Consider the following 56,768-nt stretch of genomic DNA (forward strand, 5'->3'; position numbering starts at 1 on the left):
ACCGTCAAGGACGCCGGCCTGCGCGGCCGCGGCGGTGCCGGCTTCCCGACCGGGATGAAGTGGTCCTTCATCCCCAAGGACAACCCGAACCCCACCTATCTGGTGGTGAACGCCGACGAGTCCGAGCCGGGCACCTGCAAGGACATCCCGCTGATGCTGGCCTCGCCGCACACCCTGGTCGAGGGGGTGGCGATCTCCTCCTACGCCATCGGCGCCAGCTACGCCTTCATCTACGTCCGCGGTGAGGTGCTGCACGTCGCCCGGCGGCTGCAGCAGGCCGTCCGGGAGGCGTACTCGGCCGGTTATCTGGGCAAGAACATCCTCGGCAAGGGCTACGACCTCGAGGTCGTCGTGCACTCCGGCGCCGGGGCCTACATCTGCGGCGAGGAGACCGCGCTGCTGGACTCGCTGGAGGGCCGGCGCGGACAGCCGCGGCTGCGTCCGCCGTTCCCCGCGGTCGCCGGCCTGTACGCCTCCCCGACGGTGATCAACAACGTCGAGTCGATCGCCTCGGTGCCGTGCATCGTGGCGAACGGCAAGGACTGGTTCGCCGCGATGGGCACCGAGAAGTCCAAGGGCATGACGCTCTATTCGCTGTCCGGGCACGTCGCCAACCCGGGCCAGTTCGAGGCGCCGATGGGGATCACCCTGAACCAGCTGCTGGACCTCGCCGGCGGGATGCGCAACGGCCACCGGTTGAAGTTCTGGACCCCGGGCGGTTCCTCCACCCCGATCCTCACCGGCTCCACCGAGCACCTCGACCTGCCGCTGGACTACGAGGGCATGGCGGGTGCGAAGACCATGCTCGGCACCAAGGCGCTGCAGTGCTTCGACGAGACCACCTCGGTGGTCCGCACCACGCTGCGCTGGATCGAGTTCTACAAGCACGAGTCCTGCGGCAAGTGCACCCCGTGCCGCGAGGGCTCCTGGTGGCTCACCCAGATCCTGATGCGGCTGGAGGCCGGTCAGGGTGTCGAGGGTGACATCGAGAAGATGCTCGACCTGTGTGACAACATCGGCGGCCGCTCCTTCTGCGCGCTCGCCGACGGTGCGGTGGCCTGTGTCACCTCCGCGGTGCAGTACTTCCGCGAGGAATTCGAGCAGGGCATGCACACCCCCGCCTGGGAGCTCTATCCGTATGAGAAGAGCGCGTTGTTCGACGCCTCCTCGCTGCACTCCGACAACCCCGTGGGAGCCCACTGATGACCGTGACCGACAAGCCGTCCGACGTCGCCAAGCGCGAGGACCTGCTCACCGTCACCATCGACGACGTCGAGGTCTCGGTGCCCAAGGGCACCCTGCTGATCCGCGCCGCCGAGATGATCGGCGTCGCGATCCCGCGGTTCTGCGACCATCCGTTGCTGGACCCGGTGGGCGCCTGCCGGCAGTGCCTGGTGGAGATCCCCGATGCCGGCAACGGCCGCGGGATGCCGAAGCCGCAGGCCTCCTGCACCATCGAGGTCGCCGACGGGATGAAGGTGAAGACCCAGCTGACCTCCCGGGTGGCCGAGAAGGCCCAGGAGGGGATGCTGGAGTTCCTGCTGGTGAACCACCCGCTGGACTGCCCGATCTGCGACAAGGGCGGCGAGTGCCCGCTGCAGAACCAGGCGATGTCCAACGGGCACGGCGAATCCCGCTTCGAGGGCGTCAAGCGCACCTTCCCCAAGCCGATCGCGATCTCGGCGGAGATCCTGCTGGACCGTGAACGCTGCGTGCTCTGCGCCCGCTGCACCCGCTTCTCCGAGCAGATCGCCGGCGACCCGTTCATCGCGCTCACCGAGCGCGGTGCGCTGCAGCAGGTCGGCATCTATGAGAAGGAGCCCTTCGAGAGCTACTTCTCCGGCAACACCATCCAGATCTGCCCGGTCGGTGCGCTGACCTCGACCGCGTACCGCTTCCGGTCCCGGCCCTTCGACCTGGTCTCCACCCCCTCCACCTGCGAGAACTGCGCCGCCGGCTGCGGGATCCGGGTGGACCACCGGCGCGGTGAGGTGATGCGCCGGCTCGCCGGCGACGAGCCGGAGGTCAACGAGGAGTGGAACTGCGACAAGGGCCGCTTCGGCTTCGTCTCCGGCCGGCAGGGCGACCGGATCACCACCCCGCTGGTCCGCGACGGTGACGTGCTCCGCCCGGCCTCCTGGGCCCAGGCGATCGACGCCGCGGTGGCCGGCATCCTGGCCGCCGTCGACGCCAACGACGGTACGCCCGGGGCGAACCTGGGTGTGCTCCCCGGCGGTCGGCTGACCCTGGAGGATTCCTACGGGTACGCCAAGTTCGCGCGCGCGGTGCTCGGCACCAACAACATCGACTTCCGCTCCCGGCCGCACACGCTGGAGGAGGGGCAGTTCCTGGCGCATGCGATCGCCGGCACCGGTCTGCAGACCACCTATGCCGACCTGGAGAACGCCAACCGGGTGCTGCTGGTCGACTTCGAGCCCGAGGACGAGTCGCCGATCGTCTTCCTGCGGCTGCGCAAGGCCGTCCGCAAGAAGAAGCTCGACGTGATCACCGTCGGCGCGATGCTGTCCTACGGCTCCAGCAAGCTGAAGGCCTCCCTGGTACCGGCCCTGCCCGGCACCGAGGCGCAGGTGCTGGACAACCTGCCCGCCGACATCGAGCTGGACGAGAACTCGGTGGTGATGGTCGGCGAGCGGGCCTGCCAGTCGCTGGGTACGCTGACCGCCGCCCTGCAGCTGGTGCAGCGCACCGGTGCCAAGCTGGCCTGGGTGCCGCGCCGGGCGGGGGACCGCGGTGCGATCGAGGCCGGCTGCCTGCCGAACCTGCTGCCCGGTGGCCGGCTGGTCACCGATCCGGCCGCCCGGGTGGACGCCCAGACGGTGTGGGGGATCGAGGGGCTGCCCGCCGAGCCCGGTCTGGACGCGGACGCGATCCTGGCCGCCGGCACCCAGGGCAACCTGGACGCGCTGATCGTCGGCGGTGTGGAGCCGGCCGACTTCCGCTTCCCGCACGCCGCGCTGGCGGGCCTGGAGAGCGCCGGATTCGTGGTCAGCCTGGAGACCCGCCGCTCGGAGGTCACCGAGCGGGCCGATGTGGTCTTCCCGGTCTCGCTGATCGAGGAGCGGCACGGCACCTTCCTGGACTGGGAGGGCCGGGAGCGCCCGGTCACCCAGTACCTCGGCTCGCAGCAGGTGATGAGCGACCTGCGGGTGCTGGCCGCGCTGGCCGATGCCCTGGGCGCCGACCTCGGCGTACGCACCCCCACCGAGGCGAAGGCCGAGCTGGCCGAGTTCGCCGGCTGGGAGGGCCAGCGGGCCGCGGCACCGGATGAGGCGCCGGAGGCGCTGCTCGAGCCCGGTACCGGCGAGGCCGTGCTGGCGTCCTGGCGCGAGCTGATCGACGACTCCCGCGCGATCGACGGCGAGGCCGACCTGCAGGCCACCGCCCGGCCGCCGGTGGTCCGGATGAACCCGACGATGGCCGGCGGGATCACCGACGGCACGCTGGTCCGGGTGTCCCGCGAGGGCGGTGAGATCGTGCTGCCGCTGCTGGTCGATCCGGGTGTGATCGACCGGGTGGTGTGGCTGCCGACCAATGCCCCCGGAGTGGGCATCGGCCCCAACCTGGGCGCGGTCCCGGGTGATCTGGTCCGGGTCGAACTGGCCGACGGCGCCCTCGCCGACAACCAGGAGGGAGTGGAGGCATGACGACGTTCTCCGATCCGTGGTGGATCACCTGCATCAAGGCCGTCGGCGTACTGGTCTTCCTGCTGCTGTTCACGCTGTTCAACATCGTCTTCGAGCGCAAGGTCGTGGCGAAGATGCAGCACCGCGTCGGCCCGAACATGAACGGCCCGTTCGGTTCGCTGCAGTCGCTGGCCGACGGCATGAAGCTGATGACCAAGGAGGACTTCCGGCCGGTCAATGCCGAGAAGTTCGTCTTCAACCTGGCGCCCTACCTGGTCGCGATCCCCGCATTCTCCATCCTGGCGATGATTCCGCTGGGTGGCGAGGTCACCATGTTCGGGGTCCGGACCACGCTGCAGTTGACCGACCTGCCGGTCTCGGTGCTGGTGATGCTGGCGCTGGCCTCGGTCGGCATCTACGGCATCGTGCTCGCCGGCTGGTCCTCGGGTTCGACCTATTCGCTGCTCGGCGGCCTGCGCTCCAGCGCCCAGATGATCTCCTACGAGATCGCGATGGGTCTGAGCTTCGTGACCGTGTTCATGTACGCCGGATCGATGCGCACCTCCGACATCGTCGCCGCCCAGGCGCAGCCGCTGAGCCTCTTCGGCGGCGCCCAGATTCCCTTGCAGGGCTGGTACTGGCCGATGCTGCTGCCGTCGTTCGTGATCTATGTGATCTCGATGGTCGGCGAGACCAACCGGGCACCGTTCGACCTGCCGGAGGCGGAGTCGGAGCTGGTCGGCGGTTTCCACACCGAGTACTCCGGTTTCCGGTTCGCGATGTTCTTCCTGGCCGAATACATCAACATGGTCAACGTCTCCGCGATCGCGACCACCCTGTTCCTGGGCGGGTGGCGCGCGCCGTGGCCGCTGCAGGGCACCTTCCTGGACGCCGGATGGTGGGGCCTGCTCTGGTTCACCCTCAAGGTCGTCGTGTTCATCTTCTTCTTCATCTGGCTGCGTGGCACCCTGCCGCGGATGCGTTACGACCAGTTCATGGCGCTCGGCTGGAAGGTGCTGATCCCGATCTCGCTGCTCTGGCTGCTGGCGGTCGCGATCGTGCGCACCATCGTCAACAGCGGCGGCTTCGCCGGGCTCACCCTGACCGGGGCGATGGCGCCGGTCGCCTGGAGCTTCGGGCTGTTCGTGATCACCGTGGTCACCTGGTGGCTGGTGGTCGCCAACCGCGATGACGTGGAGGGCGACGAGGACGACGACGCCTACCTCGATGAGGGCCCGTTCGACCCGTACGCCGGTGGCTATCCGATCCCGCCGCGGGAGGGCCAGACGCTGCCCGAGATGGCCGGCGTACTCGAAGGTGAAGTGGATGTGGACGTGACCGAACGCGGTGGGCCCGCTGGCGCGACCAGCGCAACCGCAGACACGACCCGCGAGCGTGAGAAGGGGACTGATTCCTGATGGGGTTCTTCGATCAGTGGGCCGGGTTCGGGGTGACCTTCCGGACCATGTTCCGCAAGACGTTCACCGAGGACTACCCGGTCAAGCCGAAGGTGACTGCACCGCGGTTCCACGGCCGGCACCAGCTGAACCGCTGGCCGGACGGGCTGGAGAAGTGCGTCGGCTGTGAGCTGTGCGCCTGGGCCTGCCCGGCGGACGCGATCTTCGTCGAGGGCGCCAACAACGTCCAGGGCGAGAACTTCTCACCCGGTGAGCGCTACGGCCGCGTCTACCAGATCAACTACCTGCGCTGCATCCTCTGCGGCCTGTGCATCGAGGCCTGCCCGACCCGGGCGCTGACGATGACCAACGAGTTCGAGCTGGCCGACTTCACCCGCGAGAAGATGATCTACGACAAGGAGCGGCTGCTCGCGCCGCTGCTGCCGGGGATGGAGCAGCCGCCCCATCCGCGCCTGCTCGGGGACAGCGAGAAGGACTACTTCCTGGGGCTGCCGACCACCGGCCAGCCCGACACCCGGACCGGTGCCGCCCGGCCACCGCAGGCCGACCCGGAGACCGGGGCGACCCGCGCCGAGGCAGCCGCCGGACCGACGCAGGCAGGAGAGCACAAGTGATCGCCCTGGAGGTCTCGGCCGCCGCGCAGTCGGTGGCCTTCTGGTTGCTGGCACCGGTGATGGTGCTCGGCGCGCTCGGCATGGTGCTGGCGCGCAAGCCGGTGCACTCGGCGCTCTGCCTGGCGACGGTGATGGTCAGCCTGGCGGTGCAGTACGCCGCCCAGGACGCGCCGTTCCTGTTCGCGGTGCAGATCATCGTCTACACCGGCGCCATCTTGATGCTGTTCCTGTTCGTGCTGATGCTGGTCGGTGTGGACACCAGCGACTCGCTGGTGGAGACGCTGCGCGGCCAGCGGCTGGCGGCGATCCTGGCGGCCCTGGGCGTCGGCATCCTGCTGATCCTGGCCGTGGGCAATGCGGTGATCGGCAACCCGGTCGGGCTGGCCGCCGCCGAGCCGCAGGGCAACGTCCCGGCGCTGGCGGACCTGCTGTTCCGCCGCTACGTGCTGATCTTCGAGGCCACCTCGGCGCTGCTGATCACCGCCGCCCTGGGTGCGATGGTGCTCGCGCACCGCGAGCAGATCGGCAAGAAGTCCACCCAGAAGCAGCGCGCCAGCGACCGGATGCGCCGCTACGCCGAGACCGGTGAGCACCCCGGCCCGCTGCCCACCCCGGGTGTCTACGCCCGGCACAACGCGGTCGACATCCCCGCGCTGCTGCCCGACGGCAGCGCCGACCCGAAGTCGGTGCCGAAGACCATGCTGGCCCGCGGCACCGTCGTCGACGGCCCGCGGCTGGCAGGTGCCACCCGGGCCACCGTCGCCGCCCTCAACGGGCAGCGGCTGGACGAGGGCGGCGTGCCCCCGGCCCTGTCGGCCGGTGAGGCCGAGCAGGAGCAGGCCGGGCATCCCGCGATCGAGCAGTCGGGCCAGCCGGGCCAGCCGGAGCAGTCGGGCCAGCCGGAACAGCCGGGCACCGGACCCGTCCGCCGACCGCTGTCGGCGCGCCCCCGGCGTACCGACAACTCCGCGAACCCGTCGGTCGGCGATGAGGGGAAGGACGCATGAACCCCAACAACTACCTGATCCTGTCGGCGATCCTGTTCACGATCGGCACGGTCGGCTTCATGGTGCGCCGTAACGCGATCGTCGCGTTCATGTCGGTCGAGCTGATGCTGAACGCCTGCAACCTGGCGCTGGTCACCTTCTCCCGGACCCGGGGCAACCTCGACGGCCAGGTCGCCGCCTTCTTCGTGATGGTGGTCGCCGCGGCCGAGGTCGTGGTCGGGCTGGCGATCATCGTCGCCATCTTCCGGACCCGCCGCTCGGCCTCCGTCGACGACGCCAACCTGCTGAAGTTCTGAGGATGGACGCGTGAATCTGCTGGAAACCATCACCCCCACCGCGACCATCGCGGCTTCTGGGATGTTCAGCCTGGCCTGGACGATGATCGCGGTGCCGCTGCTCTCGGCCGCGGTGCTGCTGCTGATCGGCCGGGCCGGCGACAAGTGGGGCCACCTGCTGGGCACCGCCGCATCGCTCTACTCCTTCGTGATCGGCGCGATCCTGTTCACCCAGATGCTCGCCGACCCGGGCACCCGCTCGGTGAACGCGAAGCTCTACGAGTGGATCGGCATCGGCCCCTGGGATGTCCAGATGGGCCTGCTGATCGATCAGCTGTCCATCCTGTTCGTGCTGCTGATCACCGGTGTCGGCACGCTGATCCACGTCTACTCGATCGGTTACATGGCCCACGACGAGCGCCGGCGGCGCTTCTTCGGGTTCCTCAACCTGTTCGTCGCCGCGATGCTGCTGCTGGTGCTCGCCGACAACTACCTGGTGCTGTTCATCGGCTGGGAGGGTGTCGGCCTGGCGTCCTACCTGCTGATCGGCTTCTGGCAGGCCAAGCCGTCCGCGGCCGCCGCCGCCAAGAAGGCGTTCGTGGTGAACCGGGTCGGTGACATCGGCATGGCGCTGGCGATGGCGACCATGTTCGCCACCTTCGGCTCGGTGACCTACGCCCAGGTGAACGAGGGCGCGCAGGGGATGGCCGAGGCCCAGGGCACCCTGTTCGGCTCCGGTGCCGCCACCGCGACCGCGATCGGGCTGTTCCTGCTGCTCGCCGCCTGCGGCAAGTCCGCCCAGGTGCCGCTGCAGTCCTGGCTGCTCGATGCGATGGAGGGCCCGACCCCGGTGTCGGCGCTGATCCACGCGGCGACGATGGTCACCGCCGGTGTCTACCTGGTCACCCGCAGCCACGCCATCTACGCCGAGACCCCGGTGGCCGCGATGGCCGTGGTGATCGTCGGCACGGTGACGCTGCTCGCCGGTGCCTGGATCGGTACCTCCAAGGACGACATCAAGAAGGCGCTGGCCGGCTCCACGATGTCGCAGATCGGCTACATGATGCTGGCCGCCGGAATCGGCCCCGCGGCGTACCCGTTCGCGATCTTCCACCTGATCACCCACGGCTTCTTCAAGGCCAACATGTTCCTCGGCGCCGGCTCGGTGATGCACGGCATGAACGACGACGTGAACATGCGCAACTACGGCCGGCTGTCGAAGTTCATGAAGGTCACCTTCCTGACCTTCGCGATGGGCTACCTGGCCATCATCGGCGTACCGGGCTTCTCCGGTTCGTTCTCCAAGGACCACATCATCACCGCGGCCTTCGAGTTCAACCTGGTGGTCGGCATCTGCGCGCTCGTCGGTGCGCTGATCACCGCCTACTACATGACCCGGATGATGATGATGACCTTCTGGGGCAAGCGTCGCTGGGTCGAGCCCGATGAGGACAACCCCAACGGTTTCGCGGTGCGGCATCCGCACGAATCGCCCGCGGTCATGACGATCCCGCTGATCATCCTGGCGGTGCTGTCGATCATCGGCGGCTTCCTGCTGAACGGCTTCATCGGCGGCTGGCTCGCCCCGGCGGTCGGCGTCGAGGAGGTGCACGTCCAGGCCTGGTACGAGGGCTTCATCTCCCCGATCGGCATCATCACCATCGTCGCGGTGGCGATCGGTGTGTTCCTCGGCTGGTGGGTCTTCCGCGGTGACGTCCCGGTGTACGCCCCCTCGGGCAATGCGCTGGAGCGGGCCGCCCGCGCCGACCTCTACGGCGATGCGCTGAACGACGCCGTCGTGGTCGGCCCGACGATGGGCCTGGCCCGTGGGATCGCGGAGTTCGACGACAAGGGCGTCGACGGTGCGGTGAACGGCACCGCCGCGACCTTCGGTGGGCTGTCCAGCCAGATCCGTCGCCTGCAGACCGGTTACGTCCGCTCGTACGCGCTGATGATGGTCGCCGGCGCGGTCCTCGTCGGTGCGGTACTGATCCTCGGCCAGCTGGCCTGAGAGAGGGAGAGAGATGAGTTTTCCCTGGTTGACCCTCCTCGGCCTGCTGCCGATGCTCGGTGCGGCCGTGCTGATGATGATCAAGGGCGCGCACGCCAAGGCCGTCGGCATGGTGTTCTCCATCGCCACCCTGGTGCTCGGTGTCGCGATCGCGGTGCTGTCCGGGACGGGCATGCGGTTCGCCGAGCAGCTGCCCTGGATCAAGGCCTTCGGCGCCTACTGGTCGCTCGGCCCCGTCGACGGCATCAGCCTGACGATGGTGCTGCTGACGGTGATCCTGACCCCGATCGTGCTGCTCGCCTCCTGGGACACCGTGGACGCCGACGACCGGTGGAACAGCCACGTCTTCTTCGCGCTGGTGCTGTCGCTGGAATCGCTGTCGCTGTTCGTCTTCCTGGCGACCGATGTGCTGCTGTTCTACCTCTTCTTCGAGGCCACCCTGATCCCGATGTACTTCCTGCTCGGCGGCTTCGGCCAGGCCCGGCGCGGGTACGCGGCGATCAAGTTCCTGCTGTTCGGCCTCGCCGGTGGCCTGGTGATGCTGGCCTCGGTGATCGGGCTGTCGGCGATCTCCTCGGAACAGCGCGGTGCCCCGACCTACCTGCTCAGCGAGCTGACCCAGCTCGACCTGGGCGGCAACGTCGGCCGCTGGCTGTTCCTCGGTTTCTTCATCGCCTTCGCGCTGAAGGCACCGATGGTGCCCTTCCACACCTGGCTGCCGGATGCGGCCGAGCAGGGCACCCCGGGTGGTTCCACGCTGATGGTCGGCATCCTGGACAAGATCGGCACCTTCGGCATGATCCGGTTCTGCCTGGAGCTGTTCCCCGAGGCCAGCCGCTGGGCCTCGCCGGTGATCATCGCGCTGGCGCTGATCTCGATCATCTACGGTGCGCTGGCGGCGGTCGGGCAGAAGGATCTGTACCGCCTGATCGCCTTCACCTCGATCAGCCACTTCGGCTTCATTGTGCTCGGCATCTTCTCCTTCACCACGGTGTCGATGAGCGGTGCGACCTTCTACATGTTCAACCACGCCTTCTCCACCGCGGTGCTGTTCCTGGTCGCGGGCTACCTGGTACGCCGCCGCGGCAGCCAGCAGATCGCGGCCTTCGGGGGCGTGCAGAAGGTGGCGCCGGTGCTGGCCGGGCTGTTCCTGATGGGCGGCCTGTCCTCGGCCGCGCTGCCGGGCATGTCCAGCTTCGTCTCGGAGTTCATGGTGATCGCCGGTTCCTTCGCCAGGCATCCGATCGTCGCCGGCATCTCCACCGTCGCGATGGTGCTGTCCGCGCTCTACATCCTGCTGACCTATCAGCGGATGATGACCGGGCCGGTGACCGATCAGGTCGCCCGGAGCTTCGACGCCGATGGCCGCAGCGACCTGGACGGCCGCGAGAAGTTGGCCATCGCGCCGTTGCTGCTGATCATCCTGGCGTTCGGCCTCTTCCCCAAGCCGATGCTGGACACCATCCAGCCCGCGGTGCAGAACACCATGCAGATCGTCGGCGAGGCTGACCCCGCCGCCCCGCTCGCGAAGGGACAGAACTGATGACGGGTTACCCACCCTCGGTCGAGTACCTGCACATCGCACCGCTGATCGCGGTGTTCGTCGGTGCCTGCTTGGGCGTCGGTCTGGAGGCCTTCCTGCCGCGCGGCAAGCGGGCGGTGCCGCAGATCGTGCTGGCGCTGGTGTCGATGCTGGTCGCGCTCGCGTTCACCATCTACATCTGGTCCCGCGGTGACGGCCTGATCGGCGCCCTGGGTTCGGTGGCGCTGGACGGTCCGACGTTCTTCATCTGGGCGGTCCTGCTGGTGCTGACCATCCTCACCCTGGCCGTGTTCGCCGAACGGCGGATCGGTGGCGGGGCGACCGGGTTCACCCCGCAGGCCGCCTCGGTGCCGGGTACGCCGGCCGAGCAGGCCGCGATCGAGGCCCGGCTGGAGCACACCGAGATCTATCCGCTGCTGCTCTTCGCGCTCACCGGAATGATGCTGTTCCCGGCCTCCAACGACCTGCTCACCATGTTCGTGGCGTTGGAGATCATGTCGCTGCCGCTCTACCTGATGTGCGGGATGGCCCGGCGCCGCCGGCTGCTGTCCCAGGAGGCCGCGCTGAAGTACTTCCTGCTCGGCGCGCTCTCCTCGGCGTTCTTCCTCTACGGCACGGCGCTGATCTACGGGTACGCCGGGGGGTTCACCCTCCGCGAGATCTCCGACTCGCTGGCCACCGGTGCGGCCGGTTCGCCGGCTCTGCTGCTCGGCGGGATGGGGCTGCTGACGATCGGGCTGCTGTTCAAGGTGGGCGCGGTGCCGTTCCACTCCTGGACCCCGGACGTCTACCAGGGCGCGCCGACCCCGGTCACCGGGTTCATGGCCGCCTGCACCAAGATCGCCGCCGTCGGCGCCCTGCTGCGGGTGCTCTTCGTCGCCTTCGGCGGCGCCCGCTGGGACTGGCAGCCGCTGCTCGCCGCGGTCGCCGTGCTGACCATGGCCGTCGGCTCGCTGCTGGCCATCACCCAGACCGACATCAAGCGGATGCTGGCGTACTCCTCGATCGCGCACGCGGGCTTCCTGCTCACCGCGATCACCGGTGCCGCCCAGCCCAGCGCGGGCATCAGCGGCGGGATCACCTCGATCTCGGCGGTGCTGTTCTACCTGGCCGCATACGGTGTCGCCACCATCGCCGCCTTCGCCCTGGTCACCACCGTGCGTGGCGAGACCGGTGAGGTGACCGCGCTGGCCGGCTGGTCCGGGCTGGCCAAGAAGTCCCCGGGCACCGCCGCCGCGATGGCGCTGCTGCTGCTCTCCTTCGCCGGGATCCCGCTGACCTCGGGCTTCATCGGCAAGTGGGCGGTGTTCGTGACCGCATGGCGGGGCGGGTTCGCCTGGCTCGTCGTGGTCGCGGTGTTGATGTCGCTGGTCGCCGCGTACTTCTACCTGCGGGTGATCATGGTGATGTTCTTCTCGCCCGCCGCGGAGGACACCCGGGTGGTTCGCTCCAGCTGGCTGACCATGGGTACCGTCGTTGTCGGATGCGTGCTCACGGTGTTGCTGGGTATCCTTCCCGGACCGCTGCTGGAGTTGGCGGCGTCGGCGCGGGAATTCCTGCGCTGAGGCGTACCGGGAAGGGACGGTTCGGTTGCGTGCGGTGTCACGGGAGGGGGAGGTAGCGGTGCTGCCCAGGGATGAGGCCGTGACCGACGCCGGATTCGCCGATGCGGTCAAGGACCGGTTGGCCGTCATCGAGGAGCGCCTGCTGGAGTCGGCGCGCGCCGACACCCCGATGGTGACCGAGGCCGCGCAGCACATCATCGCCGCCGGCGGGAAGCGGTTCCGGCCGCTGCTGGTGGTGCTGGCCAGCCAGTTCGGCGGCCCGGTCGCCGATGAGGACCTGACCCGGGCGGCGCTGGTGGTCGAGCTGACCCACGTCGCCAGCCTCTACCACGACGACGTGATGGACGATGCCGATCTGCGCCGCGGGGCGCCGAGCGCCAACCGGCGTTGGCAGAACTCGGTGGCCATCATGGTCGGCGACTTCCTGTTCGCCCGCGCCTCGGAGACGGTGGCCGAGCTCGGTACCGACTATGTCGCGCTGCAGGCGAAGACCTTCGCCCGGCTGGTGCAGGGCCAGATCGCCGAGACCGTCGGGCCGAGCGAGAACGACGACCCGCTGGCGCACTACCTGCAGGTGGTCGCCGACAAGACCGGTTCGCTGATCGCCACCTCGGCCGTCTTCGGCGGCATGGTCTCCGGCGCCTCCGCCGAGGTGCTGGCCGCGCTGGAGGCCTTCGGTGAGGAGATCGGGGTGGTCTTCCAGCTCTCTGACGACATCATCGACATCACCTCCACCGAGACCGGGAAGACCCCCGGCACCGACCTGCGGGAGGGCGTACCGACGCTGCCGACGCTGCTCGCGCTGCGCTCCGACGACCCGGCCGACGACCGGCTCAAGGAGCTGATCGGCTCCGATCTGGACGACGACGCCGAGCTGGCCGAGGCGATCGCGCTGCTGCGTGCGCACGCCGCGGTCGAGGATGCCCGGGTGGAGGTACGCCGCCGCGCGGAGGTCGCGCGCGGCTTCCTCGCCCCGCTGCCCGCCGGCCCCGCCAAGGACGCGCTGAACGCCCTCTGCGACCAGGTCGTCACCCGCTCGGCCTGACCGGCCCGGCGGGTCTAGGCTCGGGCCCGGGGACGAGGAGGTCACTGCATGAAACAGGAACGCACCCGGGTGGGGATCGTCGGTGGGGGCCCGGCCGGGTTGATGCTGTCGCATCTGCTCAACCGGCAGGGCATCGAGCACATCGTCGTCGAGTCCCGGAGCCGGGACGAGATCGAGCACACCCACCGCGCCGGGATCCTGGAGCAGGGCTCGGCCGATCTGCTGCTCGACGGTGTCAGTGACCGGATCCTGCGCGACGGCATTCGCCACGACGGGATCGATGTCCGCATCCAGGGCGACTCCTATCCGATCGACTTCACCGGCCTGGTCGGCGCCTCCACCTACCTCTATCCGCAGACCGATGTGTTCATCGACCTGGCCGAGGCGGCCCAGCGGGCCGGCACCGATGTCCGGTTCGGGGTCGGTCCGGCCCGGGTGAGTGAGCTGACCGGACGACCGGTGATCGGCTACGGCACCCCCGGCGGGGACGACGAGGTGCAGATCGAGTGCGACCTGCTGATCGGCGCCGACGGGTCGCGCAGCACCTGCCGGCACGCCATCCCCGAGGACCAACGACGCGCCTACTATCGCGAATATCCCTTTGCCTGGTTCGGAATCATGGCCGAGACCGGGCCCAGTCACCACGAACTCATCTATGCCCGCTCGGCGGCCGGTTTCGCGCTGGTCAGCCAGCGCACCACCGCCCTGCAGCGGCTCTATTTCCAGGTCCCCGTCGGCACCGAACCCGCCGACTGGAGCGACGAGGCGATCTGGCAGACCTTCCGGGATCGGTTGAACCACAACGGGTTCGCGATCAACGAGGGGCCGATCACCGAGAAGGTGGTGCTGCCGTTCCGCAGCTTCGTCTCCGAACCGATGCGCTGGGGCAATCTGCTGCTCGCCGGGGACGCCGCACACACGGTGCCGCCGACCGGTGCCAAGGGACTCAACCTGGCCCTGCAGGACGTCCGGGTGCTGGCCGAGGTGCTCGGCGACTGGGCCGCCGGCGATCCCGGGGCGCTGCAGGCGTACAGTACCCGCAGCCTTGACCGGGTCTGGAAGGCGCAGCACTTCTCCTTCTGGATGACCTCGATGCTGCACAACAATCCCGACGCCTCCGACTTCGACCGGCTGCGGACGCTGGGGGAGCTGCGGATGTTGGTCGAGTCCGAACACGGCCGCGCCTGGCTCGCCGAGGCGTACACGGGCTGGCCGAATGGCTAGGCTCCGGGCATGGAACAACTGACCGCGGTCCAGCTGTCGACGGCGATCCGCAGCGGCGAGATCGGTGTGCTCGAGGCGACCGAGGCGGCGCTGCGGCGGGCCGATGCGGACCGTCACGGGGCATTCGTCGAGGTGGCCCACGAGCAGGCACTGGCCCAGGCCCGGGGACTGCAGGATCGCCTGCGGGACAAGGATTTTCGACCGGGTCCGCTGTTCGGGGTGCCGTGTCCGGTCAAGGACCTCAATCAGGTCTCCGGAATGGTTTTCGAGGCGGGTTCGGCGGTGTACGCCGGGCAACGGGCCGAGCGGGACGACGGGGTGGTCACCCGGATCCGGGAGGCCGGGATGGTGATCCTCGGCAAGACCACGACCCCGGAGTTCGGGCTGCCCTGCTATACCGAACCCGAGGGTCGTCCGGCGGCGGTCACGCCCTGGGATCCGACCCGGATGGCCGGTGGCTCCTCGGGTGGGGCAGCCGCGGCGGTGAGTGGTGGGGTGGTGCCGATCGCACACGGCTCCGACGGCGGTGGATCGATCCGGATCCCCGCCAGCTGCTGCGGGCTGGTCGGGCTGAAACCCAGCAGGGGAAGGATTTCCAAGGGCCCCCATGGTGTGGACGGTGCCGCCATCAGCAGCGACGGCGTCCTCACCCGCGATGTCCGCGACACCGCCGCCGCACTCGATGCACTGTCGACCGGTTGGCCCGGTGATTTCTTCGCCGCACCGGCTGGCGTGCCCGGTGGCTTCCTGGCGGCCTGCGACGAAGACCCCGGGCGGTTGCGGATCGGGGTGCTCTCCGAGCCGGTGATCAGTGATGAAGCGGAGGTGCATCCCGCGGTCACCCAGGCGGTCAAGGCAACGGTACGCCAGCTCTCCGCACTCGGTCACGAGGTCGCCGTCGCCCGGAAACCCTTCGGTGGTGAGGAATGGGCCGCCTTCGGTGACCTGTGGGCCGTCGGCGCGCTGTCGGTACCGGTGCCCGAGGGGGCGGAGGATTCGCTGCGGCCGCTGACCCGCTGGCTGCGGGACAAGGGGCGCTCGTGTTCCGCACTCGGTTTCGCTGCGGCGTACGCCGGGATCCAGCAGATCACCCGGCGTACCGAACAGGCCTGGGTCGGGTTCGATGTGATCCTCAGCCCCACGCTGGCCCAGCCGCCACTGCCGGTCGGTGCGCTGCGCAATGACGCCGACCCGGCCGCCGATTTCGCCGCCCAGACCGATTTCACCCCCTGGACGAGCGTGTGGAATCTGACCGGACGCCCCTCGATCAGCCTGCCCCTGCACACCGCGAGGATCGACGGCGTGGAACTGCCGATCGGGATCATGCTCGGCGGCGGGTTGGGTGAGGAGGCACGGCTGCTCGCGCTCGCCGCGCAGTTGGAGGCGACCGGACCGAATCGGACCCAGCGGACCGAAACTGTCCGCATCGGGTGATGGACTGCGGTCATCCCGACCAAGGAGCCATCATGACCGACCCGACCGCCCTCGATGCCGAACGCCGGATGCTGCTGCAGACCCTTGCCGACCGGCGGCGCTTCCTGATCGGCACCGCCGAGGGGCTGACCGACGACCAGGCGCGGCAGGCGGCCACCGTCAGCGATCTCACCATCGGCGGCATCATCAAGCATGTCGCCGCGACCGAGCGGAGCTGGATCGACTTCGTGCTCGACGGTCCGGACCCGAGCGTCGATTTCATGGCGATGGAGAAGATCGACTGGAACGACCCGTCGACCATCCCGGCCTGGGTGCTGGAGCGGCAGGACGAGTTCACCCTGCGCGCGGATCAGACGCTGAGCGAGATCCTGGCCGGTTATGCGGAGGTGGCCGCCCGCACCGAGCAGGTGGTCACCGAGCTGGCCGACCTCGGCGTCAGCCACCAGCTCCCGGCCGCACCCTGGGATCCGGAGCCGGGCCAGCGCTCGGCCCGCGAGGTGCTCGCCCACCTGATCGGTGAGACGGCCCAGCACGCCGGCCACGCCGACATCATCCGGGAAGCCATCGACGGGAAGAAGTCGATGGCCTGAAGGCTCACTGCGGGGTGGAGCGCAGGGCTTCGATCACGCTGGCCAGATGCTCCTCGATCGCCTGTTCGGCGGCCCGTGGGTCACCGGAGTCGATGGCGGCGATCATCTTGAGATGCTGGGGGAGGGAGACCGACGGCCGACCCGGACGCATCGACAACCGGAACTGGTGGCGTACCATCTGGCCGTTCAGCCCGCGCAACAGGCGGGCCGCCACCTCCTGACCACTGATCCGCTGGATGGTGTCGTGCAGTTCGCGGTTCAGCGCGGAGTAGGTGTCCAGGGCGAGGCCGGAGACCGCCGTCTCCATCTCCTTGCCGATCCGGCGCAGATCGGCCCGCTCCGCCTTGGTCGCGAGCTCGGCGGCGCGGGCGGCGCACAGTCGCTCCAGGGCGACCCGGCATTCGGTGATCTGCACGGCCTCCTCGACACTCACCACCCGGACCCGGGCGCCGCGGCCCGGTACGAGCTCGACGAGGCCCTCGATGGCCAGTTCACCGAGCGCCTCGCGGACCGAACTGCGGGTCGCATTGAAGGTCTCGGTCAGTTCGAGCTCGACCAGACGTTGGCCGGGCACCATGTCTCCGCGCTGGATCGCGTCCCGGATCCCGGCGGACACCACGTCCCGGCCGGGTCGGCCCACCAGTCGATTGTCACTCACCGATGCTCTAGCCATGCTGCGCATCCTCCCATGTCGGGGTCCCGAATCGGGCGGTAGAAGTCAAAAAGTCGAGATTTATTGTCAACAATCGTGTCGATAATCTAGGGTGGGGGTGGTGGTCGGCAGAGGTGCCGACCGGGAGGGGCCTCGCATGATCATCGATATCCACGGTCACTACACCACCGCGCCGGCACCGCTGGCCGAGTGGCGCTCGAAGCAGCTCGCGGCGCTCGACGGCGGCCCCGCACCGCGGCCGGAGGAACTGCGGATCAGCGACGACGAGCTGGCCGAGAGCATCGAGGCGAACCAGCTGCGGCTGATGGACGAGCGGGGCATCGATCTGACGGTGTTCTCGCCGCGCGCCTCCTTCATGGCGCACCATCTCGGTGATTTCGAGACCTCCTCGACATGGGCCCGGATCTGCAACGACCTGTGCGCCCGGGTCGCCGCGACCTACCCCGACCGCTTCGTCCCGGCCGCGATGCTGCCGCAGTCACCGGGGGTGGATCCGGCGACCTGCCTGCCGGAACTGGAGCGCGCCGTCACCGAGCTCGGTTGTGTCGGGGTGAACCTGAACCCCGACCCGTCCGGCGGGCGATGGGATTCGCCGCCGCTCACCGATCGCTCCTGGTATCCGATCTATGAGAAGTTGGTCGAGCTGGAGGTGCCCGCGATGGTGCATGTCTCCACCAGCTGCAATCCGGCCTTCCACACCACCGGTGCGCACTATCTGAATGCCGACACGACCGCGTTCATGCAACTGCTCACCGGTGACCTGTTCGCCGACTTCCCGGAGCTGAAGCTGGTCATCCCGCACGGCGGTGGCGCGGTGCCCTACCACTGGGGTCGGTTCCGTGGCCTGGCGATGGCGCTGGGGAAGGACGATCTGGCCGCACACCTGCTGGGCAACGTCTTCTTCGACACCTGTGTCTATCACCAGCCCGGGATCGACCTGCTGCTGAAGGTGATCCCGACCGACAACATCCTCTTCGCCTCGGAGATGATCGGCGCGGTCCGCAGCATCGATCCCGAGACCGGCCACTACTTCGACGACACCCGGCGCTACATCGACGCCGCGGACCTGGCATCGGAGACCCGGGCCCGGATCGTGGAGAGCAACGCCCGGTCGGTCTATCCGCGGTTGGACAAGCTGCTCACCAACCAGGGCAGGTGAACCTGGTGGTACGCCGGGTCGGGTTGATCGGTTGCGGCGAGGTCGGTCGGATCCTGGCCGAGGAGTTACGGGCGCAGGGGATCGAGGTGGTCGCCCACGATCGCAAGACCGGCGGTGACGCCGAACCGCTGCGCCGGCACGCCGATGATCACGGGGTAAGCCTGGTGGCGACCGCGGCGGATGCGGTCGCCGATGCGGAGCTGGTCTTCAGTGCGGTGACCGCCAGACAGGCGGTGCCGGCGGCGGCCGCCGTCGCCGATGCCCTGGCGCCGGGTGCGCTGCTGGTGGATCTGAACTCGGCGTCACCACAGGCGAAGCAGCAGGCGGCCGCACTCGTCGACGCGGCTGCCGGGCGCTATGTCGAGGCCGCGGTGATGACCAGTGTGCCCCCGCACCGACTGCGGGTGCCGATGCTGCTCGGCGGACCGCACGCGGGTCAGGGCGCGGAAATCCTGCAGTCATTGGGATTCACGCAGGTGACGGCCCACGATGAACGCCTGGGAATCGCGTCGGCGACCAAGTTGTGCCGTTCGGTGGTCATCAAGGGGCTGGAGGCCATCATGGTCGAATCGCTCACCACCGCGCGCGCCTGGGGTGTCGAGGACGCGGTGCTCGATTCGCTCGCCGAGACCTTCCCCGGCATCGACTGGGAGCAGCAGGGTGACTACTTCCTGCACCGCGTCGCCCAGCACGGCCGGCGCCGCAGCGAGGAGGTCGCCGAGGCGGGCGCGATGGTCGCGGACGCGGGCCTTCCGGGTGCCACGGCGGCCGGTGCCGCCGAGGTGCAGGCCTGGGTCGCCGATCGCGCCGACGACGGATCGGTGACCCGTGAACCGGGCCACGGCTGGCGCGAGCTGGCCGATCAGCTGCTGGCTGCGACCCGAGCGCGTGCGGCGGGGCAGGGCTGAATCCTCCACAGCCCTTGACAGCAGCAAAATTGTCAACAATATTGGCGATGGGCAATGCTGCCAATGAAGGGGGAGTTGATGGGAACCGTTCTGGAGGCCGTCGACCTGAGCAAGAGATTCGTGCGGGACGGAACGGCGACCGTTGCCCTGCGCGGTTTCGATCTGCAGCTCGCCGAGGGTGAGTTCACCACGGTCCTGGGCCGCAGTGGCTGCGGCAAGTCGACGATGTTGAACCTGCTCTCCGGGCTCACTCGCCCGACGACCGGTGAGGTCCGCTACGAGGGCCGCCCGCACACCGGCCCCACGGTCGACATCGGATACCTCACCCAGGCGGACACGTTGATGCCCTGGCTCGATGTCCAGCGAAACGTCGAGATGCCGATGGAGCTCCAGCGGATCCCGAAGCAGGAACGGGCTCGGCGAGCTGCCGAGTTGATCGACAAGGTCGGTCTGGCAGGCTTCGAGAAGAGCTATCCGCGGGAACTGTCCGGTGGTATGCGACGGCGGGCAAGCCTCGCTCGGATGCTCGCCGGCGGTGCCTCGACGCTGTTGATGGATGAGCCTTTCGGTGCCCTGGACGCGCAGCTCAGACATGAGCTGCAGACCGAGCTTCTCGAACTGTGGCAGGAATCGCGGGCGACCGTGGTGTTCGTGACCCACGACATCGAGGAGGCGCTGGTGCTCGGCGACCGAGTGGTCGTGCTGGGCCCACTGGGTCGGATCCTCCGCGACGTGCGAGTCCCCCTGCCGAGGCCGCGGGACCTCGATGACGTGCGCGTCGATCCCGCCTTCCTCGAACTGCACAAGGACCTGGCGGCAGCGCTCCGCGAAGGAGCCGTGGCATGACAGCAGATCCCTCGGTTGAGACCAGACCCGATGGAACGGCCGGCTCCGGGCCGCTGCGGGAGAGCCACCGCACCAGCTGGTGGCAGCAGAATCGACGCGGTGCCCTGGTCTGGGGTCTCCGGGTTCTTGTGGTGCTGGTGTTCCTGCTGCTGTGGCAGGTGTTGTCCGGTCCGGTGCTGGACGAGTCATTCGTCAGCCGGCCGAGTGAGATCTGGGCCCGCTTCATCGAGTGGGTGGGGGACGGCACACTCGCCGTGCACACCTGGATCACCTTGCGGGAGATCATTCTCGGCTTCCTGTTCGGCTCGCTCGCCGGCGTCCTGCTGGCCTACCTGCTCGGCTCGATGTACCTGGTCTATGACGTGCTGGAGCCGTTGATCATGGCGCTGTACGCCATCCCGAAGGTCGCGCTGGCACCGCTGTTCATCATGTGGGTCGGCATCGGGCTGGAGATGAAGGTGCTGCTGGCCGCGATCAGTGTCTTCTTCCTGGTGTTCATCAACACGATCGCCGGGATCCGCGAGGTGGATCGCGGACTGATCGATGCCGCTCGGCTGATGGGCGCCGATCGGTGGACGGTGATCCGCAAGGTGATCCTGCCCGCATCCATGTCCGGGTTGCTCACCGGGCTCAAAGTGGCCATCCCGTATGCGCTGATCGGTGCGGTGATCGGTGAGCTGGTCGCGTCCAACCAGGGCCTCGGTTACCTGATCAACAACGCCGCCGCCCGCTTCGACACCGCTGGTGTCTTCGCCACGCTGATCGTGCTCACCGTCCTGGCCGCGGTGCTCAACTTCGCGGTGGGTCTGCTGGCGCGCCGAGTCAACCGCTGGAAACCACTGGCCCAGGCCGAGTGAAGGAGACGTCCATGAGCATCAATCGAACCGCCATCACCAGGCGTACGCTGCTCGGCTCCGCGGTCGGTCTCTCGGCCACCGCCCTGCTGGCGGGCTGCGCCAAGAAGGGCGGGGCCGCCTCGGTGAGCGACACCGGGATTCTCAATGTCGGCCAGATCTCCGACTCCGTCGCCTTCTTCCCGCTGCACGTCGCCGAACAACAGGGGTTCTTCGAGGCCAACGGGGTGAAGCTGGGTGAGCGTCCGCGGCTGGGCACCGGTGCCAAATTGGCGGCCGCCCTCAAATCCGGGGCCATCGACCTGGCCGCCGGGGTCACGACGGACGCCTTCAACCTCTATGAGGTGGACAAGACCGCGCGGCTGACCGCCGGGCTGGTCACCGAATACTACGTCGATGTGGTGGTCGGGAATGACTTCGCAGGGCCGGCAGAACAGGCACCGCTCAATGATCGCGTATCGGCCCTGGTGGGCAAGAAGATCGGCATCACCGGCCCCGGTTCGGGTACCGAAGCGTTGCTCGTCCACCTGTTCCAGCAGATCGGCAAGGACGCCAACAAGGATGCCACCCTGGTGAATCTCGGTGCGGCGACCACGGCCGCCGTCGGTGCCCTCAAGTCCAAGCAGGTCGATGCGCTGTCCTTCTTCCAACCGATCGGACAGGTCGCCGCGGGGGAGGGCACCGGCAAGATCTACATCTCACCGCAACGCGGGGATGTTCCCTCGCTGGCGGGCGTGGTGCATGGCTGTGTGTTCTCGACGACCGCGGTCCTGGATGCGAAGAAGACGATGGTCGACGGGTTCAACAAGTCGATGGACCAGGCGCTGCAGTTCATCCGGCAGGACAAGGACACGACCCGGACGCTGCTGAAGTCCTATCTGCAGGGGACCCCCGATGGCGTCATCGACTCCCTGCTCGCTCTGCTGCCGGAGGAGATGTCCGCATCGCACGCGATCAGCCGGGCGGCGTACGACAAGAGCAAGGACTTCCACATGCAGACGGGGCTGGCCAAGAACCCGCCGGACTTCGCCACCTTCGTGCCGCAGGCCTCCCAGGCCTGAGAACGCGTCCAGACGATGGGCACCGCGAACCCATCAGCTCCACCGCGAACCCAATGCATCCGGCGTGGCGTGGGTTCGCGGTCGATGCAATGGGTTCGCGAACGCCGACCAGCTGCGACCACACCCAGATGAGGCGAGGGACGGTCGCGCGGGGTTCATCTCGACACGGCGGCCATTGCTCCGCTGCGCTGCGCATGTCCGCCTACTCGATGAGCGGGCGGTTCATCTCGACACGGCGGCCATTGCTCCGCTGCGCTGCGCATGTCCGCCTACTCGATGAACGTGCCATTGCTCCGCTGCGCTGCGCATGTCCGCCTACTCGATGAACGTGCCATTGCTCCGCTGCGCTGCGCATGGCCGCCTACTCGATGAACGTCAGTCGGTGGCTTCGGCGAGGAGCAGCTCGGCGAGGGCGTCGGGGGCGGTGACCATGGCCTCGTGGCCGGTGTCGATCTCCCGGGTGCGCATGCCGCGTACGGTGGCGCGTTCGGCCTGGTCGCGGAACACCCGCTGCCAGCCGACGCACTCGATGAAGGTGCCCGGCACCTCGGCGCCGGCGCCGGTCAGCGACAGCCGATCGGTGAAACAGCGGTAGGGGTGCGGGGTGAGCCGTGGGGTCAGCCAGTCGAGGTCGGCGGGATCCTCGACACCCATCGCCGACAGCTTCCGGGGCGGGATCAGCCACCCGAAACCGGCCTCGGCCACCGACTCGGCATAGTGGCCGGCGATCCGTTCGGGCTGCAGGTCGGTCGCGGATTCCCCATCCTCACCGAGAAAAGCGTCGAGATAGACCCGTCGAGCGATGCGGTCGGGGATCCGGTCGGCCACCCCGGAGACCAGCATCCCGGCGTAGCTGTGGCCGACCAGCAGCACCTCGCGCAGATCGTGCTTCTCGATCAGCTCGACGACATCGATCAGGTGGGTCTCCAGCCCCATCGCCGGGTTCACCAGGTGCGCCCGATCGCTCACCCCGCTCAGCGTGGGGGCGTACACCTCGTGACCCGCGGCCCGCAGCTGCGGGGCGACCCGATCCCAGGCCCACCCGCCGTGCCAGGCGCCGTGCAGCAGGACGATCACACTCATCGCGCACCCGCCTGACGCTCGGCGGCCTCGACGCAGTTGCGGAACAGCATCGCGATCGTCGTCGGACCGACACCACCGATCCGCGGGGTGATCGCCCCGGCGACCTCGGCCACCGATTCATCCACATCGGGCAGCAGCTTGCGGCCCTCGTAACGTACCCCGCCGCCGACGACGACCGCACCGGGGCGGACGTGCTCGGGCTGCAGGATCCCCGGTACGCCGGCGGCGGCGATCACGATGTCGGCCGCGCGGGTGTAGTCATCCCAGTTCGGTACGCCGGTGTGCACCACGGTGACCGCGGCGTTCGCGGTCGGCCGCTTCTGCGACAGCAGCAGCGCCAACGGCCGGCCCAGGGTGGTGCCGCGGCCCAGGATGCACACCCCGCGCCCGGACACCTCGATGCCGTGGAATGCCAACAGGGCTTCGATTCCGGCCGGTGTGCACGCCACCATGCCCGGCATGCCGAGCGCCAACCGGCCCATGTTCACCGGGTGCAGGCCGTCCACGTCCTTGTCCGGATCGACCGCCAGCATCGCCGCCTCGAAGTCGATCTGCGGCGGCGTCGGGTGCTGCAGCAGCACCCCGGTGACCTGCGGGTCCGCGTTCAGGCTGCGCACCGCCTCGAGCACATCGGACTGGGTCGCCTCGTCACCGAGGTGGATGTGCGGTGCGGTCATGCCGAGTTCCTCGGCCTTGTCGATCTTCATCCTGATGTAGCCTGCGGAGGCGCCGTCGGAGCCGACGAGCAGCGTACCCAGCCCCACCGGGTGGCCGGCCTCGCGCAGCGTGGCGATCCGCGGGCGGAGATCTTCGAACACGGCATCGGCGACCGGGCCGCCGGGAAGAAGTTGTGCGCTCATTTCCCACACACTAGGCAGTTCTGGGCGTTCCGAACGCGGACTACGTCATTTGTCGCAGGCCATTCCATCCCATTGTCCGTCGCGGGGGGTGCGGCGATTGCGATGTGCTGGATCACGGCGAGGCATGAGCCCGCCACCGAAGCATCGAGGCTCGGACGCGATCCGGGCGCACGGAGGTTGACGATGGACACTCTCAAGGACGCGATCCAGAAGGCCGGTTCGCCGGTCGAACTGCTGCGCAACAAGGCCGCCCGGGCCGCGACATTCCCCGTGGCCCCGGAGTTCACCAACTGGCGCTCCGAGCAGGCCGCCTGGCGGACCACCGCCGCCCTGCTCGATCAGTCGCACCACATGACCGATCTCTACATCTCCGGTCCGGACGCGCTGCGGCTGCTGACCGACTTCGGCGTCAACTCCTTCGCCAAGACCGCCCCCGGCAAGGCCAAGCAGTACATCGCCACCAACGGTGACGGTTACCTGATCGGCGACGCGGTGCTGTTCCACCTGGAGGACGAGCTGTTCGACGTGGTCGGCCAGTCGACGGTGATCAACTGGCTCCAGTACCAGGCGGAGAAGGGTGGCTACAAGGTCGACCTGGAGCGCGACGAGAACTCCATGGACCGCCCCTCCGGCCCGCCGAAGACCTACCGCTACGAGATCCAGGGCCCGGTCGCCCTGGAGATCATCGAGAAGGCCAGCGGCACCTCGGTCTCCGACGTGAAGTTCTTCAACATGGCCGATGTGACGATCGCCGGCCACCGGGTCCGCGGGCTGCGGCACGGGATGGCCGGGCAGCCGGGACTGGAGATGTTCGGGCCCTGGGAGGAGCGCGACGCGGTCCTCGAGGCGCTGCTCACCGCCGGCGAGGAATACGGCATGGTGCGCGCCGGCGCCAAGGCGTACGCCACCGCGAACCTCGAGTCGGGTTGGGTGCCTGCGGTGGTGCCCGCGATCTTCGGCGAGGCCGAGGCCGGCTACCGCGAGTGGCTGCCGGTGAACCAGGTCGCCTCGCTGGCCGGCAGCATGGACTCCGCCGAGATCAGCGACTACTACGTCACCCCCTACGAGATCGGCTACGGGCGTTCGGTGAAGTTCGACCACGACTTCCTGGGCCGCGAGGCGCTGGAGAAGATGGCCGACCAGCCGCACCGCGAGAAGGTCACCCTGGTCTGGAACGCCGACGACGTCGCGGCCGCGATGAAGACGCTGCTGGAACCGGGCACCCCGGCCAAGTACATGGAACTGCCCAAGTCGCGCTACGGGCTCTACCAGCACGACAAGGTGCTCCGCGACGGCAAGCAGGTCGGCGTCTCCCTCGATGTGGGCTACATCAACAACGAGCACGCCTTCGTCTCGCTGGCCACCGTCGATCCCGATCTCACCCAGGGCACCGAGGTCACCGTGGTCTGGGGCGAGCAGCCGAACTCGAAGAAGCCGCTGGTCGAGGAGCACCGCCAGATCGAACTCCGTGCGACCGTCGAGCCGTGCCCGATCGCGCAGGGGACCCGGGCCAGCTACCGGGCGTCCTGATCATGGGGATGCGGATGACCGAATCCTCCACCCGGGTGCCGGGGCCTGCTGCCGCCCCCGCACCGGTGACGCTGTCGCAGCTGGCCCGCAACGTCAGCTTCGAGGTGATGCCCTTCGCCAAGACCGAAGGGCTGGTCCTCGAGCACGTGCCCACCGAGGTGCCCCTGTCGATCACGGTCACCGAGGCGAAGGGCCTGGAGCCCACCCTGGCGCTCACCGAACGTCTCACCCAGCAGGGATACCGGGCGACACCACACCTGGCTGCCCGGTTGTTCACCGGTGATCAGCAGGTCGCCGAGGTCGCCGATCGGCTGACCGAGGCGGGCGTCACCTCGATCTTCGTGATCGGTGGCGACGCACCCGAACCGGCCGGTGAGTTCACCGACGCCCGCGGCCTGCTCGACTCGCTCGAGCGGCAGGGCCGGCGGTTCGAGACGGTGAGCATCGGCGGTTATCCCGAGGGGCACGCCAAGATCGACGACGCGACGCTGAGCGAGGCGCTGCGGGCCAAGGCACCCCATGCCAACGGACTGATCACCCAGGCCTGCTTCGATGCCAAGGTGCTCGGCGCCTGGGCCGCCGATGTGGCCCGGGACGGGATCTCGCTGCCGATCAAGGTGGGGCTCCCGGGCCCGGTGAATCGGCAGAAGCTGATCCGGATCTCGGCCGGTCTCGGCCTCGGCCAGTCCGCGCGATTCCTGGCCAAGCAGCAGAACATGGTGTGGCGCTTCCTGCTGCCGGGGGCGTACGACCCGATGAAGCTGGTCAAGAAGCTGGGTGCGGTCACCGCGCGTACGCCGACCCACATCGCCGGGCTGCACCTGTTCACGTTCAACGAGGTCGCCGGTGCCGAACGCTGGCGCCAGCGGCTGCTCACCGCGACCCGGGAGGGGCACTGATGGCAGAGGAGAAAGCACCCAACGACATGGTCGACCACGCCCGGCTGGTCGTCCAGGGAGATGACCGGCCGGGGATCGTCTCGGCGGTCTCGGGACTGGTCACCGAACTCGGCGGCAACATCGTCTCGCTGGCCCAGGCGACCTCGGACCCGTCCGGCGGCCGGTTCTTCCAGCGCACGGTGTTCTATCTGCCCGACCTGGCCACCCGGCTCGCGGAGGTCCAGGCGGCGGTCGACGAGCGGCTCGGGCAGGGGCTCGGGATGGACGCCCGGGTGGTCGAGGCGCGCAAGCGCAAGCGGGTGGCGATCTTCGCCTCCAAGGCCGACCACTGCCTGCTGGACCTGCTCTGGCGGCAGCGGCGCGATGAGATCGAGATGACCGTGCCGATGGTGATCTCGAACCATCCGACCCTGGGTGACGACGTCCGCGGCTTCGGGATCCCGTTCTTCCACATCCCGATGACCAAGGAGAACAAGCCCCAGGTCGAGGCGGAACAGCTCAAGCTGCTCGCCGGCAACGTCGATCTGGTGGTGCTGGCCCGCTACATGCAGGTGCTGTCCGGCGACTTCCTGGAGCAGGTGGGGGTGCCGGTGATCAACATCCACCACTCCTTCCTGCCGGCGTTCATGGGCGCGAATCCCTATCAGCGTGCAAAAGACCGGGGCGTCAAGCTGGTCGGGGCCACCGCGCACTACGTCACCGAGGACCTGGACGAGGGCCCGATCATCGAGCAGGACGTGACCCGCGCCTCGCACGAGGACAGTGTGAAGGACCTGCAGCGCAAGGGTGCCAGCGTGGAGCGGGGCGTGCTGTCCCGCGCCGTCGCCTGGCACTGCCAGGACCGGGTCTTCCGAGACGGCCACACCACCGTCGTCCTCTGAGACCGTCTCGTCCCGCCGTCGAAGGTCAGGGCGGCGGGACGAGACCTTCACGGACCGCGGCCAGGGCGGCCTGGGTCCGTGAATGCAGGCGCAGCTTCTGCAACACATTGCTGACATGGGTACGCGCGGTCCGCTCGCTGATCACCAGTTCCTTGGCGATCTCCTTGTTCGACCGGCCGTTGGCGACCAGGGTCAGCACCGTCCGCTCCCGTGCGGTCAGCGACCGGATCCCGGTGTCACCGCCGGCCGAGCCCCGCGTCAGCCGACGGGTGATCGCCGGATCGAGGAACACCTCATCGCGCATCGCCGCCCGGATGGCGGTGGACACCTCATCGGGGTCGGCGTTCTTGAGCAGGTAACCGGCCGCACCCAGATCGAGCACGGCGCGGACCCGCTCCAGCTCCCCGAAACTGGTCAGCACCACCACGCGTACGCCCGGATGCCGGGTCCGGATCCGCTCGGTCGTCTCCACCCCGTCCATGCCGGGCATGATCAGATCCAGCAGCACCACATCGGGGCCCTCGCCCCGGGCAACGGCCTCGGCCAGGGTGGCGAGCGCGGCCTCCCCGTTCTCGGCCTCGCCGAACACCTCGATGTCCTCCAGCAGTTCCAGATAGCTCCTGATGCCGCGGCGCACCACCGCGTGATCATCGACGATCAGCACCCTGATCGGCCGGTCGGCGTTCATCGGGCGCCCACCCCGGGTTCGGTGTCGATCGGTACGCCGGTGGTCGCCCAGGACTCCCGCGGCGGCATCCGCAGCCAGGCCCGGAGTTCGGTGCCGCGCACGGTTCCGGGGCCGATCGTCAGGTCGCCCTGCCAGCGCTGGGCCCGCTCCCGCATGCTGTGCAGACCGATCCCGCCGCCGGCGGCATCGGAGTGCTCGGTGAGCCCACGGCCGTCATCGACCATCGTGATCCGCAGCAGATTGCCGGTGGTCCCGACCCGGGTGACCGCGGTGCTCGCGGCGGCGTGTTTGGCCACATTGTGCAACCCCTCGGCGATCAGCAGGTAGGCGTCCTTGGTCACCTGCTCGCTGATCGTCTCGCCGAGGCCCGGCTCGAGGTCCAGTTCGATGCGCAACCCGAACCGCCTGGTGATGCCGTCGGCCAGCTGGTGCAGCGCGTCGGCGAACTCGGTGCCGGTGATGTGGCGCTCGTCCACCATCGCGCGCAGATCGTCGAGCACGTGCCGTGCGAGCTCGCCGACCTCACCGGCCAGCCGGGCGACCTGATCCGGCGCCGGGGCCGTCGTGCCCTTCGCCAGCAGCTCCAGGGACCGGGCCTGCAACCCGATCGAAAACACCTGCTGAACAACGGAATCGTGCAGATCGCGGGCCAGCTCGACGCGCTCCTGCTGGCGTACCGTGGCACGTTCGCGATCCAGCAGGGCGGCGAACTCGACCGCCACCGCGGCGTGATCGGCCATTGCCAGCAGGAACTCCCGCTGCCGGCGGCCGATGCCCTGTCCCGGTGCCAGGAAGACGTTGAGCACGCCGGCGATCCGGCCACGGATCAGCAGCGGCATGCTGGCCCAGCTGTCCCAGTTGAGCTCGCGCAGGTAGTCGTGCAGCGGTGCCCAGTCGGGATTGTTGAGGGCGGAGTCACCGCGATGCTGGGTGATCACCGGCTCGCCGCTGCGCAACACCTCGAGCATCCGCAATCGGGCGCCGCGCCGCTGGCAGGCCAGCAGCCGATCGAGGAAGTCGGGCCAGCGGCTGAAACCGGCGGACCCCATCAGCCGCAGATAGTGCCCGGATTCGTCGACGGTGAAGATCTGTACGCCGGGCAGGGCGTCGGTCTCGACGATCTCCGCGGCCAGGGCGTTGAGGGTCTCATCCAGCGGCCCGTGGGCGGCCAGATTCGCCGCGGCACGGGCCACCGCGGCCAGCCGCCGCTGCTGGTGCGCCGGCACGGGCTCGGCCGGGGCGGGCGGATCGCCGGGTGCAGGGGCCATGCTTCATCGTCGGCCGCTCCGAACTGGCTGTCAACACGCCGAGACACAAAGTAATTGAAGAAATTGTTGACAATAATGGTGACGCTCTGAAACCATCGCAACTGGAGCCGGGGACCCCGGGCGACCAGCCAGCAGACGCCATCTGTGACCGGCCGCTTCCCGTTCCTTTTCAGGTGCTCAACGGAGAGGCGCAATGATGGCGGATCAGGTGCAATCGATGGAGTCGGTGCCCACACCGACAGCGCGCGAACGCGCGCGGGTGCTGGGTGCGAGCTTCATCGGTACCACGATCGAGTGGTACGACTTCTTTCTCTACGGGTCCGCGACGGCACTGGTCTTCGCACCCCAGTTCTTCCCGTCGAACGACCCGCTGGCCGGCACGCTCGCCGCCTTCGGCGCGTTCGCGGTCGGCTTCGTGGCCCGCCCGGTGGGTGGCATCGTGATGGGCTACTTCGGCGACCGGGTCGGTCGCAAATCCATGCTGCTGCTCTCGATGATCATGATGGGTGCGGCCACCATGCTGATCGGGCTGCTGCCCAACTATGCGGCGATCGGTGCCCTGGCGCCGGTGCTGCTGGTCACCCTGCGGTTCGTCCAGGGCCTCGGTGTCGGCGGCGAATGGGGTGGGGCCGCGCTGATGGCGGTCGAGTACTCACCGCCCAAGCGGCGCGCCCTCTACGGCGCGATCCCGCAGACCGGCGTACCCGCCGGGATCATCCTGGCCAACCTGATCTTCATCGGGATCAGTGCCGCGCTGGCACCCGAGGCCTTCGCGGCCTGGGGCTGGCGGATCCCCTTCCTGGTCAGCGGTGTGCTGATCCTGGTCGGGCTCTACCTGCGCTTCAAGGTGGCGGAGACGCCATCCTTCCGGGAGGCCGAGGACGAGGGCGAGATCTCGCACAACCCGCTGCTGGACCTGCTCCGCAACCACACCCCGGCGGTGCTGCTGGGCGCGCTGATCTCCCTCGCCGCACCAGTGATCGGCTATCTGAGCGCGGTCTTCATGCTCTCCTACGGCACCCGGACGCTGCAGATCCCCTCGCGGACCATGCTGTGGATCGTGGTCGGTGTCGCGGTGGTGCAGCTGATCGCGACCCCGTTGTGCGCGGTGATCGCGGACCGGATGGGCCACAAGCGGTCCTTCATCCTCGGTGCGGTGCTGGTCATCCTGTGGGCCGTGCCGATGTTCAAGCTGGTCGACACCGGCCGGCCGGGACTGATCCTGCTCGCCCTCGGCGTGGCCATGTTCGTGCAGGCCTTCATGACCGGCCCCCAGGGTGCCGTGCTCGCCGGGGTGTTCCCGACCAAGGTCCGCTACAGCGGCGCCTCACTGTCCTACCAGATCGCCGCGGTCTTCGGCGGTGGCATCGCACCGCTGGTCGCCACGGCGCTGTTGGGTTCCTTCGGATCCACCTTCTACATCTCGCTCTACGTGGCCGGGCTGGCGGTGATCAGCCTGATCGCAGTGCTGGCCCTGCGCTTCGGATCCCACGCGGATTCGTGACCGCCCCAAAACCTCAAGCAGTGAAGGAGTTCAGATGACCGCAATCTCGCCCAACCGCCTCAAGGTGGCGCAGAGTGACGAGCTGCCCGAGGGTGGTCGGATCGTCGTCGACATCGGCGCCACCACCATCGGCGTGTTCCGCACCAAGAACAAGTTGTACGCCTACCGCAACACCTGCCCGCACCAGGGCGGCCCGGTCTGCCAGGGCCTGCTCATCCCGCGGGTGGTGGAGAACCTGGACGACCAGAAACGCGCTATGGGAATGAGTTACGACGAGGACCAGCTGCACATCGTCTGCCCCTGGCACGGTGCCGAATATGTGGTCGCCACCGGCGAGCACGTCTCGGTGCCGCGGATGAAGCTGTCCGCATTCCCCGTGCACGAAGAGAATGGTGAGATCTTTGTCGAAATCTGAGACCGCCGCAGAGGGCTCCCGCTTCGCCGGGATCGCCGATCAGCTGCGCGAATACGTCGACGGGGTGCTCGCCGGCGAACCGGATCTGCTGCGCGGAGAAGAGCTGCAGCAGGTGATCACCGATGTGATCAGGCTCTACGTGATCGCCTCCGACCTGAGTCAGGGTGCCGACGACTGGACCTTCGACGCCAATGAGGTGGCGCCGACCGATGTCGTCCGATTCGTGCACGCGCTGATGAAATCCCAGGACCTCAATCCCTTCGACCTCGCGCTGTGGTTCTCCCGGCTCGAGGCCGCCCAGCACTCGTGAGGAGCAGAGAGACACCCATGCTGAAGGAACCATCGAACACCGCGACCCACCGCGAGACCCAGCAGATCACGGTCTCCACCGACTCGCGTGAGATCTTGGCGAACGCCCGCAACGAGGCCGAGTTCTTCGGTCTGGACGACTACTTCATCGTCGATGTCGACTCCCACCACGTGGAGCTCGACTCCTGGTCGGAGATCATCGACTACATCGAGGATCCGGTGCTGCGCGATGTCGGCCGCCGACACATGCAGGACTGGCCGATGGGGGAGAGCGCGCTCAGCGGCTTCACCCCCGGCCTCACCTTCCAGGACGTCGGCGGGCGCATCCCGCACCAGGCCCAGCTCGGTGAGGAGGTCACCGAGACCGACGTGCACCGCGACGTCACCCTGATCCGCCGGGCCATGGACTCGATGTCCATCGACGTGCAGGTGGTCTTCCCCCAGCCGATGCTCGAGATCGGTCTGCACCCGAGCCCGGAGATCGCCGGGAACCTGATGCGGGCGTACAACAAGTGGTTCACCGAAACCGTGCTGGGCACGGACAACCGGATCAAGACGATGCTCGGTCTGCCCTTCGAGGACGCCGAGGAGTCGCTGCGCACGATCCGGCAGTACCACGACCATCCCGATGTGATCGGCTTCCTGGTCACCAGCCAGCGGCACGTCGGTGTGCACAACAACAAGTACATGCCGGTCTATGCGGAGCTGGAGAAGCTGGGCATGCCGCTCGGCTTCCACGCCGGCCCCTCCTGGAACGACTCGATGACCAAGTCGATGAACCGCTTCCTCTCGGTGCACTCGATGTCCTTCGTCACCTGCAACATGACCCACCTGACCAACTGGATCGTGAACGCGCTGCCCGAGCGCTTCCCCGACCTCAAGGTGATCTGGATCGAGAGCGGGCTGGCCTGGCTGCCGTTCATGATGCAGCGGCTCGATCATGAGTACATCCTGCGGACCTCGGACGCGCCCGGGCTGAAGAAGCTGCCCAGCGAATACATGCGCGAGATGTACTACACCTCGCAGCCGCTGGAGGTCACCGATATGCGGCTGCTGCAGAGCACCTTCGAGGCGATCGATGCCGACAACACGCTGCTCTACTCCTCCGACTGGCCGCACTGGGACTTCGACGTGCCCGGCCGGATCATGACCCTGCCCTTCGTCTCCGACCAGGGCAAGCGCAACATTCTCGGCGAGACCGCTCGCAAGATTTTCAACCTGGACTGAGGAAACGATCATGACCGCTGAAACCAAGCCGCAGACCGGGGCGGACATCACCACCCACGGCCTGCTGATCAACGGCGAGGACGTACCGGCCCGCAGTGGCCGCACCGTCGCCGTCCTCTCGCCCTCGGGCGAGGAGGTCGCCCAGGTCGCCGCCGCCGGCGTCGAGGATGCCCGGGCCGCGGTGGATGCCGCCGCCGAGGCGTTCAAGACCTGGCGGGAGACCCCGCCGGTGGAACGGCAGAAGGTGATGCTGCGGGCGGCCGAGCTGCTGCAGGAGCGACAGGGCGAGTTCACCGAGCTGATGGCCCGCGAGGTCGGCGGGACGCCGGTGTGGACCGCGATCAACATCGCGCTGTCGGTGCAGATCCTGCAGCAGGCCGCGACCCTCGGTTCCGGTCCGATCGGTGAGTCCTACAACACCGGTGGCCCCGGGGTGGCCAGCTTCACCATGCGCGAACCGGCCGGTGTGGTGCTCGCCATCTCGCCGTGGAACGCGCCGATCGTGCTCGGCATCCGGGCGTTCGCGGTCGCCATCGCGCTCGGCAACACCGTGGTGCTGCGCCCGAGCGAGGAGTCACCGGTGACCGCCGGCCTGGCGCTGGCGAAGCTGATGGCCGATGCCGGGTTGCCGGCCGGGGTGCTGAACGTGATCACCAACGATCGCGCCGATGCGCCGGAGCTGATCGACTCGATGATCTCCGACGACCGGGTACGCCGGGTGAACTTCACCGGGTCCACCGCGGTCGGCCGCAAGATCGGTGAGGTGGCCGGGCGCAACCTCACCCCGGTGCTGCTCGAGCTGGGCGGCAAGAACCCGCTGCTGGTGCTCGACGACGCCGATCTGGACTACGCGGTGGATGCGGCGACCTTCAGCGGCTTCTACAACTCCGGTCAGATCTGCATGTGCTCCGACGTGGTGCTGGTGCCGAACTCCCTGGTCGATGAGTTCAGCGCCCGGCTGGCCCGCCGGGTCGGTGGGCTCGGGGTCGGTGATCCGACCCAGCCGACCACCGTCGTCGGTCCGCTGATCACCCGGGCGAGCGCCGAGCGGATCCGCGGTCTGGTCGACTCCGCGCTGGAGTCCGGCGCGGTGCTGGCGGCGGGGGAGCGTACCGATGTTCCCGCCGATGCCAGCGACGACGATGCGGTGGTCGTGGCACCGGTGGTGCTGCGCGATGTGCCGGTCGATTCCGAGCTGCGCACCGAGGAGTTCTTCGGGCCGCTGCTGGAGGTCCGCGGTTACGACACCATCGACGAGGCCGTGGAGATGATGAACGGCACCGGCTACGGCCTGTCCGCCGGCATCATCACCTCGAACATGGGCCGCGGCTGGGAGATCGCGCCGCGGATCCAGGCCGGCTCGGTGCATGTCGGTGACCAGACCGTCGCCGACCATGCCGCGGTGCCGTTCGGCGGCCTGGGCAAGTCCGGGTTCGGCAAGTTCGGCGGCTTCCGCGAGGAGGAGTTCTTCACCGAGACCCGGTGGATCACTCTGCAGGCCGCACACGCCCAGTACCCCCTCTGAGCCCGGCGGAGGAAACGACAACACAGGAAGAAGGCGGAGAATCAACCCATGGAGTCCATCGTCATCACCGACCCACCGCGGACCGACGCCGAACGCGCCGCGCGGTTGGGTGAGTTCGGCGTCGCCACGGTGCACGAGGCGCTCGGCCGGATCGGCAGCCTGGGGGCGGAGCATCGTCCCGTCTGGCCGGGGGCGCGGATCGGGGGCAATGTCGTCACCGCGCTCTGCTGGCCCGGCGACAACCTGATGATCCACGTCGCCGTCGAACAGTGCCGGGAAGGTGACGTGCTCGTGGTCGGGCTCGCCTCGCCGAACCTGGGTGGGTTGTTCGGCGAGCTCTTCGCGACCCAGCTGCAGCAGCGCGGGGTACGCGGGGTGGTGCTGGACTGCGGCGCCCGCGATTCCAGCGAGCTCAAGGAGATGGGTTTCCCGGTGTGGTCACGGGTGATCAACGCACAGGGCAGTGTCAAGGCGACCCCGGGTGCGGTCAACGTCCCGGTGGTGCTCGGCGGTCAGCTGATCAGCCCCGGTGATGTGATCGTCGCCGATGACGACGGTGTGATGGTCGTCCAGCGGGCCGATGTCGATCGGGCCCTGGAACTCTCCCAGGCCCGGATCGACAAGGAGGCCCGGGCCCGGGAGGCCTTCCGCTCCGGGATCATCGGCCTGGACCACTACGGCTGGCGGGACCGGGTCGCCGAACTCGGGATCCGCTACGTCACCTCCGCCGAGGCCGGACGATGACCGCGGGGGCCCGCTGCATGCTGATGCGTGGCGGGACCTCGCGGGGGGCGTACTTCCTCGCCGAGGACGTGCCCACCGACCCCGCGGAGCGGGACGAGTTCCTGCTCCGGGTGATGGGTACGCCCGACCCGCGGCAGATCGACGGGTTGGGTGGCGCCACCACGGTGACCAGCAAGGTGGCGATCGTCTCGCCGTCGGCACGCGACGACGTCGATGTGGACTACCACTTCTTCCAGGTCGGGGTGGCCGAGCCGACGATCAGCGACCGGCAGAACTGCGGCAACATCCTGGCCGGGGTCGGTCCGTTCGCGGTCGAGCGCGGTCTGGTGAGCGCGGGCGCCGAGCGCACCGAGGTGCGGATCCGGATGGTCAACACCGGTGGTCTGGTGACCGCCGAGTTCGCCACCCCCGGTGGCCAGGTCGACTACGACGGTGACACCGTGCTGGCCGGGGTGCCGCAGAGCGCCGCGCCGATCACGCTGCGGTTCGCCGACCTCGAGGGCTCGGTGACCGGGGCGCTGCTGCCCACCGGGCAGCTCCGCGACGAGATCGACGGGTTGACGGTGACGCTGATCGACAACGGCATGCCGGCGGTGATCGTGGCGGCCGGCGAACTGGGGCTGACCGGGCACGAGAGCCACGCCGAACTGGCCGCCGACGAGGCCCTGCTGAACCGGATCGATTCCCTGCGGATCAAGGCCGGGGAACTGATGGGCATGGGGGACGTGACCGCGCTCAGCGTGCCGAAGACCGCCATCGTGGCCCCGCCCGCCGGGGACGGGATGATCAGCGTGCGCTCCTTCATCCCCCGGCAGCCGCACCAGGCGATCGGGGTCTTCGGCGCGATCAGCGTCGTCACCGGGGTGCTGCTGGACGGTGCCGTGGGGCACGAGCTCGCGGCGGCCATGCCGAGCGGTGGTGGGTTGATCGCGGTCGAGCATCCCAGCGGGGTGCTGCAGGTCGACGTGCGCGTCGACGACAGCGCGGACACCCCGCGGGTGCTCAGTGGCGGTGCGGTGTCGACCGCCCGCAAGATCTTCGACGGCACCGTCTTCCCGGGCCCCGGCCAGCGCCTGCCCTGACCGAATCCGAACAGCAGAAGAAAAACCGCCGGCGGCCCTCGGGCCACCGGCGGTTTCTGCGTTCGGATCGCTCAGCTGAGCGGATAGAGGGTACGCGGGTTGTCGACCAGCACCCGCTGCCGATCGGCCTCGCCGGGCAGCAGATCGGCGAGCAGGTCGACCAGGTCACCGTCGTCGGGCATCGAGCGGACGTTCGGGTGCGGCCAGTCGGTGCCCCACAGCACCCGATCCGGCGCCGCCTCGACCAGGGCGCGGGCGAACGGGACGACATCGTCATAGGGCGGCGTACCGTCCACGGTGAGCCGTTCCGCACCGGAGATCTTCACCCAGGAACGCTCATCGGCCATCAGCTCCAGCAGGGCGGCGAATGCCGGCTGGTCGACACCCGCCGCGGTGTCCACCCGACCCATGTGATCGATGATCCACGGGCAGGGCAGACCGCGCAGCAGGTCGAGATTGTCGGCGATGTCCTTGGCATCGAAGTGCAGCACCAGATGCCAGCCGAGCGGCACGACCTTCTCGACCACGGTGCGGAAAGCGTCCAGATCGGGGCGCCCGCCGAGGTGGGCGACGAAGTTGAACCGGGTCGAGCGCACCCCGGCCTCGTGCAGTTCCTCCAGTTCGGCGCGGGTGACCTCGGGAGAGACCATCGCGACCCCGGCGTAGCGGCCCTCGCCGCGCCGCAGCGCGTCCAGCAGGGCGGCATTGTCGGTGCCGTGGCAGCTCGCCTGGACGATCACACCGTTGGTGAGGCCCATCCGGTCGTGCAGCCCGACCAGCCGCTCATAGGGTGCGTCCGGCGGGGTGTAGGCCCGCTCCGGGGCGTAGGGGAAGACATCCCCGGGCCCGAACACATGGCAGTGTGCATCGGTGGCGCCGGCCGGCAGCTGCAGCCGCGTCGGCGGGTGCGGATCGGCGACCGGCGCCGCAATCGTCTTCGTGGTCACGCGTTCTCCAGGATCAGCAGACCGTTGCTGGTGTTCGAGGTCGGCACGTGCAGGTTGCGATAGATCTCGGTGACCTCGGGGTTCATCGCACCGCGCATGATCATCCACATCACCATCTCGATGCCCTCCGAACCGGCCTCGCGGATCAGCTCGGTGTGGCTGATGGTGGCCAGCTCGTCGGGCTCGGCGATCATCCGGTTCATGAACTCGGTGTCGAAGTTGGAGTTGATCAACCCGACCCGCTCACCCTGCAACTGGTGCGACATGCCACCGGTGCCGAAGATCGCGATCCGCTCCGGCCCCTCCCAGGCGTCCAGCGCCCGCCGGATCGCGCGGCCGAGTTCGAGGCAGCGGTGCGCGGTGGGCGGCGGGTACTGGATCACGTTCACACAGAGCGGGATGACCTTGGTCGGCCACGCCTCCGGCTGCCCGAACATCACCGAGAGCGGCACGGTGAGCCCGTGGTCGACCTCCATCTTGTTCGCCAGGGTCATGTCGAACTCGTCCAGGATCAGCTATTCCGCCAGATGCCAGGCCAGATCCGGGGCGCCCTCGACGACCGGGACCCGGCGCGGGCCGTAGCCCTCGTCGGCGGGCTGGAAGCTCTCACCGACACCGAGCGCGAAGGTCGGGATCAGGTTCAGATCCAGTGCGGTGGCGTGGTCGTTGTAGACCACGATGCAGACATCCGGCGCAGTCTGGGCCATCCACTCCCGCGCGGGGGGAAGCTTCTCGAAGAACGGGGCCCAGTAGGACTCCTCGGTCTTGCCGTTGTCCATCGCGGCACCGACCGCGGGCACGTGGGAGCAGCCGATGCCGCCGACCAGTTCAGCCATCAGGCGCGTCCTTCCTTGTTGGTGCTGGTGTATTCGTCGAGCCCGGTGGGGCGTTCGGGATGCGGGCGGGCCGCCCACTCCGCGCGGGTGCGGTTGCCCTCGATCGGCCGGCCGCCATGCAGCATCATGGCGCGGAACTCGTCCACGGTGATGCCGGACATGTCGCCGCCGACGTGCTGCAGGGTGAGCCCGTCCAGGACGGCCAGTTTGTGGATGAAGTAGATGTTTCCGCCCAGCCGCAGCATCGCGAGGTAGTCGCGATCGCGGACCGCCTGGCGCTGCTCCGGGGAGAGCTGGAAGCGCTCCATGTACGCCTCGGAGTCGGCGGTGAAGGCGTCCCGATTGGCCTGATGGTTCAACGACATCGCCATCATGTTCAACGGATAACCCGCGCGGCTGCGGCGCCCGTTGAAGACGTAGGTGCCGGGGATGTCCTCGTAGTCGGGGACATGGTCCGGGCTGCTCCGATCGCCCGCCGGAGCGGGGCGCTGTTCGGGCTCGGCGTGCTCGGTTCGTGTTTCCTCAGGTGGCGTCATGCCTGTGTTCCTCCCGCCTGCGCAGGTCTCCCGTGACCGCGTCTCATCACCCACTCTAGGCAGTGGCAACATTATTGTCTACAGTTTGGTCCACAGGATTCGTGCGACGAGGAGGTAGCAATGCGGATCGGTCTGGCCGGTGAGGGAGTGATCGGTGCCAAGCACCTGGCGGCCCTGGCGCAGGTGCCGGAGGCGGAGGTCGTCTATCTGGCGGCCGGTGACCGGGAACGCGGTGCGCAGCTGGCCGCCGAGCACGGGGTCGCCGAGGTCGGTGACCTCGACGGCTGCCTGGCCCGTGAGGACATCGAGGCGGTGATCCTGGCCACACCCACCCCGATGCACGCCGAGCATGCGGTCGCCACCCTGGAGGCCGGGAAACACGTGCTGGTCGAGATCCCGATCGCCGACAACCTGGCCGACGCCGAACGGATCGTGGCCACCGCGGACCGGGTCGGCCGGACCGCGATGGGTGCCCACACCCGCCGCTTCAATCCCGGTCAGGCGTGGGTGCACCAACAGATCGGTGACGGCCGGTTGCGATTGCAGCACCTGCTGGTCGACACCCTGTTCCTGCGCCGCGACAACCGCAACGCCCGCGGCGAACTGCGCCCCTGGACCGACAGCCTGCTCTGGCACCACGCCTGCCACGGGGTGGATCAGTTCGTCTGGCAGAGCGGGGGCGCACCGGCCGAGGTGGCCGCGGTCGCCGGCCCGCTGTCGGAGCAGCTGGGGATCCCGATGGACCTCAGCATCTCGCTGCGCGCCGAGTCCGGCGCCGTCGGCACCATCGCCCTGTCGTTCAACAACGACGGCCCCTTCGGGTCGAACTTCCGCTTCATCTGCGACAACGGCACCTATCTGGCCCGGTACGACGAACTCACCGATGGCTGGGGCAAGCCCGCCGGCCCGGAACCCGTCGAGACCGATCACGAGCGCGGCATCGAGAACCAGGACCGCGAGTTCGTCACCGCCATCCTCGAGGGGCGTACTCCCGAGGCCGCCGTCGCGGACCTGTTGCCCACCATGCGCGTGCTCGACCGGGTGGAGCAGCTGATCAACGCCGCCGACTGAACTCGGCAGATCGGGTCCGACGGGTCTGTCTCCACGCAACGTTGTGCGGGCGTCATCTCGACACGCAAGCCATTGCTCCGCTTCGCTGCGCATGGCTTGCTACTCGATGAGCGTGGAAGCGGGGCCCTGCGCATGGCTTGCTACGCGATGAGCGTGGCGCCCAGCGATCACCAGATGGAGACGCGCGCCCCCGGTTCGAGCCAGAGCTCGTCGGATTCGGTGACGTCGAAGGCCCGGTGGAAGGCGTCGACGTTGCGGACGATCTGGTTGCACCGGAACTCGTTCGGTGAGTGCGGGTCGGTCGCCAGGCGCTGCTTGACCATCTCGGGGCGGAACTTGGCCTGCCAGACCGCGGCCCAGGACAGGAACAGTCGCTGCTCACCGGTGAACCCGTCGAGCTCGGCATCCTCCTTGCCCTGCTGGGAAAGCCGCCATGCCTTCAGCGCGATCGACAGCCCGCCGAGGTCACCGATGTTCTCCCCGATCGTCAGCTCACCGTTCACGGTGCGGCCATCGGCACCCTCGGGGGAGAGCGCGTCGTACTGCTCGATCAGCGACTTCGTCCGCGCGCTGAACGCCTCCCGGTCCGCGTCGGTCCACCAGTTGCGCAACCGGCCGTCACCGTCGCAGGTGGAGCCCTGGTCGTCGAAACCGTGCCCGATCTCGTGGCCGATCACCGCCCCGATCCCGCCGTAGTTGACCGCATCGTCGGCGTCGGCGTTGAAGAACGGCGGCTGCAGGATCGCGGCGGGGAAGACGATCTCGTTGCGCAGCGGGTGGTAGTAGGCGTTCACCGTCTGCGGGGTCATGAACCACTCGTCGCGGTCCACCGGCTCGGAGACCTTCTTGACGGCCCGATCCAGCTCGAACCGGTTGGCGGCGATCACGTTGCCGACCAGATCCTCCCGGTCGATGGCCAGCGCGGAATAGTCCCGCCACTTCACCGGGAAGCCGATCTTCGGGGTGAACCGGGACAGCTTCTTCAGCGCCTCGGCCCGGGTCTCCTCACCCATCCAGTCCAGCTCGCTGATCGACTGCCGGTACGCCTCCAGCAGATTCGCGACCAGGTCGTCCATCCGATCCTTGGCCTTCGACGAGAAATGCCGATCCACATAGATCTTTCCGACGGCCTCCCCGAGCGCACCCTCGACCAGGGAGACGCCACGCTTCCACCGCTCCCGGTTGGTCGGCGTACCCGACAGCGTGGTGCCGTAGAAGTCGAACCGCTCGGCCACGAACTCCTCGCTCAGATAGGGCGAGAACGACGACACCAGCGCGAACCGGGCCCAGTCCCGCCACTGCGGCAGCCGCTGCTCGGTGACCAGATCGGCCAGCTCGGTGAAGAAGGACGGCTGGGCGTCCACCACCTGGTTCATCGCCTCGACTGGAATCCCTGCCCCGGCAAGGAAATCCGACCAGTCGATCGGGGCCGCGGCGGTTGCGAAGTCGGACCAGTCCTTGAGGTTGTACATCTGCACGATGTCGCGGGTGCGGACCTTGTCCCAGTGCCGGGCGGCGATCTCGGTCTCCAGCGCCAGCACCCGATCCGCGGCACTCTCGGCGTCCCCGAAGCCGGCCAGGGCGAGCGTCCGGGCGATGTGCGCGCGGTAGGCGTCGCGGATGTCGGCGTACTGCTCCTCGCGGTAGTAGGCCTCATCGGGCAGGCCGAGGCCCGACTGCCCGACGAACATCAGCACCCGATCCGGGTCACCCGGATCCGAATCGGCGTCCAGCCCGATCACCGTGCGCGCACCCAGCCCGGCCAGGGTGCCCCACAGGCGTACCACCGCCTGCGGCGAATCGACCTCATCGATCGCGGCCAGCTGCTCGCGCAGCGGATCGAGACCGAGCTGCTCGATCCGCTCGGTGTCCATGAAGGAGGCGTAGAGGTCGGCGATCCGGGCGGTATCGGCACCCGGCTCATCGGTGTCCAGGCCGGTGATGATGTCGCGGACCGCCTTCTCGGCGTCATCGCGCAGGGTGATGAACGCGCCCGCGCCCGGCTTGTCCGGGTCGATCTCGGCGGTCTGCAGCCAGTGCCCGTTGACGTGCCGGAACAGATCGTCGGCGGGGCGGACGGTGCGGTCGAAGGTGGTGAAGTCGATGGCAGGTACGGTGCTCACCTCGCCCAGCCTAGCCAGCGCCGCCAGCCCCGGCTCGGGGTGAGGGATCAGTTCACGAACCGCGCGGTGACCTCGCTGCCGGTCATCGGCGCGACGGCCCGGGTCGGGAAGGTCATCTCCTGACCGGTGACCGTGCCCGGTCGGCCGTCGGTGAGCACGGTGACGGTCAGCCTGGCCTTCACCGTCAGCCGCAGTTCGGCGGTGGTGTCGTCGTTGATGCTCAGCTTGGGCACCTGGTTGACCAGCGGATCCTCCATCAGCTCCCAGCGGACGGTGTTGTTGTCCGGGCGCTGGTTCGGCTCCAGCTTCACCAGCTGCGGGCAGTTCTGCGGGTTCACCTCCTTGGCGGCCATGCACCCGTCCAGGGCGCCGCGGGTCGCATCCAGCATCGCCTTCCGGCCGGCGTCGGTCAGCGTCACCGCGGGGGCGAGGCGGGGGAAGGAGGTCGGCCCGGACACCGTGAACTGCGGGTCGGTGAAGGTGATGTTCGCCATCCCGGTGGACATCTCGTACGCCCCGGGGAACGCCTCCACCTCGTTGGTCTCCAGCTTGACCCCGTTGAACAGCACCGGGATCGACCTGGGTCGGGTCACCTGGACCGTGGTCGTCCCGCGCTCCACCTTGTAGCTGCCATCCGGCTGCTTCGCGGGCACGAAGCGGCCGCGTACCTCGGATTCGCCGAGCCGGTAGGTCAGCTCCACCTCGGTCGGGGTCTCCTGGGTGACCCGGATCTGGCTGATCGGTGCCCGCTGCCGCGCCTCGCGCAGCACCGCGTCGGTGAGCAGGGTGCGGTCCTTGGGCTGTTGCTGCTGCAGGGACAGGGCGCGGGCCGAGTCACCGGCACCGACGGCCTCCAGGAACCGGACCGCCCCATCGGAGGGCCGCGGATCCTGCTCACCGGCGGCCCCGCCGGCGGGTCGGCCGAACAGCATCGCGACGATCACCACGAGCGCGACCAGGGCGGTCGCACCACCGGCGAGCAGCGCCACCCGGACCGGTTTCTGGGTCTTCGCGGGCGCTGCCACCGGGGGCTCCGGTGCCGAGGCGCCCGGTGGGCGGGGGGCGAAGGCGGACACCGGCTCGACGAACGGCGGCTGGCCGGGCTGGCCGGGATACTGCGGTTGGCCGGGATACGGGGGCTGGCCCGGATACTGCGGTTGGCCCGGATACTGCGGGGGCTGGTACGGCGCCTCCGGCGGTGGTGCGGGGCGGTCACCCGGCGCCGGATAGTGCTGCTGCAACCAGGCGACACTGCCGGGCGGGGGCCCGGAAGGCTGGGGCGGCTGGGGCTGCGGCGGGGGTGGCTGGGGCGCGCCGGACTGCGGGGCGCCGAACTGCGGCGGCCAGGCGGTGGTCGGCTCACCCGGCGGCTGGGCGTGCTCGTAGGGGGTGTGGGGGGCGGGTTCGACCGGTCCCGGGGCCGGGCCCGGATCGGCGGGATGGCGCCAGGACTGGTCGTCGGGACGGAGCACGGTGCGGGGCTGTTCCGGCCACACCCGGTCGCCCTGCTGCCGGGCGTACCAATCGGTTCCGTTGGGGTCCTGACTCACCGCACTCCTTCCGGGGTTCGGCTAGAAGGATAGCTCCGGAAGGTTCCTGTTCACTCCCAGACGAAATCCGGACCGGCGCTGAGCAGGTCCATCGCGTACCGACTGCGGACGTCGAACTCCTCGGTGTCGGACTGGTAGCTGCCGTTGATCCGGGAACTGCTGCTCATCCGCAGCCGCAGCTGGACCTCGCCCCGGGCGATCGCATCGGTGCTACCGGGTTTGCCGACGCTGATCTGCTGGCTGAGCAGCTGGTAGGAGACCGAACCAGGTCTGACCGGTTGATCCGCGCGCGCCTTCCGCGCCCACGGGCAGCCGGCCGGGGCCAGCTCGCTGCTGGCGACGCAGCCCTTGATCCGCTCGCTGACCTGCTGTTTCGCGGCGCCGGCGTACGCCGCAGTGGGCGCGGTCGCCGCGTCGACCGCCGGTGGGTCGGTCAGCCCGGTCACGGTGACCTGCGGGGTGGTGAAATCCAGCCACTTCGACCCGGTGCTCAGTGTGTGCGTACCGGGGAAGACATCCACCAGATAGCTGTAGCTGTTGGAGTCCAGCTTCCGTCCGTCGAGCAGCACCGGCACCATCTGCGGCGTCGGTGCCACCCGCAGCTGCACCGAACCGCGGCGCAGCTGCCACTGCCGCTGCGGGTTCTGGAACATCGGGAAGGTGCCGCGGACATCCTTGCCGGCCAGCTTGTAACCGAGCACCACATCGGTCCCGGCGGGATCGCCGGAGCCGGCATCGATGACGGTGATGTCGCTGATCTGGGGGCGGTTCTGCTGCAGATGATCCTTGCTGACCAGCGGGCCGCTGCCCTTGACGAAACTCAGGGCGAGCGCGCGATCGGCGTCCCCGGCGGCCAGCGCCTGCAGATAGGCGGTCGCCTGGTCGGCGGGTCCCGCCTGGCTGGTCGAGGCGGCGGGCGCGAGCAGGGTGCGGACGCCGAAGGCGGTTCCGATCAGCAGAGCCAGGGCGAGTACGCCGACAGCGGCCCACAACCCGGGCCGGCGACGACGCGCCCGGCCCGCGGTCGGATCGGGCTGCCAGAGCGGCTCCCCGGCGGACGGCGGTTCGGTGGACGGCGGTTCGGTGGGCGGTTCGGGGGCCGGACCGGCGGACCGCGACGGCCTGGGCTCCGGCTCATCGGGCTCCGGTCGCGCGAACGGGCTGCGCTCGGTCATCTGTCACTCCTGGCGCGGGAGGTGGGGGCCCCGCACCCGGTTCACCCTAACCGGCGGGGGTGCCGCCCAGCGAACTCGTTCGCCGGCGCCGGGCCCGCCACAGCGCGTGCCCGGTGATCAGCATCAGCGCCAGCCAGACCAGCATGAAACCGGCCCAGCGGGCGGGCGGCATCGGCTCACCGAAGACCGCGACGCCGAGGACGAACTGGATCGTCGGCGCCAGATACTGGGTGATGCCGAGCAGGCTGAGCGGGATCCGCTGGGCCGCGAACGCGAACGCGAGCAGCGGGACCGCGGTGACCACACCGCCGCCCATCAGCAACAGGTCCTGGCTCAGTGGCTGCTGCCCGAAGTGGCTCCCCCCGCGGGCGGCCAACCAGCCGAGGAAGAGCAGCGCCGGAAGGGTGGCGACCGCCGATTCATAGGTCAGCGAGACGATCGGTTCGACGGTGACCCGCTTCTTGATCACCCCGTAGATCCCGAAGCTGCCGGCCAGCAGCAGCGCCACCCAGGGCAGTCGGCCGTAGCCGATGGTGATCACCACCACCGCGATCGCCGCCAGCCCGATCGCCACCCACTGGATCGGCGCCAGCCGTTCCTGCAGCAACAGCACGCCGAACAGGATCGAGATCAGCGGATTGATGTAGTAGCCGAGCGCGGTCTCGGTGACCCGGTCATTGGTGACCGCCCAGATGTAGACACCCCAGTTGATGGTGACGAAACCGGCCGCGGCCGCCAGAGTGAGCAGGGTGCGTGGGCTGGCGAGTTGTCTGCGCCACCGCGTCCGGGCGAACAGCAGCACCAGCAGGACGCCGAAGGCCAGCGACCAGATGATCCGGTGCGCCAGCACCTCGAACGCACCGGCGCCGTCGATCAGCCGCCAGTAGAGCGGCACCAGCCCCCACAGCGCGTACGCCGTGAGGGCTGCGGTGACACCCGCCCGAGACCCGGTCTCGGGCGGCGTACTCGTCACTCAGTCGGCCAGCCAGGTGTCCGGGCCGTCGACGAGCTGCTGCAGCTGCGCGTCGTCCAACTCGGTGCCACCGCTGGCGATCTCGAGCTGCTGTCGGGCCAGGTCGTCATAGGACGGCCGCTCGACCTGGCGCAGGATGCCGATCGGGGAACGTTGCAGCACCCCGGCATCGGTGAGTCGGCTGAGTGCGAAGGCGTACGCCGGATCCGCGGCATGGGCGTCGTGGGTGATCACCCGATCCAGGCCGATCTCCGACACCTCGCCGACCGCGACCGAACCGTCCTCGTTGCGGTAGACGCCGAGATGCTGGTCGGCGCCGAAGAGCACCTTTTCCCCATGCTGCAAGGGAATGATCGCCTCGGCGGCGGAATCCTTGTCCTTGATCGCATCGAAGGCGCCGTCGTTGAAGATCGGGCAGTTCTGATAGATCTCCACGAACGAGGCGCCGCGATGCTCGGCCGCAGCCTTGAGCACCCCGGTGAGGTGCTTGCGGTCGGAATCGATGGTGCGCGCGACGAACGAGGCCTCCGCACCCAGCGCCAGCGAGAGCGCGTTGAACGGGGTGTCCACCGAACCCATCGGGGAGGACTTGGTGACCTTGCCCTGCTCCGAGGTGGGGGAGTACTGACCCTTGGTGAGGCCGTAGATCCTGTTGTTGAACAGCAGAATCGTGAAATTCACGTTGCGGCGCAGCGCGTGGATCAGGTGGTTGCCGCCGATGGACAGCGCATCACCGTCACCGGTCACCACCCACACCCCGAGGTCGTCGCGGGCGCTGGCCACCCCGGTGGCGATCGCCGGCGCGCGGCCGTGGATGGAGTGCATGCCATAGCTGTCGACGTAGTAGGGGAACCGCGAGGAGCAGCCGATACCGGAGATGATCACCGCGTTCTCACGCTTGATCCCCAGCTCCGGCATGAATCCCTGGAAGGCGGCCAGCACGGCGTAGTCGCCGCATCCGGGGCACCAACGGACCTCCTGGTCGGAGGTGAAGTCCTTGCGGTTCAGCGGTTCGACCGCCAGCGGTACGCCGGCCAGACCGTTGCGCTCGGGGCGGGTCGGGGTCTGGGTCATCGGTTGCTCATCTCCTTGTCGGAATCGCCACTGGACTCGGCATCATCGGTCTCCTTGCCGGGACCGGCCGGGACCGGGTCGGCCGAGTCCGGGACGTAACCCTCGTGCACGGGGTCGTCACCGTCGGCCATCGGTTCTTCGTTCAGCTCGTCGGGGCTGGCATGCGCACCGACCTCGTCCAGCAGGTCGGCGGCCAGCTCGGACAGCGAGATCGGCAGCCCGCGGACCCGGGAGTAGGACTGCACGTCGACCAGATACTTCGCGCGCAGCAGCATCGCCAGCTGGCCGAGGTTCATCTCCGGCACGATCACCTTGTCGTAGCCGCGCAGCACCTCGCCCAGGTTGGCGGGGAACGGGTTGAGATGGCGCAGGTGCGCCCGGGCGACCTTGCCGCCGGCCGCGCGCACCCGGCGTACCGCCGCCATGATCGGGCCGTAGCTGGAACCCCAGCCGAGCACCAGCACCTTCGCCTCGCCGCTGGGGTCGTCCACCACCAGGTCCGGTACGTCGCGGACGATGCCGTCCACCTTGGCCTGCCGGGCCCGCACCATCGCATCGTGGTTGTCGGGATCGTAGGAGACGTTGCCGGTGCCGGCGGCCTTTTCGATGCCGCCGATCCGGTGCTCCAGCCCCGGCGTACCCGGGATCGCCCACGGCCGGGCACCCTTCTCATCCCGCAGGTAGGGCAGGAATTCCTCACCCTGGTTGGGTTCGGTGGCGAAGGCCGGGTCGATCGCCGGGATCTCACCGATCTCCGGCAGCCGCCACGGCTCGGCGCCGTTGGCCAGATAACCGTCGGAGAGCACCACCACCGGGGTGCGGTAGGTGATCGCCCAGCGGACCGCCTCGATCGCGGTGTCGAAGCAGTCCGACGGCGACTGGGCCGCGATCACCGGGACCGGTGCCTCACCGTTGCGGCCGTAGAGCACCTGCAGCAGGTCGGCCTGCTCGGTCTTGGTCGGCATGCCGGTCGAGGGGCCGGCGCGCTGCACGTCGACCACCACCAGCGGCAGCTCGGTCATCACCCCCAGGCCGATCGTCTCGGCCTTCAGCGCGATACCCGGGCCGGAGGAGGAGGTGACGCCGAGCGCACCCGCGAAGGAGGCACCCAGCGCGGCACCGACGGCGGCGATCTCGTCCTCGGCCTGGAAGGTCAGCACGCCGTAGCGCTTCTGCTTGGTCAGCTCGTGCAGCACATCGGAGGCCGGAGTGATCGGGTAGGCGCCGAAGAACAGCTGCAGGCCGGACTTGTGCGCGCCGGTGATCAGCCCGAGGGCCATCGCCGAGTTGCCGGTCACCTGGCGGTAGCGGCCGGTCGGCATCTTGGCCGGGTGCACCTGGTAGGTGTGCGCGAACGTCTCGGTGGTCTCGCCGAACGCGTTGCCGGCCCGGAAGGCGGCGATGTTCGCGTCCCGGATCGCCGGCTTGTTCGCGAATTTGCTGCTCAGGAAGGAGATCGTGCCCTCGGGTTCGCGGTTGAACAACCAGCACAGCAGGCCGAGGGTGAACATGTTCTTGGAGCGCTGGGCGTCCTTGCGGGTCAGCCCGAACTCCTTCACCGCGGCCACCGTCATCCCGGACAGGTCGAGGGCGTGCACCTGGTAGTCGGCGAGCGAATCGTCCTCGATCGGATTGGACTCGTAACCGACCTTGCTCAGGTTGCGCTTGGTGAACTCGGCGGTGTCCAGGATCAGCACCCCGCCCTTGTCCACATCGCGCAGGTTGGCCTTCAGTGCGGCCGGGTTCATCGCGACCAGCACATCGGGTTTATCACCGGGGGTCATGATGTCGTAGTCGGCGAAGTGCAGCTGGAAGCTGGACACGCCGGGCAGCGTGCCCTGCGGTGCCCGGATCTCCGCCGGGAAGTTGGGCAGCGTCGAGATGTCGTTGCCCAGCAGGGCTGAGTCGGCAGTGAACCGGTCACCGGTCAACTGCATCCCGTCGCCGGAGTCGCCGGCGAACCGGATCACGACGCGGTCGAGACTCTTCACATCAGGCACGAAACAGCAGCCTTTCTGGGTCGGGGCCACCTGGGTGCCGGTCGGGTCGATTCGGATCGACCGGCGCAATGGGCGTACCGTCCGACGATACCTCGCCCGGTGAGGGCGTCCTTACCGTCCCGTAGTGCGGCCAGGGGGTGAGAGCGTGGTAGCGGGCTCCCGGTGGCGTCGCGCTTCACCGTTGAGCGATGGCGCGCAGGACGGTCTCGACGAAACGGTCCGGATGGTCGGTGATCATCCGCCAGGTGAACTCGAGGATGAGCCAACCCGCCAGGTGTACCGCGTTGCGGCGCCGGTGATCGTTCTCGAAGACCTCCCGCCGGCCATGGCGTTCGAAGCCGTTGAGTTCGATACCGAGCCGCAGCTCGGGGAGCGCGACGTCGAGGAAGAAGGTCTCGCCATCGATCCGGATCGCATGCTTGGTCTGAAAGGTGAGGCCGGCATCGCGGAGCAGGCAGTGGGCCTTCCGCTCCGCCTCGGACCAGGGGCGGCTTCTGATCCGCCCAGCCGGTGAGCATCGCGGCCGATCGCCCGATCAGGACCGCGTCCGGCAGGTAGTGGACGAGCGCCAGAGCTCGAACGGCCGGGTCATCGGCGACCGCGGCCGACACGAAGCAACCGGGCAGCACCCGCACGAGTTCGCCGCGGGACGCCAGCCAGCGCACGGCGCTGCGCAACGGGGTCGCCCTGTGGACAACAGCTGATCTCCACTCTCGAATCGCGACGCGGGCCGCTGGGCCGCATGGTCTCGTCGGGGCCTGAGAACGAGAGTGGACATCAGTTGTTCGACCGCGGGGTAAGTCGGCGTTACGCCGTAGGCTTCGGGCCATGCGCTGCTTCGACTGGTACGGCGACCGATCCCTGATGGTGGTCGACATCGCGCTGGCCTGCTGCACGCTGGAGTTCGAGGCCGCTGGGGCGTACCGGGTGGAGAGCGCGGACCTGCGGCCCGAGGATCCGGTCGCGGTCATCGTCTCCGGCACGGTGACCGATGCGGTGCTGCCGATCATCCAGGAGATCCTCGGGCGGACGCCCGGGGCGAAGGTCGTCTCCTTCGGTGCCTGCGCCAGTTCCGGTGGCCCCTACTGGGATTCCTATGCGGTCACCAAGGGCATCTCGCAGTTCGTCGAGGTGGATGTCTTCGTCCCCGGCTGCCCGCCCCCGCCGCAGGCCATCCGCGACGCGCTCGACTCGTTGCGCGCGCCGGCCGGCCAGGGGGTGCCGGTCGATGGCTGAGGTCGAGGTGCGCCCGGTGCCGCCGGGTGAGTGGGTGAGCGCCGCCCGGGCCGCGGCCGCGACGGGATACGCCTTCTTCGACTGGCTGGACTGCGTCGACGAGATCGGCCGGGCCCAGGAGTTCCGGATCGTGCTGCAGCTGCTGGATCGCGGCTCGGGGGCCTCGCTCCGGCTGGAGACCCGGGTGCCGCGCGACGAACCGGTGCTGGGCAGCCTGACCGAGGTGTTCGGCGGGGCCGCCTGGGCCGAACGGGAACTGGCCGACCTGTTCGGGGTCCGGTTCACCGGCGGCGATCCGACCTCGCTGCTCATCGAACCGCGCTACGGCGGACATCCGCTGCGCAAGGACGAGGTCCTCGGGGCACGGGCGGCGGCGAGCTGGCCCGGTGCCAAGGAGCCCGGTGAGACCGGTGCCGCCAGCCGGCGCCGGATGGTGCCCCCGGGCGTACCCGATCCCGAGGTGTGGGGTGACCGCGACCCCGCCGCCCCGCCGCCGACGCCCGACGAGATCGCCGTCAGCGCCCAGGGCGGCCGGGTCCGGAGGCGTCGATGAGCGCGGCCGAGGATCAGGGGCGTACCCACGGCAAGATCCGGCTGATCGAGGAGAACTGCACCTCCTGCATGATCTGTGCCCGGGAGTGCCCGGCCTGGTGCATCCACATCGACTCGCACACCGAGGTCGACCCGAACGCCCCCGCCCAGCTCACCGGCCGCGGGATGCGGGAGCGCACCCACAACGTGCTGGACCGCTTCGTCATCGACTGGTCGCTGTGCATGTACTGCGGGATCTGCGTGGAGGAGTGCCCCTTCGACGCGCTGGAGTGGAACGGCGCGCACGTGCCGCCGGCCGACGACCTCGCCGCGCTCGCGCACGGCATCGACGAGCTCCGCTGACCCCTATCGGTTGGCGCGGGGGAGCTCGGCCAGCCAGCGGACCTGGTAGGGATCCATCCGCACCGTGCGCTCCTCGGGATGACCGGAGATCAGATCCCGCAGCCCGGCGCCCGGGGCGAACCACGGTGCCGAATGCAGCCCGATCGAGTAGGCCCGGGCGGACAGATTCGCGAGCACCAGGACGGTGCCGCGGGGACTCTCCCGCAGCACGCCGAGGACGTGGTTGTTGCCGACCTCGACCACCCGGCTGCCGGCCTGGGCGTGCAGCTGGGGTGTCCGTCTCCGGGCCTCGACCAGATTCGCCAGGCCGGAGAAGATCCGGCACTCCGCGGTGGTCGGATCGAACCGCCGGGCGGCCGCGGCCCAGTCCAGCGGCGGGCGGTGCAGCCAGTGCCCGTCCGCGGCCAGCGCCGGATCGGCGAGATAGGAGCGGTCGTTGAACTGGCCCAGTTCGTCACCGGAGTTGATCATCGGCAGCCCGCCGAGCGACATCGTGAGCGCGTGCAGCAGCAGGATCCGGCGGATGGCCAGGTCGGTCTCGGACTGCCGATCGGCGCCACTCAGGGACCGGGCCCGTTCCAGCCCGGCCAGCGACGCGAGGGTGCCGGCGATCCGCCGGTCACCGGTCTCGGGGTCACGGCCGGACACCTCGCCGCTCGCGAACGAACCGGGGAACTCCCCGGAATAGAAGTCGGCCAGGAACGAGCGATGCGCGGCACCGTCGAGCCCCAGCGCTGCGGCTTGATCGTTGCTGATGTCGAAGTCGAGATCCGCCGGGGAGCGGGCCGCGAGCACCCAGGAGGCGTTCGGTGGAATCGCCGGGACCGCGTTCAGCACCAGGCGGGTGAGCCGGACGTCCTGTTCGGCGAGGGCGCTCCACAACATGGTCGGGACGGTGGGCTGGTACGCCAGCTGGCATTCCGCACCGGTGGCGATGCCACGACCGAACCAGTCGACCGGTGATCCCGGGTTCGGGGTCGCGCCGGCCAGCAGCAGCACACCGGGGGCGACGATGCCGAGCAAGGCCCGACAGGCGATCAGCAGGATATGCACCTCGGGGACCTTCCCCGGGTCGATCCGGATCACCTCGACTCCGGCATTCGCCAGTGCGAAGACTTCATCGAAGAGCCGGTCGAAGGAGTCCGGTTCGATCGGCCCGGCATCCACCCCGAGCGCGATCCCGCGACCACGCAGCGCCTCGCCCAACCCCCGCAGATCGGCCGGCTCGAAGCGTTCGCCGGGCATCGGCAGCAGGTGCAGATGGTTGACGCCGAGCTGTTGCAGATAACCGATCCGCTCGACCACGCCACCCGGCGTACCGGCGAACCGGTCGGCGTAGGCGAGGTAGCCGACCATCTCGCTGCGCTGGTACCAGTCCGGGGTGACCAGCCGGCGTTCGTCGAGTGCCCGCAGCTCGGCCGGCCGGTCGGCGTACGCCTGCGCGCAGCTCGCCGCGATCCGCTCCAGTTCGGTATCGGTCTCCGGCCGCTGACCGATCAGCCCACGCAGCGCGCCGAGCGCCTGGGGCCACAGCGCGTCGCGGCGTGCGGTGAACGTGGCGTCGGCGGTCGGCATGGGGTCATCCTTCCACCCCCTCGACCCGCTCGATGCGCGCGCGGCGGGCCGAGGGCAGTCCGATGACGTGTTGGAAGCAGAGCAGCCAGACCGCGCCGAACAGCGGCGCGGCGGCCAGTGCCCAGACCGCCGCGGACAGGCTGGCGGCCGCGACCACCGCGGTGACCAGGCCGGGTCCGGCGAAGGCGCCGGCCTGGGTGAGCGTCGTCCAGTAGTCGAGGAAGCCGGCCCGGCCGACCGGTGGACTGAGGTCGGCGCCCAGGGTCATGTTGATCCCCGAGCCCAGGCCGTTGCCGATCGAGAGGATCACCAGCCCGACCACGAACACCCAGACCGTCGGCGCCAGCGGCACGATCGCGAACCCGACCCCGAGCAGCAGCAGACAGGTGACCAGCACACTGGTCCGGCCCATCCGGTCCTTGAGGATGCCACCGGGCACGATCAGCAGCAGTTCGATCGCCGAGCCGAGCGCGACCAGCAGCGAGATCGCACTGGGGGAGAGCTGGAGCTGATCACCCCACAGCGGCACCACGACGTTCTTGCCCTGCCGTGCCATCGACAGCGTCACCATGCTCACCCCCGCCAGTGCGACCGCCTTCCAGCGCACGTCCAGCTTCGGCGGCCTCCGGCCCCGTTCGGCGTACGCCGGACGCGCGGGTCGCGCGGTGGGGGCGCCGAAGCGGGAGCGCCAGATCAGCACCGTCGCGGCGAGCGCGGCGACGATGTGCAGCACGAACACCGACTGCAGCGGCAACCGGAGCAGCAGCAGCGCGCCGAGCGCCGGTCCGACGAGCTGGCCGGCGCGGGCCGCGCCGCCCAGGCTGGTCATCGCCATCGCGATCCGCTGCGGCGGTACGGTCTCGGCGACCAGCGCCTGCCGGGCCAGCGACCAGACCACCTCGGTGGCGCCGATCAACACGATCGCACCGGTGAACAGCCAGACCCCGTTGCCCGGCCGCAGGGTGAGCACCAGCACCGCGACCGTCGTCAACACCGCCACCAGCACCGTCGCCAGGCCCATCGCGTTCCGGTCGCCGAGGCGGTCGACGAGTCGACCGGCGGGGATCGAGGCGATGATCGCGGCCACCCCCATCGCGGTGACGATGCCGCCGGCGAGCGCATGGCCGGCGCCCAGCGAGAGTGCGGCCAGCACCACGACCGGGGTGAGTGCCCCGGAACCCACCTGGTAGAGGAAGGCGGGGGCGAGTACCGGCCAGAAGATCTGCTTGATCATGCGGTCACCCCCACCCGGACAACCTATCTCGATATCAAGATAACTGCGTGGCGGCCCGGGGTGACTACGCTGTCGTACGGGCCCGAACCGTGAACGAGGTGTGGAGGAGGTGGCCATGGCGCTCACCGTGCGCGAAGCGGCCACCCGATTCGACCGGTTCCAGCGGGCGGCCACCGAGCTGCTGATCCAGGCCTTCGCCGTCCCCGCGGTCCGCCGCGGCATGGTCGGTACGGCGTTGATCTCCCTCGGCGGGCTGAGTCCGGCGTTCCTGCCCGACAACAGCCCGTGGTGGAAGGTGCTCGGCCTGTTCCGCCAGTACGCCTGGCTCTGGCCCGGGATCGGCACGGTGGCCGCGCTCACCGGCGTACTGCTGGTGATGGACGCCTGGCTGAAACTGCGGCCCCGCTCCGGTGCGCCGAAGGTCGACTTCCTGGCGGTGCTGGGGTTGTGGTCGCTGCCGATGCTGCTCGCGCCGCCGATCTTCAGCCACGACTCGTACGCCTATGCGGCCGAGGGCTACATGCTGCACACCGGGCTCAATCCCTATGAGATGGGTGCGGGGATGCTGCAGAACCGGTGGGGTGAGCAGGTCGTCGAGACCTGGCGCTTCACCCGCGCGCCCTATGGTCCGCTCAGCCTGCAGCTCTCCCATCTGGTGGTGGATGCCTCCGGCCTGTCGCCCTACTGGTCCTCGGCGCTGGGGATGCGGCTGCTCGCGATCGCCGGCATCCTCGCGGCGGCGCTCACCGTGCCGTCGCTGGCCCGCCGGCTCGGGGTGGATCCGCGGTCGGCGCTCTGGTTCGGGTTGGTCAACCCGCTGGTGATCGCGCACCTGGTCGGCGGTGCGCACAACGATGCGGTGATGATCGGTTTCGTCGCGCTGGCGTTGCATGCAGCGGTACGCCGACGCTTCCTGCTCGGCTGTGTGCTGGTCGCGGCCGCCGGGGCGATCAAGATCCCCGGCATCCTGGCGATCGTGCCGGTGGCGCTGTTCGCCTGGCCGGTGCTGCGGCCGGCCTCCGGTTGGTGGCTGCGGCTCTGGCAGGCGGCCTGGCGGGTCGCGGTGGGCACCCTGGTGATGGTGCTGGCGTTCACCCTGATCACCCTGGCCAGCATGCCGAACGGGCAGGGCTGGGGCTGGCTGCTGGCGATCAACGTGCCCGGCATGGTCTCCACCCCCTCCCCGCCGACGATGATCGGCGACCTGGCCCGGTTGGCGCTCAATGCCATGGGTGAGCACGTCGCGGCGCTCGGGGCGGTCCGGGTCGCGCGGCAGATCGGCATGGTGCTGATGGTGCTCACGATCCTCTACCTGCTGGTGAAACAGGGTCCGAAGCAGCCGATGAAGTTCCTGGTCCTCGGCTGGGTGGCGCTGATCCTCGGCAGCCCCGCGCTGCACCCCTGGTATTTCACCTGGCCCGCCACCTGGTTCGCGTTCGTCCGCCCCTCGCTGCGGCTGGTACGGATCGCGAGCTGGGGGTCGATCGCCCTGCTCAGCTATTCCTCGGTGAGCTTCTCCTGGCGCAATGACGCCCTGGCCCTCGGTATCGCGGCGGCCGCGGTGATCGCCTGGGTGATCCTCAGCCATGACCGCCGGCACTTCGTCGAACGCGCCGACGGCGCCACCGCACCGCCGGGGCGTACCAGGGCCGAACCGGAACGGGAGAAGGTCGGCGCCGTCGACGACTGAGTCCTACGCTCATCGAGTAGGCGGCCATGCGGAGCAATGGCGCCGTGTCGACTCCTACGCTCATCGAGTAGGCGGCCATGTGGAGCGAAGCGGAGCAATGGCGCCGTGTCGAGATGAGAACCCCCACCGAAAGGACCACCGATGATCGAGATCGACCTGAGCGGCAGGACCGCCCTGGTGACCGGATCCACCCAGGGGATCGGGCTGGCCATCGCCCGCGGACTGGCACGTGCCGGCGCGCGGGTGGCGGTCAACGGCCGGTCGGCGGAGAAGGTGACCGCGGCGATCGATGAGGTACGCGCGGAGGTGCCCGGGGCGGAACTGATCGCCGCACCCGGTGATGTCACCGACGAACAGGGGACGGCCGAGGTGCTGGCCGCGGCCGGTGCGGTCGACGTGCTGGTCAACAACCTCGGCATCTTCGAGGCCAGGGAACCGCTGGAGATCGACGACGCGGAGTGGCGGCGGTTCTTCGAGGTGAACGTGCTCGCCGCCACCCGGTTGATCCGGGCGACGCTGCCGGGCATGACCGAACGGCGCTGGGGCCGGATTCTCAACATCGCCAGCGATTCCGCGATCGTGATCCCCGCGGAGATGATCCACTACGGGATGTCCAAGACCGCGCTGCTCGCGGTGTCCCGCGGTTTCGCGAAGGCCGCGGCCGGCACCGGGGTGACCGTCAACTCGGTGATCGCCGGGCCGACCCACACCGCCGGCGTCGAGGATTTCGTGTACCAGTTGGTGGATCGGGAGCTGCCCTGGGAGCAGGCCCAGGTGGAGTTCATGCGTACCCATCGCCCGCAGTCGCTGATCCAGCGGCTGATCGAACCCGAGGAGATCGCCAACCTGGTGGTCTATCTGAGCTCACCGCTCGCCTCGGCCACCACCGGCGGCGCGGTCCGCGTCGACGGCGGTTACGTGGACTCGATCCTGCCCTGATCCAGCGTTGGCTGAGCGAGGTCCCCACGTTGGCTGAGCGAGCGAGGAACGAGGTTCCTCCGTTGGCTGAGCGAGCGCCAGCGAGTCGAAGCCACCCGCTCAGTCGAAAAGCCCACGCAGGAAGCTCTGCCCGCGGTTCTGTTTCCCGCCGTGCTTGCCGTATCCGCCCCGGTTGCCATAGCCGTAGCGGTTCGGCGAACCGGGTGAACCGGGGGAGTCGGCCGACCCCCAGCCACCGCGACCGCGCGGCATCGCCGGACCGCGGCCATACCCGCCCTGCTGGTAGTACTGCGTCTCGGCCTGGGTGAGCCGTTCGAGTTCCCCGGCGTCGAGGAAGATGCCGCGGCATCCGGTGCACTGGTCGACGACGACCCCGTTGCGTTCGTACTGGCGCATCGGTGCGCCGCACTTCGGACAGATGAGTTCCATTCGCCGAATCTACTCCAGAGCGGGACCGGTCTGTTAGAGTACGAAACGTGCCGTTTCGTAATGATGATTCCAGTACGCCGACCGCGCGCGCCGGGAGACCCCGGGATGCCGGCCGGGAACGCGAGATCCTGGTTGCGGTCCTGGCACTGCTCGCCGAGGTGGGTTACGACGCCCTGACCTTCGAGGAGGTCGCCCGGCGGGCGCGGGCGTCCAAGGCGACCCTCTATCGCCGCTGGGAGACCAAGCGCGAGATGGTGGTCGCAGCGGTCAAGGCGGGGCCGGTCGCCGACGCCGCCGCCCGACCGAGCGACCTGATCGACACCGGATCGCTGCGCGGTGACCTGATCGCGCTGTGCACCCGCCTGGACACCACGATGCGCGCCGCCGACGGGGCGATGAGCCTGATGCTGCTGCAGGCCGGACTCGACGATCCCGAGCTGTGCCGCCACATCGAGGAGAGCACGGGCCCGACCGGGGCCAAACTCCCCGCGGCGGTGCTGCGGGCCGCGATCGACCGCGGTGAGCTGCCGGTGGACACCGACCCGTTCGCCTATGAGGAGGTGGCCGGGTCGGTGCTGCTGCTCCGCCGGCTCAACGGGT

Annotated in this window: 51 protein-coding genes and 2 pseudogenes (2 of these 53 only partly in view); 35 read left to right on the top strand and 18 right to left on the bottom strand. The window is 69.0% G+C overall.

Annotation, left to right across the window (positions count from 1 at the left end):
* The 13 genes and pseudogenes from nuoF to C8D81_RS14400 all read left to right on the top strand — a co-directional run.
* A protein-coding gene (nuoF, locus tag C8D81_RS14340) for an NADH-quinone oxidoreductase subunit NuoF (RefSeq protein WP_094360055.1) crosses the window boundary here: on the top strand, positions 1-1,203 show its 3' portion. It extends 135 nt beyond the left edge of the window; only the last 1,203 of its 1,338 coding nucleotides appear in the window; its start codon lies beyond the left edge, outside the window; it ends in the stop codon at positions 1,201-1,203.
* Positions 1,203-3,665: an NADH-quinone oxidoreductase subunit G gene (locus C8D81_RS14345; protein ID WP_094405099.1), complete on the top strand. Its 2,463-nt coding sequence runs from the start codon at positions 1,203-1,205 to the stop codon at positions 3,663-3,665. The genes nuoF and C8D81_RS14345 overlap by 1 nt, the downstream gene beginning before the upstream one ends.
* Entirely contained in the window at positions 3,662-5,062 is a 1,401-nt protein-coding gene (nuoH, locus tag C8D81_RS14350; protein WP_133626294.1) for an NADH-quinone oxidoreductase subunit NuoH, read from the top strand. The genes C8D81_RS14345 and nuoH overlap by 4 nt, the downstream gene beginning before the upstream one ends.
* On the top strand, positions 5,062-5,676 hold the full coding sequence (nuoI, locus tag C8D81_RS14355; RefSeq protein ID WP_094359504.1) for an NADH-quinone oxidoreductase subunit NuoI: 615 nt from the start codon (positions 5,062-5,064) through the stop codon (positions 5,674-5,676). The genes nuoH and nuoI overlap by 1 nt, the downstream gene beginning before the upstream one ends.
* Positions 5,673-6,473: pseudogene (locus C8D81_RS14360) on the top strand (NADH-quinone oxidoreductase subunit J); the annotation flags it as partial. The gene nuoI and the pseudogene C8D81_RS14360, both read left to right, overlap by 4 nt.
* A gap of 206 nt (positions 6,474-6,679) precedes the next feature.
* Positions 6,680-6,979, top strand: coding sequence for an NADH-quinone oxidoreductase subunit NuoK (gene nuoK, locus C8D81_RS14365; protein WP_094359506.1), 300 nt, complete (start codon positions 6,680-6,682; stop codon positions 6,977-6,979).
* A gap of 61 nt (positions 6,980-7,040) precedes the next feature.
* Entirely contained in the window at positions 7,041-8,969 is a 1,929-nt protein-coding gene (gene nuoL / locus C8D81_RS14370; RefSeq protein ID WP_166646828.1) for an NADH-quinone oxidoreductase subunit L, read from the top strand.
* 13 nt (positions 8,970-8,982) lie between these two features.
* Positions 8,983-10,512: an NADH-quinone oxidoreductase subunit M gene (locus tag C8D81_RS14375; RefSeq protein ID WP_094359508.1), complete on the top strand. Its 1,530-nt coding sequence runs from the start codon at positions 8,983-8,985 to the stop codon at positions 10,510-10,512.
* Complete coding sequence (nuoN, locus tag C8D81_RS14380; protein WP_094359510.1) at positions 10,512-12,077, top strand: NADH-quinone oxidoreductase subunit NuoN; 1,566 nt, start codon at positions 10,512-10,514, stop codon at positions 12,075-12,077. The genes C8D81_RS14375 and nuoN overlap by 1 nt, the downstream gene beginning before the upstream one ends.
* 79 nt (positions 12,078-12,156) lie before the next feature.
* The gene (locus C8D81_RS14385; RefSeq protein WP_229117733.1) at positions 12,157-13,122 is read left to right on the top strand and encodes a polyprenyl synthetase family protein; all 966 of its coding nucleotides are present in this window, start codon (positions 12,157-12,159) and stop codon (positions 13,120-13,122) included.
* A 48-nt stretch (positions 13,123-13,170) separates the two neighbouring features.
* On the top strand, positions 13,171-14,346 hold the full coding sequence (locus C8D81_RS14390; protein ID WP_094432717.1) for a 4-hydroxybenzoate 3-monooxygenase: 1,176 nt from the start codon (positions 13,171-13,173) through the stop codon (positions 14,344-14,346).
* Positions 14,347-14,355: 9 nt separating this feature from the next.
* Positions 14,356-15,780 (top strand): amidase, encoded by a 1,425-nt coding sequence (locus tag C8D81_RS14395; RefSeq protein WP_094432715.1) that lies wholly within the window; start codon positions 14,356-14,358, stop codon positions 15,778-15,780.
* Positions 15,781-15,812: 32 nt separating this feature from the next.
* A complete protein-coding gene (locus C8D81_RS14400; protein ID WP_094405504.1) occupies positions 15,813-16,370 on the top strand; it encodes a DinB family protein in 558 nt (185 codons plus the stop codon).
* Between the two features lie 4 nt (positions 16,371-16,374).
* On the opposite strand, the gene C8D81_RS14405 is transcribed toward C8D81_RS14400, so the two are convergent.
* On the bottom strand, positions 16,375-17,028 hold the full coding sequence (locus tag C8D81_RS14405; protein ID WP_229117843.1) for a GntR family transcriptional regulator: 654 nt from the start codon (positions 17,026-17,028) through the stop codon (positions 16,375-16,377).
* 151 nt (positions 17,029-17,179) lie between these two features.
* Between C8D81_RS14405 and C8D81_RS14410 the strand changes: the two genes are divergently transcribed.
* The 5 genes from C8D81_RS14410 to C8D81_RS14430 all read left to right on the top strand — a co-directional run bounded on the left by C8D81_RS14410 (position 17,180) and on the right by C8D81_RS14430 (position 21,871).
* Positions 17,180-18,202 (top strand): amidohydrolase family protein, encoded by a 1,023-nt coding sequence (locus tag C8D81_RS14410; RefSeq protein ID WP_094405506.1) that lies wholly within the window; start codon positions 17,180-17,182, stop codon positions 18,200-18,202.
* Positions 18,199-19,110: an NAD(P)-dependent oxidoreductase gene (locus tag C8D81_RS14415; protein WP_094405507.1), complete on the top strand. Its 912-nt coding sequence runs from the start codon at positions 18,199-18,201 to the stop codon at positions 19,108-19,110. The genes C8D81_RS14410 and C8D81_RS14415 overlap by 4 nt, the downstream gene beginning before the upstream one ends.
* Before the next feature lie 78 nt (positions 19,111-19,188).
* Positions 19,189-19,956, top strand: a complete 768-nt coding sequence (locus C8D81_RS14420) for an ABC transporter ATP-binding protein (protein ID WP_094405508.1) — start codon at positions 19,189-19,191, stop codon at positions 19,954-19,956.
* Positions 19,953-20,813: an ABC transporter permease gene (locus C8D81_RS14425; protein WP_094404036.1), complete on the top strand. Its 861-nt coding sequence runs from the start codon at positions 19,953-19,955 to the stop codon at positions 20,811-20,813. The genes C8D81_RS14420 and C8D81_RS14425 overlap by 4 nt, the downstream gene beginning before the upstream one ends.
* A gap of 11 nt (positions 20,814-20,824) precedes the next feature.
* Complete coding sequence (locus C8D81_RS14430) at positions 20,825-21,871, top strand: ABC transporter substrate-binding protein (RefSeq protein ID WP_094405510.1); 1,047 nt, start codon at positions 20,825-20,827, stop codon at positions 21,869-21,871.
* Between the two features lie 375 nt (positions 21,872-22,246).
* Here the strand turns inward: C8D81_RS14430 and C8D81_RS14435 are convergent, their stop codons facing one another.
* Both C8D81_RS14435 and C8D81_RS14440 read right to left on the bottom strand, forming a co-directional pair.
* Entirely contained in the window at positions 22,247-22,954 is a 708-nt protein-coding gene (locus C8D81_RS14435) for an alpha/beta hydrolase (protein WP_094405511.1), read from the bottom strand.
* Positions 22,951-23,814, bottom strand: coding sequence for a bifunctional 5,10-methylenetetrahydrofolate dehydrogenase/5,10-methenyltetrahydrofolate cyclohydrolase (locus tag C8D81_RS14440; RefSeq protein ID WP_094405512.1), 864 nt, complete (start codon positions 23,812-23,814; stop codon positions 22,951-22,953). The genes C8D81_RS14435 and C8D81_RS14440 overlap by 4 nt, the downstream gene beginning before the upstream one ends.
* Positions 23,815-23,997: 183 nt before the next feature.
* On the opposite strand from C8D81_RS14440, the gene C8D81_RS14445 reads away from it, so the two are divergent.
* From C8D81_RS14445 to purU, 3 genes are read left to right on the top strand one after another with little or no spacing between them, the layout of a single operon-like run.
* Positions 23,998-25,344 (top strand): hypothetical protein, encoded by a 1,347-nt coding sequence (locus C8D81_RS14445; RefSeq protein WP_208109294.1) that lies wholly within the window; start codon positions 23,998-24,000, stop codon positions 25,342-25,344.
* A gap of 14 nt (positions 25,345-25,358) precedes the next feature.
* Complete coding sequence (locus C8D81_RS14450) at positions 25,359-26,243, top strand: methylenetetrahydrofolate reductase (RefSeq protein WP_208109295.1); 885 nt, start codon at positions 25,359-25,361, stop codon at positions 26,241-26,243.
* The gene (purU, locus tag C8D81_RS14455) at positions 26,243-27,124 is read left to right on the top strand and encodes a formyltetrahydrofolate deformylase (RefSeq protein ID WP_208109296.1); all 882 of its coding nucleotides are present in this window, start codon (positions 26,243-26,245) and stop codon (positions 27,122-27,124) included. Before C8D81_RS14450 ends, purU begins: the two co-directional genes overlap by 1 nt.
* 25 nt (positions 27,125-27,149) lie before the next feature.
* On the opposite strand, the gene C8D81_RS14460 is transcribed toward purU, so the two are convergent.
* Both C8D81_RS14460 and C8D81_RS14465 read right to left on the bottom strand, forming a co-directional pair.
* Positions 27,150-27,812, bottom strand: a complete 663-nt coding sequence (locus C8D81_RS14460; protein ID WP_133626295.1) for a response regulator — start codon at positions 27,810-27,812, stop codon at positions 27,150-27,152.
* Positions 27,809-29,080, bottom strand: coding sequence for a GAF domain-containing sensor histidine kinase (locus tag C8D81_RS14465; RefSeq protein ID WP_094359534.1), 1,272 nt, complete (start codon positions 29,078-29,080; stop codon positions 27,809-27,811). Before C8D81_RS14465 ends, C8D81_RS14460 begins: the two co-directional genes overlap by 4 nt.
* Positions 29,081-29,297: 217 nt before the next feature.
* Between C8D81_RS14465 and C8D81_RS14470 the strand changes: the two genes are divergently transcribed.
* Genes C8D81_RS14470 through C8D81_RS14500 form a run of 7 tightly spaced genes read left to right on the top strand, consistent with a single transcriptional unit; the run spans position 29,298 to position 35,886 of the window.
* Entirely contained in the window at positions 29,298-30,584 is a 1,287-nt protein-coding gene (locus C8D81_RS14470; protein ID WP_166646822.1) for an MFS transporter, read from the top strand.
* Between the two features lie 34 nt (positions 30,585-30,618).
* A complete protein-coding gene (locus tag C8D81_RS14475) occupies positions 30,619-30,999 on the top strand; it encodes a Rieske (2Fe-2S) protein (RefSeq protein WP_094359538.1) in 381 nt (126 codons plus the stop codon).
* Positions 30,986-31,309: a hypothetical protein gene (locus tag C8D81_RS14480; protein WP_094359540.1), complete on the top strand. Its 324-nt coding sequence runs from the start codon at positions 30,986-30,988 to the stop codon at positions 31,307-31,309. The genes C8D81_RS14475 and C8D81_RS14480 overlap by 14 nt, the downstream gene beginning before the upstream one ends.
* A gap of 17 nt (positions 31,310-31,326) precedes the next feature.
* Positions 31,327-32,535 (top strand): amidohydrolase family protein, encoded by a 1,209-nt coding sequence (locus tag C8D81_RS14485; RefSeq protein ID WP_094359542.1) that lies wholly within the window; start codon positions 31,327-31,329, stop codon positions 32,533-32,535.
* A gap of 10 nt (positions 32,536-32,545) precedes the next feature.
* The gene (locus C8D81_RS14490; protein ID WP_133626296.1) at positions 32,546-34,060 is read left to right on the top strand and encodes an aldehyde dehydrogenase family protein; all 1,515 of its coding nucleotides are present in this window, start codon (positions 32,546-32,548) and stop codon (positions 34,058-34,060) included.
* 48 nt (positions 34,061-34,108) lie between these two features.
* Positions 34,109-34,804 carry a 4-carboxy-4-hydroxy-2-oxoadipate aldolase/oxaloacetate decarboxylase gene (locus tag C8D81_RS14495; RefSeq protein WP_133626297.1) on the top strand — a complete coding sequence of 232 codons (696 nt, stop codon included), beginning with the start codon at positions 34,109-34,111 and terminating at the stop codon, positions 34,802-34,804.
* Positions 34,801-35,886: a 4-oxalomesaconate tautomerase gene (locus C8D81_RS14500; RefSeq protein WP_094404042.1), complete on the top strand. Its 1,086-nt coding sequence runs from the start codon at positions 34,801-34,803 to the stop codon at positions 35,884-35,886. Before C8D81_RS14495 ends, C8D81_RS14500 begins: the two co-directional genes overlap by 4 nt.
* A gap of 71 nt (positions 35,887-35,957) precedes the next feature.
* Here the strand turns inward: C8D81_RS14500 and C8D81_RS14505 are convergent, their stop codons facing one another.
* The 3 genes and pseudogenes from C8D81_RS14505 to ligA form a co-directional block, all read right to left on the bottom strand.
* Positions 35,958-36,833: an amidohydrolase family protein gene (locus C8D81_RS14505; RefSeq protein WP_208109297.1), complete on the bottom strand. Its 876-nt coding sequence runs from the start codon at positions 36,831-36,833 to the stop codon at positions 35,958-35,960.
* Positions 36,830-37,669 (bottom strand): annotated as a pseudogene (locus C8D81_RS21660) (class III extradiol dioxygenase subunit beta). Before C8D81_RS21660 ends, C8D81_RS14505 begins: the two are co-directional and overlap by 4 nt.
* Positions 37,669-38,205 (bottom strand): protocatechuate 4,5-dioxygenase subunit alpha, encoded by a 537-nt coding sequence (ligA, locus tag C8D81_RS14515; RefSeq protein WP_094404044.1) that lies wholly within the window; start codon positions 38,203-38,205, stop codon positions 37,669-37,671. The pseudogene C8D81_RS21660 and the gene ligA overlap by 1 nt, the downstream one beginning before the upstream one ends.
* 120 nt (positions 38,206-38,325) lie before the next feature.
* Here ligA and C8D81_RS14520 point away from each other — a divergent pair, with 120 nt between their 5' ends.
* Positions 38,326-39,276: a Gfo/Idh/MocA family oxidoreductase gene (locus C8D81_RS14520; protein WP_094359554.1), complete on the top strand. Its 951-nt coding sequence runs from the start codon at positions 38,326-38,328 to the stop codon at positions 39,274-39,276.
* A gap of 167 nt (positions 39,277-39,443) precedes the next feature.
* Here the strand turns inward: C8D81_RS14520 and C8D81_RS14525 are convergent, their stop codons facing one another.
* The 7 genes from C8D81_RS14525 to C8D81_RS21980 all read right to left on the bottom strand — a co-directional run bounded on the left by C8D81_RS14525 (position 39,444) and on the right by C8D81_RS21980 (position 48,670).
* The gene (locus tag C8D81_RS14525) at positions 39,444-41,399 is read right to left on the bottom strand and encodes a M13 family metallopeptidase (protein WP_229237966.1); all 1,956 of its coding nucleotides are present in this window, start codon (positions 41,397-41,399) and stop codon (positions 39,444-39,446) included.
* A 47-nt stretch (positions 41,400-41,446) separates the two neighbouring features.
* The gene (locus tag C8D81_RS21015) at positions 41,447-42,949 is read right to left on the bottom strand and encodes a hypothetical protein (RefSeq protein ID WP_094405524.1); all 1,503 of its coding nucleotides are present in this window, start codon (positions 42,947-42,949) and stop codon (positions 41,447-41,449) included.
* Between the two features lie 50 nt (positions 42,950-42,999).
* Positions 43,000-44,124 (bottom strand): hypothetical protein, encoded by a 1,125-nt coding sequence (locus C8D81_RS14535; RefSeq protein WP_094405525.1) that lies wholly within the window; start codon positions 44,122-44,124, stop codon positions 43,000-43,002.
* Positions 44,125-44,170: 46 nt separating this feature from the next.
* Complete coding sequence (gene rarD, locus C8D81_RS14540) at positions 44,171-45,097, bottom strand: EamA family transporter RarD (RefSeq protein WP_094405526.1); 927 nt, start codon at positions 45,095-45,097, stop codon at positions 44,171-44,173.
* Entirely contained in the window at positions 45,098-46,171 is a 1,074-nt protein-coding gene (locus tag C8D81_RS14545) for a 2-oxoacid:ferredoxin oxidoreductase subunit beta (RefSeq protein WP_094359562.1), read from the bottom strand.
* Positions 46,168-48,222, bottom strand: a complete 2,055-nt coding sequence (locus tag C8D81_RS14550; RefSeq protein WP_407644079.1) for a 2-oxoacid:acceptor oxidoreductase subunit alpha — start codon at positions 48,220-48,222, stop codon at positions 46,168-46,170. Before C8D81_RS14550 ends, C8D81_RS14545 begins: the two co-directional genes overlap by 4 nt.
* Positions 48,223-48,346: 124 nt before the next feature.
* Positions 48,347-48,670 carry an endonuclease domain-containing protein gene (locus tag C8D81_RS21980; protein ID WP_094405746.1) on the bottom strand — a complete coding sequence of 108 codons (324 nt, stop codon included), beginning with the start codon at positions 48,668-48,670 and terminating at the stop codon, positions 48,347-48,349.
* A 329-nt stretch (positions 48,671-48,999) separates the two neighbouring features.
* Here C8D81_RS21980 and C8D81_RS14560 point away from each other — a divergent pair, with 329 nt between their 5' ends.
* Genes C8D81_RS14560 through C8D81_RS14570 form a run of 3 tightly spaced genes read left to right on the top strand, consistent with a single transcriptional unit; the run spans position 49,000 to position 50,301 of the window.
* On the top strand, positions 49,000-49,407 hold the full coding sequence (locus tag C8D81_RS14560) for an NADH-quinone oxidoreductase subunit B (protein ID WP_094427312.1): 408 nt from the start codon (positions 49,000-49,002) through the stop codon (positions 49,405-49,407).
* Positions 49,400-49,960: an NADH-quinone oxidoreductase subunit C gene (locus tag C8D81_RS14565; protein ID WP_166646823.1), complete on the top strand. Its 561-nt coding sequence runs from the start codon at positions 49,400-49,402 to the stop codon at positions 49,958-49,960. Before C8D81_RS14560 ends, C8D81_RS14565 begins: the two co-directional genes overlap by 8 nt.
* Positions 49,957-50,301 carry a 4Fe-4S binding protein gene (locus C8D81_RS14570; protein WP_094359570.1) on the top strand — a complete coding sequence of 115 codons (345 nt, stop codon included), beginning with the start codon at positions 49,957-49,959 and terminating at the stop codon, positions 50,299-50,301. The genes C8D81_RS14565 and C8D81_RS14570 overlap by 4 nt, the downstream gene beginning before the upstream one ends.
* Positions 50,302-50,304: 3 nt before the next feature.
* Here C8D81_RS14570 and C8D81_RS14575 read toward each other — a convergent pair whose 3' ends face one another.
* Together C8D81_RS14575 and C8D81_RS14580 are read right to left on the bottom strand one after the other, a co-directional pair.
* Positions 50,305-51,876, bottom strand: coding sequence for an alpha-amylase family glycosyl hydrolase (locus tag C8D81_RS14575; RefSeq protein WP_094405529.1), 1,572 nt, complete (start codon positions 51,874-51,876; stop codon positions 50,305-50,307).
* 4 nt (positions 51,877-51,880) lie between these two features.
* Positions 51,881-53,110: an MFS transporter gene (locus C8D81_RS14580; RefSeq protein WP_094405530.1), complete on the bottom strand. Its 1,230-nt coding sequence runs from the start codon at positions 53,108-53,110 to the stop codon at positions 51,881-51,883.
* Positions 53,111-53,225: 115 nt separating this feature from the next.
* Between C8D81_RS14580 and mptB the strand changes: the two genes are divergently transcribed.
* A complete protein-coding gene (mptB, locus tag C8D81_RS14585) occupies positions 53,226-54,800 on the top strand; it encodes a polyprenol phosphomannose-dependent alpha 1,6 mannosyltransferase MptB (RefSeq protein ID WP_133626298.1) in 1,575 nt (524 codons plus the stop codon).
* Positions 54,801-54,941: 141 nt separating this feature from the next.
* Positions 54,942-55,739, top strand: coding sequence for an SDR family NAD(P)-dependent oxidoreductase (locus C8D81_RS14590; RefSeq protein WP_229119684.1), 798 nt, complete (start codon positions 54,942-54,944; stop codon positions 55,737-55,739).
* A 99-nt stretch (positions 55,740-55,838) separates the two neighbouring features.
* On the opposite strand, the gene C8D81_RS14595 is transcribed toward C8D81_RS14590, so the two are convergent.
* Positions 55,839-56,168 (bottom strand): TFIIB-type zinc ribbon-containing protein, encoded by a 330-nt coding sequence (locus C8D81_RS14595; protein WP_094359580.1) that lies wholly within the window; start codon positions 56,166-56,168, stop codon positions 55,839-55,841.
* Positions 56,169-56,215: 47 nt separating this feature from the next.
* On the opposite strand from C8D81_RS14595, the gene C8D81_RS14600 reads away from it, so the two are divergent.
* Positions 56,216-56,768, top strand: the 5' portion of a protein-coding gene (locus C8D81_RS14600) for a TetR/AcrR family transcriptional regulator (RefSeq protein ID WP_094432705.1). Its footprint extends 107 nt past the window's final position; only the first 553 of its 660 coding nucleotides appear in the window; its start codon is at positions 56,216-56,218; the stop codon falls past the right edge of the window.

This window comes from Enemella evansiae, assembly GCF_004362375.1.
In the GTDB taxonomy this organism is placed as follows: domain Bacteria; phylum Actinomycetota; class Actinomycetes; order Propionibacteriales; family Propionibacteriaceae; genus Enemella; species Enemella evansiae.

Bases quoted from the DNA above. Each gene is read 5' to 3' on its own strand.
- C8D81_RS14375 (WP_094359508.1), top strand. From the start codon at position 8,983: ATGAGTTTTCCCTGGTTGACCCTCCTCGGCCTGCTGCCGATGCTCGGT.
- C8D81_RS14590 (WP_229119684.1), top strand. From the start codon at position 54,942: ATGATCGAGATCGACCTGAGCGGCAGGACCGCCCTGGTGACCGGATCC.
- C8D81_RS14495 (WP_133626297.1), top strand. From the start codon at position 34,109: ATGGAGTCCATCGTCATCACCGACCCACCGCGGACCGACGCCGAACGC.
- mptB (WP_133626298.1), top strand. From the start codon at position 53,226: ATGGCGCTCACCGTGCGCGAAGCGGCCACCCGATTCGACCGGTTCCAG.
- C8D81_RS14570 (WP_094359570.1), top strand. From the start codon at position 49,957: ATGAGCGCGGCCGAGGATCAGGGGCGTACCCACGGCAAGATCCGGCTG.
- ligA (WP_094404044.1), bottom strand. From the start codon at position 38,205: ATGACGCCACCTGAGGAAACACGAACCGAGCACGCCGAGCCCGAACAG.
- C8D81_RS14485 (WP_094359542.1), top strand. From the start codon at position 31,327: ATGCTGAAGGAACCATCGAACACCGCGACCCACCGCGAGACCCAGCAG.
- C8D81_RS14420 (WP_094405508.1), top strand. From the start codon at position 19,189: ATGGGAACCGTTCTGGAGGCCGTCGACCTGAGCAAGAGATTCGTGCGG.
- nuoI (WP_094359504.1), top strand. From the start codon at position 5,062: ATGGGGTTCTTCGATCAGTGGGCCGGGTTCGGGGTGACCTTCCGGACC.
- C8D81_RS14445 (WP_208109294.1), top strand. From the start codon at position 23,998: ATGGACACTCTCAAGGACGCGATCCAGAAGGCCGGTTCGCCGGTCGAA.
- C8D81_RS14395 (WP_094432715.1), top strand. From the start codon at position 14,356: ATGGAACAACTGACCGCGGTCCAGCTGTCGACGGCGATCCGCAGCGGC.
- C8D81_RS14545 (WP_094359562.1), bottom strand. From the start codon at position 46,171: ATGACCCAGACCCCGACCCGCCCCGAGCGCAACGGTCTGGCCGGCGTA.
- C8D81_RS14470 (WP_166646822.1), top strand. From the start codon at position 29,298: ATGGAGTCGGTGCCCACACCGACAGCGCGCGAACGCGCGCGGGTGCTG.
- C8D81_RS14390 (WP_094432717.1), top strand. From the start codon at position 13,171: ATGAAACAGGAACGCACCCGGGTGGGGATCGTCGGTGGGGGCCCGGCC.
- C8D81_RS14520 (WP_094359554.1), top strand. From the start codon at position 38,326: ATGCGGATCGGTCTGGCCGGTGAGGGAGTGATCGGTGCCAAGCACCTG.
- C8D81_RS14440 (WP_094405512.1), bottom strand. From the start codon at position 23,814: ATGAGCGCACAACTTCTTCCCGGCGGCCCGGTCGCCGATGCCGTGTTC.
- C8D81_RS14475 (WP_094359538.1), top strand. From the start codon at position 30,619: ATGACCGCAATCTCGCCCAACCGCCTCAAGGTGGCGCAGAGTGACGAG.
- C8D81_RS14465 (WP_094359534.1), bottom strand. From the start codon at position 29,080: ATGGCCCCTGCACCCGGCGATCCGCCCGCCCCGGCCGAGCCCGTGCCG.
- C8D81_RS14560 (WP_094427312.1), top strand. From the start codon at position 49,000: ATGCGCTGCTTCGACTGGTACGGCGACCGATCCCTGATGGTGGTCGAC.
- purU (WP_208109296.1), top strand. From the start codon at position 26,243: ATGGCAGAGGAGAAAGCACCCAACGACATGGTCGACCACGCCCGGCTG.
- C8D81_RS14580 (WP_094405530.1), bottom strand. From the start codon at position 53,110: ATGATCAAGCAGATCTTCTGGCCGGTACTCGCCCCCGCCTTCCTCTAC.
- C8D81_RS14490 (WP_133626296.1), top strand. From the start codon at position 32,546: ATGACCGCTGAAACCAAGCCGCAGACCGGGGCGGACATCACCACCCAC.
- C8D81_RS14500 (WP_094404042.1), top strand. From the start codon at position 34,801: ATGACCGCGGGGGCCCGCTGCATGCTGATGCGTGGCGGGACCTCGCGG.
- C8D81_RS14400 (WP_094405504.1), top strand. From the start codon at position 15,813: ATGACCGACCCGACCGCCCTCGATGCCGAACGCCGGATGCTGCTGCAG.
- C8D81_RS14430 (WP_094405510.1), top strand. From the start codon at position 20,825: ATGAGCATCAATCGAACCGCCATCACCAGGCGTACGCTGCTCGGCTCC.
- C8D81_RS14575 (WP_094405529.1), bottom strand. From the start codon at position 51,876: ATGCCGACCGCCGACGCCACGTTCACCGCACGCCGCGACGCGCTGTGG.
- nuoH (WP_133626294.1), top strand. From the start codon at position 3,662: ATGACGACGTTCTCCGATCCGTGGTGGATCACCTGCATCAAGGCCGTC.
- C8D81_RS14565 (WP_166646823.1), top strand. From the start codon at position 49,400: ATGGCTGAGGTCGAGGTGCGCCCGGTGCCGCCGGGTGAGTGGGTGAGC.
- nuoN (WP_094359510.1), top strand. From the start codon at position 10,512: ATGACGGGTTACCCACCCTCGGTCGAGTACCTGCACATCGCACCGCTG.
- nuoK (WP_094359506.1), top strand. From the start codon at position 6,680: ATGAACCCCAACAACTACCTGATCCTGTCGGCGATCCTGTTCACGATC.
- C8D81_RS14460 (WP_133626295.1), bottom strand. From the start codon at position 27,812: ATGAACGCCGACCGGCCGATCAGGGTGCTGATCGTCGATGATCACGCG.
- C8D81_RS14345 (WP_094405099.1), top strand. From the start codon at position 1,203: ATGACCGTGACCGACAAGCCGTCCGACGTCGCCAAGCGCGAGGACCTG.
- C8D81_RS14450 (WP_208109295.1), top strand. From the start codon at position 25,359: ATGACCGAATCCTCCACCCGGGTGCCGGGGCCTGCTGCCGCCCCCGCA.
- nuoL (WP_166646828.1), top strand. From the start codon at position 7,041: ATGTTCAGCCTGGCCTGGACGATGATCGCGGTGCCGCTGCTCTCGGCC.
- C8D81_RS14595 (WP_094359580.1), bottom strand. From the start codon at position 56,168: ATGGAACTCATCTGTCCGAAGTGCGGCGCACCGATGCGCCAGTACGAA.
- C8D81_RS14425 (WP_094404036.1), top strand. From the start codon at position 19,953: ATGACAGCAGATCCCTCGGTTGAGACCAGACCCGATGGAACGGCCGGC.
- C8D81_RS14435 (WP_094405511.1), bottom strand. From the start codon at position 22,954: ATGAGTGTGATCGTCCTGCTGCACGGCGCCTGGCACGGCGGGTGGGCC.
- C8D81_RS14535 (WP_094405525.1), bottom strand. From the start codon at position 44,124: ATGACCGAGCGCAGCCCGTTCGCGCGACCGGAGCCCGATGAGCCGGAG.
- C8D81_RS14410 (WP_094405506.1), top strand. From the start codon at position 17,180: ATGATCATCGATATCCACGGTCACTACACCACCGCGCCGGCACCGCTG.